This is a genomic window from Flavobacterium ginsenosidimutans (genome assembly GCF_003254625.1).
GTDB lineage: Bacteria > Bacteroidota > Bacteroidia > Flavobacteriales > Flavobacteriaceae > Flavobacterium > Flavobacterium ginsenosidimutans.
Map to the genome: position 1 here is coordinate 1 of NZ_QJRJ01000064.1, position 57,671 is coordinate 57,671.

47 protein-coding genes (1 of these 47 running past the window's edge) are annotated in these 57,671 nt (G+C 32.9%); 26 read left to right on the forward strand and 21 right to left on the reverse strand.

What is annotated here, in order from left to right:
* Positions 1-96 precede the first annotated feature (96 nt).
* From era to DM444_RS02070, 3 genes are all read left to right on the forward strand, one after another.
* A complete protein-coding gene (gene era / locus DM444_RS02060; protein ID WP_111283506.1) occupies positions 97-978 on the forward strand; it encodes a GTPase Era in 882 nt (293 codons plus the stop codon).
* Between the two features lie 248 nt (positions 979-1,226).
* Positions 1,227-2,537: a ribosome biogenesis GTPase Der gene (der, locus tag DM444_RS02065; protein WP_111283508.1), complete on the forward strand. Its 1,311-nt coding sequence runs from the start codon at positions 1,227-1,229 to the stop codon at positions 2,535-2,537.
* Positions 2,538-2,694: 157 nt separating this feature from the next.
* Complete coding sequence (locus tag DM444_RS02070) at positions 2,695-5,442, forward strand: outer membrane beta-barrel protein (protein ID WP_111283510.1); 2,748 nt, start codon at positions 2,695-2,697, stop codon at positions 5,440-5,442.
* A gap of 169 nt (positions 5,443-5,611) precedes the next feature.
* Here DM444_RS02070 and DM444_RS02075 read toward each other — a convergent pair whose 3' ends face one another.
* The 8 genes from DM444_RS02075 to DM444_RS02110 all read right to left on the reverse strand — a co-directional run bounded on the left by DM444_RS02075 (position 5,612) and on the right by DM444_RS02110 (position 13,135).
* A complete protein-coding gene (locus DM444_RS02075; RefSeq protein WP_239455561.1) occupies positions 5,612-6,352 on the reverse strand; it encodes a DUF2490 domain-containing protein in 741 nt (246 codons plus the stop codon).
* A 150-nt stretch (positions 6,353-6,502) separates the two neighbouring features.
* A complete protein-coding gene (locus DM444_RS02080) occupies positions 6,503-9,064 on the reverse strand; it encodes a TonB-dependent receptor (RefSeq protein WP_111283512.1) in 2,562 nt (853 codons plus the stop codon).
* A 251-nt stretch (positions 9,065-9,315) separates the two neighbouring features.
* The gene (locus DM444_RS02085; RefSeq protein ID WP_012023964.1) at positions 9,316-9,729 is read right to left on the reverse strand and encodes an RrF2 family transcriptional regulator; all 414 of its coding nucleotides are present in this window, start codon (positions 9,727-9,729) and stop codon (positions 9,316-9,318) included.
* 93 nt (positions 9,730-9,822) lie between these two features.
* Positions 9,823-10,653, reverse strand: coding sequence for a TPM domain-containing protein (locus DM444_RS02090; protein WP_111283514.1), 831 nt, complete (start codon positions 10,651-10,653; stop codon positions 9,823-9,825).
* Positions 10,654-10,656: 3 nt separating this feature from the next.
* Positions 10,657-11,094 (reverse strand): TPM domain-containing protein, encoded by a 438-nt coding sequence (locus DM444_RS02095; RefSeq protein WP_111283516.1) that lies wholly within the window; start codon positions 11,092-11,094, stop codon positions 10,657-10,659.
* Positions 11,095-11,148: 54 nt separating this feature from the next.
* Entirely contained in the window at positions 11,149-11,733 is a 585-nt protein-coding gene (locus DM444_RS02100) for a LemA family protein (RefSeq protein ID WP_111283518.1), read from the reverse strand.
* A gap of 34 nt (positions 11,734-11,767) precedes the next feature.
* Positions 11,768-12,100 carry a MerR family transcriptional regulator gene (locus tag DM444_RS02105; RefSeq protein WP_012023968.1) on the reverse strand — a complete coding sequence of 111 codons (333 nt, stop codon included), beginning with the start codon at positions 12,098-12,100 and terminating at the stop codon, positions 11,768-11,770.
* Between the two features lie 57 nt (positions 12,101-12,157).
* Entirely contained in the window at positions 12,158-13,135 is a 978-nt protein-coding gene (locus DM444_RS02110; RefSeq protein ID WP_111283520.1) for a peptidoglycan DD-metalloendopeptidase family protein, read from the reverse strand.
* 278 nt (positions 13,136-13,413) lie between these two features.
* Here DM444_RS02110 and alaS point away from each other — a divergent pair, with 278 nt between their 5' ends.
* On the forward strand, positions 13,414-16,053 hold the full coding sequence (gene alaS / locus DM444_RS02115) for an alanine--tRNA ligase (RefSeq protein WP_111283522.1): 2,640 nt from the start codon (positions 13,414-13,416) through the stop codon (positions 16,051-16,053).
* Between the two features lie 283 nt (positions 16,054-16,336).
* On the opposite strand, the gene DM444_RS02120 is transcribed toward alaS, so the two are convergent.
* Positions 16,337-18,082 (reverse strand): ABC transporter ATP-binding protein, encoded by a 1,746-nt coding sequence (locus DM444_RS02120; RefSeq protein WP_111283524.1) that lies wholly within the window; start codon positions 18,080-18,082, stop codon positions 16,337-16,339.
* 339 nt (positions 18,083-18,421) lie between these two features.
* Here DM444_RS02120 and DM444_RS02125 point away from each other — a divergent pair, with 339 nt between their 5' ends.
* From DM444_RS02125 to DM444_RS02160, 7 genes are all read left to right on the forward strand, one after another.
* A complete protein-coding gene (locus DM444_RS02125; RefSeq protein ID WP_111283526.1) occupies positions 18,422-19,156 on the forward strand; it encodes a hypothetical protein in 735 nt (244 codons plus the stop codon).
* 88 nt (positions 19,157-19,244) lie between these two features.
* Positions 19,245-20,027, forward strand: a complete 783-nt coding sequence (locus DM444_RS02130; RefSeq protein ID WP_111283528.1) for a hypothetical protein — start codon at positions 19,245-19,247, stop codon at positions 20,025-20,027.
* A 228-nt stretch (positions 20,028-20,255) separates the two neighbouring features.
* On the forward strand, positions 20,256-21,215 hold the full coding sequence (locus tag DM444_RS02135; protein ID WP_111283530.1) for a GSCFA domain-containing protein: 960 nt from the start codon (positions 20,256-20,258) through the stop codon (positions 21,213-21,215).
* Positions 21,216-21,330: 115 nt separating this feature from the next.
* Positions 21,331-22,050 carry a hypothetical protein gene (locus DM444_RS02140; protein ID WP_162614906.1) on the forward strand — a complete coding sequence of 240 codons (720 nt, stop codon included), beginning with the start codon at positions 21,331-21,333 and terminating at the stop codon, positions 22,048-22,050.
* A gap of 211 nt (positions 22,051-22,261) precedes the next feature.
* A complete protein-coding gene (locus DM444_RS02150; protein ID WP_111283534.1) occupies positions 22,262-27,373 on the forward strand; it encodes a translocation/assembly module TamB domain-containing protein in 5,112 nt (1,703 codons plus the stop codon).
* Positions 27,357-29,675, forward strand: coding sequence for a translocation and assembly module lipoprotein TamL (tamL, locus tag DM444_RS02155; protein ID WP_111283536.1), 2,319 nt, complete (start codon positions 27,357-27,359; stop codon positions 29,673-29,675). Before DM444_RS02150 ends, tamL begins: the two co-directional genes overlap by 17 nt.
* 208 nt (positions 29,676-29,883) lie before the next feature.
* Positions 29,884-30,513 (forward strand): DUF4230 domain-containing protein, encoded by a 630-nt coding sequence (locus DM444_RS02160; RefSeq protein ID WP_162614907.1) that lies wholly within the window; start codon positions 29,884-29,886, stop codon positions 30,511-30,513.
* A 286-nt stretch (positions 30,514-30,799) separates the two neighbouring features.
* Here DM444_RS02160 and DM444_RS02165 read toward each other — a convergent pair whose 3' ends face one another.
* The 8 genes from DM444_RS02165 to DM444_RS02200 form a co-directional block, all read right to left on the reverse strand.
* Positions 30,800-32,575, reverse strand: coding sequence for an aromatic amino acid hydroxylase (locus DM444_RS02165; RefSeq protein WP_111283538.1), 1,776 nt, complete (start codon positions 32,573-32,575; stop codon positions 30,800-30,802).
* A 136-nt stretch (positions 32,576-32,711) separates the two neighbouring features.
* A complete protein-coding gene (locus DM444_RS02170) occupies positions 32,712-33,158 on the reverse strand; it encodes a hypothetical protein (RefSeq protein ID WP_111283540.1) in 447 nt (148 codons plus the stop codon).
* A gap of 77 nt (positions 33,159-33,235) precedes the next feature.
* On the reverse strand, positions 33,236-33,646 hold the full coding sequence (locus DM444_RS02175; RefSeq protein ID WP_111283542.1) for a group III truncated hemoglobin: 411 nt from the start codon (positions 33,644-33,646) through the stop codon (positions 33,236-33,238).
* A gap of 77 nt (positions 33,647-33,723) precedes the next feature.
* Positions 33,724-34,968, reverse strand: coding sequence for a threonine ammonia-lyase IlvA (gene ilvA, locus DM444_RS02180; RefSeq protein ID WP_111283544.1), 1,245 nt, complete (start codon positions 34,966-34,968; stop codon positions 33,724-33,726).
* A 318-nt stretch (positions 34,969-35,286) separates the two neighbouring features.
* The gene (locus tag DM444_RS02185) at positions 35,287-35,823 is read right to left on the reverse strand and encodes a DUF4136 domain-containing protein (RefSeq protein WP_111283546.1); all 537 of its coding nucleotides are present in this window, start codon (positions 35,821-35,823) and stop codon (positions 35,287-35,289) included.
* Between the two features lie 27 nt (positions 35,824-35,850).
* On the reverse strand, positions 35,851-37,827 hold the full coding sequence (locus DM444_RS02190; RefSeq protein ID WP_111283548.1) for a urocanate hydratase: 1,977 nt from the start codon (positions 37,825-37,827) through the stop codon (positions 35,851-35,853).
* A 424-nt stretch (positions 37,828-38,251) separates the two neighbouring features.
* Positions 38,252-39,226, reverse strand: coding sequence for a 2-hydroxyacid dehydrogenase (locus DM444_RS02195; RefSeq protein WP_111283550.1), 975 nt, complete (start codon positions 39,224-39,226; stop codon positions 38,252-38,254).
* Between the two features lie 10 nt (positions 39,227-39,236).
* Positions 39,237-39,416 carry a DUF5522 domain-containing protein gene (locus DM444_RS02200; RefSeq protein ID WP_095928730.1) on the reverse strand — a complete coding sequence of 60 codons (180 nt, stop codon included), beginning with the start codon at positions 39,414-39,416 and terminating at the stop codon, positions 39,237-39,239.
* Between the two features lie 115 nt (positions 39,417-39,531).
* Between DM444_RS02200 and DM444_RS02205 the strand changes: the two genes are divergently transcribed.
* The 4 genes from DM444_RS02205 (at position 39,532) to hemL (ending at position 43,056) form a co-directional block, all read left to right on the forward strand.
* Entirely contained in the window at positions 39,532-39,867 is a 336-nt protein-coding gene (locus tag DM444_RS02205; protein WP_111283552.1) for an FHA domain-containing protein, read from the forward strand.
* A complete protein-coding gene (locus DM444_RS02210; RefSeq protein WP_111283554.1) occupies positions 39,864-40,772 on the forward strand; it encodes a 1-aminocyclopropane-1-carboxylate deaminase/D-cysteine desulfhydrase in 909 nt (302 codons plus the stop codon). Before DM444_RS02205 ends, DM444_RS02210 begins: the two co-directional genes overlap by 4 nt.
* The gene (locus DM444_RS02215; protein ID WP_111283556.1) at positions 40,765-41,664 is read left to right on the forward strand and encodes a glucosaminidase domain-containing protein; all 900 of its coding nucleotides are present in this window, start codon (positions 40,765-40,767) and stop codon (positions 41,662-41,664) included. Before DM444_RS02210 ends, DM444_RS02215 begins: the two co-directional genes overlap by 8 nt.
* Before the next feature lie 105 nt (positions 41,665-41,769).
* A complete protein-coding gene (gene hemL / locus DM444_RS02220) occupies positions 41,770-43,056 on the forward strand; it encodes a glutamate-1-semialdehyde 2,1-aminomutase (RefSeq protein ID WP_111283557.1) in 1,287 nt (428 codons plus the stop codon).
* A gap of 44 nt (positions 43,057-43,100) precedes the next feature.
* On the opposite strand, the gene DM444_RS02225 is transcribed toward hemL, so the two are convergent.
* Together DM444_RS02225 and DM444_RS02230 are read right to left on the reverse strand one after the other, a co-directional pair.
* The gene (locus tag DM444_RS02225; RefSeq protein WP_111283559.1) at positions 43,101-43,832 is read right to left on the reverse strand and encodes a DUF4890 domain-containing protein; all 732 of its coding nucleotides are present in this window, start codon (positions 43,830-43,832) and stop codon (positions 43,101-43,103) included.
* 153 nt (positions 43,833-43,985) lie between these two features.
* On the reverse strand, positions 43,986-44,402 hold the full coding sequence (locus tag DM444_RS02230; RefSeq protein ID WP_111283561.1) for a hypothetical protein: 417 nt from the start codon (positions 44,400-44,402) through the stop codon (positions 43,986-43,988).
* Positions 44,403-44,613: 211 nt separating this feature from the next.
* On the opposite strand from DM444_RS02230, the gene DM444_RS02235 reads away from it, so the two are divergent.
* The 4 genes from DM444_RS02235 to DM444_RS02250 are packed head-to-tail and all read left to right on the forward strand — an operon-like array spanning position 44,614 to position 46,996.
* A complete protein-coding gene (locus DM444_RS02235) occupies positions 44,614-44,916 on the forward strand; it encodes a hypothetical protein (RefSeq protein WP_111283563.1) in 303 nt (100 codons plus the stop codon).
* A 17-nt stretch (positions 44,917-44,933) separates the two neighbouring features.
* On the forward strand, positions 44,934-45,314 hold the full coding sequence (locus DM444_RS02240; RefSeq protein ID WP_111283565.1) for a hypothetical protein: 381 nt from the start codon (positions 44,934-44,936) through the stop codon (positions 45,312-45,314).
* A gap of 44 nt (positions 45,315-45,358) precedes the next feature.
* Positions 45,359-46,372: a 2-hydroxyacid dehydrogenase gene (locus DM444_RS02245; protein WP_111283567.1), complete on the forward strand. Its 1,014-nt coding sequence runs from the start codon at positions 45,359-45,361 to the stop codon at positions 46,370-46,372.
* A gap of 27 nt (positions 46,373-46,399) precedes the next feature.
* Positions 46,400-46,996: a hypothetical protein gene (locus DM444_RS02250; RefSeq protein ID WP_111283569.1), complete on the forward strand. Its 597-nt coding sequence runs from the start codon at positions 46,400-46,402 to the stop codon at positions 46,994-46,996.
* A 103-nt stretch (positions 46,997-47,099) separates the two neighbouring features.
* Here DM444_RS02250 and lysS read toward each other — a convergent pair whose 3' ends face one another.
* Complete coding sequence (gene lysS / locus DM444_RS02255) at positions 47,100-48,803, reverse strand: lysine--tRNA ligase (RefSeq protein WP_111283571.1); 1,704 nt, start codon at positions 48,801-48,803, stop codon at positions 47,100-47,102.
* A 532-nt stretch (positions 48,804-49,335) separates the two neighbouring features.
* Between lysS and DM444_RS02260 the strand changes: the two genes are divergently transcribed.
* The 3 genes from DM444_RS02260 (at position 49,336) to DM444_RS02270 (ending at position 51,943) form a co-directional block, all read left to right on the forward strand.
* Complete coding sequence (locus tag DM444_RS02260) at positions 49,336-50,088, forward strand: hypothetical protein (RefSeq protein WP_239455563.1); 753 nt, start codon at positions 49,336-49,338, stop codon at positions 50,086-50,088.
* 5 nt (positions 50,089-50,093) lie between these two features.
* Positions 50,094-50,792: a lipoyl(octanoyl) transferase LipB gene (lipB, locus tag DM444_RS02265; protein WP_111283575.1), complete on the forward strand. Its 699-nt coding sequence runs from the start codon at positions 50,094-50,096 to the stop codon at positions 50,790-50,792.
* 299 nt (positions 50,793-51,091) lie between these two features.
* Positions 51,092-51,943 carry a nuclear transport factor 2 family protein gene (locus DM444_RS02270; protein WP_111283577.1) on the forward strand — a complete coding sequence of 284 codons (852 nt, stop codon included), beginning with the start codon at positions 51,092-51,094 and terminating at the stop codon, positions 51,941-51,943.
* A 70-nt stretch (positions 51,944-52,013) separates the two neighbouring features.
* Here the strand turns inward: DM444_RS02270 and DM444_RS02275 are convergent, their stop codons facing one another.
* On the reverse strand, positions 52,014-52,676 hold the full coding sequence (locus DM444_RS02275; RefSeq protein ID WP_111283579.1) for a ribonuclease HII: 663 nt from the start codon (positions 52,674-52,676) through the stop codon (positions 52,014-52,016).
* 169 nt (positions 52,677-52,845) lie between these two features.
* Here DM444_RS02275 and DM444_RS02280 point away from each other — a divergent pair, with 169 nt between their 5' ends.
* From DM444_RS02280 to DM444_RS02295, 4 genes are all read left to right on the forward strand, one after another.
* Positions 52,846-54,831, forward strand: a complete 1,986-nt coding sequence (locus DM444_RS02280; RefSeq protein ID WP_111283581.1) for a putative porin — start codon at positions 52,846-52,848, stop codon at positions 54,829-54,831.
* Between the two features lie 40 nt (positions 54,832-54,871).
* Positions 54,872-56,233, forward strand: coding sequence for a pyridoxal-phosphate dependent enzyme (locus DM444_RS02285; protein WP_111283583.1), 1,362 nt, complete (start codon positions 54,872-54,874; stop codon positions 56,231-56,233).
* Between the two features lie 80 nt (positions 56,234-56,313).
* Positions 56,314-56,796, forward strand: coding sequence for a 3'-5' exonuclease (locus DM444_RS02290; protein WP_111283585.1), 483 nt, complete (start codon positions 56,314-56,316; stop codon positions 56,794-56,796).
* A gap of 74 nt (positions 56,797-56,870) precedes the next feature.
* On the forward strand, positions 56,871-57,671 hold the 5' portion of the coding sequence (locus tag DM444_RS02295) for a DUF2851 family protein (RefSeq protein WP_111283587.1). It continues 471 nt past the right edge of the window; 801 of the gene's 1,272 nt are visible here — the first part of the coding sequence; the start codon lies at positions 56,871-56,873; its stop codon lies beyond the right edge, outside the window.

Here is a 57,671-nt window from a genome sequence, read left to right on the forward strand (position 1 = left end):
GGCGATTTTTTAGATTTCCAACGAAAACTTTAAAAAATGTTTTATTTTCTGTATTGACTTGATATGACTACCTTTGCAAAATAAATAAAACAAAAAATGTCACATAAAGCAGGTTTCGTAAACATTATCGGAAATCCAAATGTTGGAAAATCAACATTGATGAACGCTTTCGTTGGAGAGCGATTATCGATCATTACCTCAAAAGCACAAACTACACGTCATAGGATTTTAGGAATCGTAAACGGAGAAGACTTTCAGTTAGTTTTGTCTGATACTCCTGGAATCATCAAACCAGCATACGAAATGCAGGAATCTATGATGAACTTTGTAAAATCGGCTTTTGAAGATGCTGACATTTTAATCTACATGGTCGAAATTGGCGAGCAGGATCTTAAAGACGAAGCTTTCTTTAATAAAATCATTCATGCTAAAATTCCGGTTTTATTACTTTTAAATAAAATTGATAATTCAAATCAAGAGCAATTAGAACAGCAAGTTACTTTCTGGAAAGAGAAAGTGCCAAATGCAGAAATTTTCCCAATTTCGGCTTTGCAGAACTTCAACGTTCCAGAAGTTTTTGAAAGAATTATCGAATTATTGCCAGAATCTCCAGCTTATTATCCAAAAGATCAATTAACAGACAAACCAGAGCGTTTCTTTGTGAACGAAACAATTCGTGAGAAAATCTTATTGAATTACGCTAAAGAAATTCCATACGCAGTAGAAATTGTAACAGAAGAATTTCACGAAACTGATACTATTATCAGAATTCGTTCAGTAATTATGGTAGAACGCGATACGCAAAAAGGAATCATCATTGGACATAAAGGTGCAGCTTTGAAAAAAGTAGGAACCGATGCCCGTGCCGATTTAGAGAAATTCTTCGGAAAACAAATTCACATTGAGCTTTATGTAAAAGTGAACAAAAACTGGAGAAGCAACGCCAATATGCTGAAACGTTTCGGATATAATCAATAAAAGAAGTTTTCAGTCGCAGTTTACAGTCTCAGTCTGAAAACTGTGACTGCGACTGAGAACTAAAATATATCAGGAAATATCGCGTAAAAAATATAAAATCTTAGGTACTTAGAAACTTAGCATCTCAGCAACTTTTTTTAACTACCTTTGCAAAAAATTTAAATAAGGCATTTAGATTATTAGTGATTCGGTTTTTAGGTAGCTAAAAATCTGAAATCTAAAGTCTAAAGTCTAAAATTCAAAAAAAAATGAATAATAACATTGTTGCGATAGTAGGAAGACCTAACGTGGGGAAATCGACCCTGTTTAATAGGCTGATACAAAGAAGAGAAGCTATTGTAGATTCAGTATCTGGGGTTACCCGTGATAGAAACTATGGTAAAAGCGAGTGGAACGGAAAAGAGTTTTCTGTCATTGATACAGGTGGATACGTTCGAGGGTCTGATGACGTTTTCGAAGGTGAAATTCGTAAACAAGTTGAGCTTGCTATTGACGAAGCCGATGTTATTATTTTTGTGGTTGATGTTGAAGAAGGAATTACGCCAATGGATGAAACTGTTGCAAAATTACTTCGTAAAGTAACAAAACCAGTTTTATTGGCTGTAAATAAGGTTGATAACGCAATGCGCGAAAAAGATGCAGTTGAATTTTATAACCTTGGTTTAGGCGAATATTTTACTTTCGCAAGTATCTCAGGAAGCGGAACTGGAGATTTATTAGATGCTTTAATCGAAGCTTTTCCAGAAAAACCAGAAGTTGAGGTTAAAGAAGATTTGCCTCGTTTTGCAGTTGTAGGACGTCCGAATGCTGGAAAATCTAGTTTTATCAACGCCTTGATTGGTAAAGACCGTTATATTGTTACAGATATTGCTGGAACAACTCGTGATGCAATTGATACTAAATTTGACCGTTTTGGTTTCGAATTTAATTTGGTTGATACAGCGGGAATTCGCCGTAAAGCAAAAGTAAAAGAAGATTTAGAATTTTATTCTGTAATGCGTTCTGTACGTGCAATCGAGCATGCAGATATCTGTATATTAGTTATCGATGCAACTCGCGGATTTGAAGGTCAGGATCAGAGTATTTTCTGGTTGGCTGAGAAAAACCGTAAGGGTGTTGTAATCTTGGTAAACAAATGGGATTTAGTAGAAAAAGATACTATGTCTACACGTGATTACGAAGAGAAAATAAAAAAAGAATTAATGCCTTTTACAGATGTGCCAATTTTATTCGTTTCTGCTTTAACAAAACAGCGTTTATTAAAAGCATTGGAAGCTACGGTTCAGGTTTTCGAAAACAGAAAACAAAGAATTTCAACTTCAAAATTCAACGAATATATGTTGAAAGTAATTGAAGCTTATCCGCCGCCAGCAATGAAAGGTAAATATGTGAAAATTAAATATTGTATGCAGTTGCCAACTCAAACACCACAATTCGTGTTTTTTGCAAACTTACCGCAATACGTAAAAGAACCTTATAAACGATATCTGGAGAATAAAATTAGAGAGAAATGGGATTTCGCTGGAGTTCCAATCGACATTTATATCAGAGAAAAATAAAAAATAGAATCCCCTAGAATAGGGGATTTTTTTATGTTTTGTGCCTTTATAATTATAAGATCCATTTTTTATTGGCATTATATTTGAATAAATGTAAAAAACACAATTAAACCTTTTGTGTTTTTTTAAGTCTTATCGATCTAACCAACCTAATTTTATGACCAGAATTTATTCGTTTTTATTGTTTTTAGTTTTTGTTTATTCGGCAAACGCCCAGAACAATATTGTTATTAAAGGAACTGTAATTGATATTAACAGCCAGCTTCCGCTTGAACTTGCTACCGTTTATTTTACTGCTGTAAAAGATTCCACAATTATCGAATATGCTACAACAGATAAAAATGGAAATTTTGTTATAAATACTAAAAAGTATGATAAACCGGTTTTCTTAAAAGTAAATTATACTGGATATCAAGCTTATTTTGAAGAGCAAAAAGGACTTACAGAAAGTAAAGACTTTGGGAAATTGTATATGATTGAAAATGCAAATGTTCTAAATGAAGTTATAGTAAAATCTGAAGCTCCTCCAATTACCATTAAAAAAGATACTTTAGAATTTAATGCACCTTCATATAAAGTTCGTCCAGATGCGAATGTGGAGACTTTATTGAAGCAACTGCCTGGTTTTGATGTTGATAATTCGGGGAAAATCACGGTAAATGGGCGAGAAGTCAATCAGGTTTTAGTAAATGGAAAAGCATTTTTCGACAAAGACGGAGCGATCGCGATTAAAAACCTTCCCGCAGATATCATTAAAAAAGTTCAGGTTTCTGATTTTAAAACCAAAAAAGAAGAACTTGCAAAACAAGAATCGAGTTCAGATTATTCAACAGTTAATATCACTATTGACGAAAAGAAAAACAAAGGATATTTTGGGAAAGTTCTTGGCGGATATGGTTCTGACGAACGCTACGAAAGCAGTTTGATGATGAACTTTTTCAAAAACAAACAAAAAATAAGTGTTTTGGCTTCTTCCAATAATATCAATTCAACTGGATTTTCTATGGACGAGGTTTTTGATAATATGGGTGGCGGACGAAATGCAAAAGGAGGTCAGGGCGCTAGTAGTGGCGCAAAAGGAATTACACAGTCTACTTTGGCCGGAATTAATTATTCAGATGATTGGACAAAGGATTTGGAATTTATGAGCAGTTATAATTTCACAAATGCCGTAACCAAAAATGATAGCAAATCAAATCAATTGAGTTTCTTGCCGACCGGAAATATTTTGACCGAAGCAGATTCTAAGACTAAAAATGAAAATACAGGAAACAACGTAAATTTCGAATTAGAATATAAAATCGATCCGACGATGCAGATCGTTTTTGCTCCAAAATTAAGCCTTTCGCAGTCAAATAGTGATTCTTCTTCTTCGACATATTCTGAAAATGAAAATGGTGAAGCATTGAACGAAAGCACAGCAACTTCGCATAATGAAAGTTCGAATACGAATTTTGCGAACAGCATCAATTTCAATAAAACATTCGAAAAGAAATCGAGAAATCTGAGCGTTGTTTTTAATAATAATAACACTAAGAGTGATTCTGATGGAATCAACGTTTCTGAAACTATTTTCTATCAGGACGCAAAACCAAATGACGAAAGAAATCAAAATGCTAAAAACACATCTAAAAGTGATAATTATGCCATTGATTTAGAATATACAGAGCCAATTACAGATTCGCTTCGCGTGCGTTTTGGAACTGATTTTAATTGGCAGAATTCGATTAATGATCAAAAAACATTTGATTTTGATGAAACAGAACAGCAGTATTCTGATCTGAATTTATCTTTGACAAATTACACGACATCAAAACAAAATTCGATTACGCCAAAAGTTGGAATTACTTTACAGAAAAGTAAATTCACTCTTAATTTAAATTCGAGAACATCAATTGTAGAGTTTGACAATCATTCTTTCTATTTAAATCAAGCAACCGATCTGAATAAAAGATATATGCTTCCTTATGGAAATGCACAGCTTCGATATAAATTTGATCGTTCGAGAAATTTGACTTTTAAATATGATTATTCGAATACGCTTCCGTCTGCAACGCAATTAATGCCAGTTGCAAACTTAAATAATCCGCTTAATAGTGTAATTGGAAATCCTAATTTGAATCCGATTGAGAAAAACAGTGCAGGAGTTGATTTCAGAAATTTTGATTTTAGAACGCGTTCAGGATATAGTCTTTTCCTTAGAGGCGATTATTATAACAATGACGTCGTTTCGACTTCTATTTATGATGAAAGTGGGAAAAGAAATACGACTTATGTAAATATCTCAGGAGCTTATTCGGCTTCGATTGGCGGAAACTGGAATCAGCAGATTAAAAAAGATGCGCATACCATTAGATATGGTCTTCGCTTGAGCGGTAATTATAATTTCGATAAAGGCTTTACCAATGCTGTTCTTTATAATGCAAAATCTGTTGTCATTACGCCAAGTGTTTATGCTTCTTACGATTATGGAGAAGTGCTTTCGATTGCACCATCTTATAGTTTATCATACAATGAAACTAGATACGAGAATTATTCAAGAGATGCAACTTCAAACGTAATTCATAGAATTAATCTGCAGACAACTTCTTATTGGCCAGCTAATTTGATTTTTGGAAATGATTTTGGATACACTTATAATTCAAATATTTCAGGTGATTTTAAAAAGGATTTTTTCCTTTGGAACACGAGTTTGTCTTACGGATTTTTGGATAAAAAATTATATGCGAAAATTAAAGTTTATGATGTTTTAAATCAGAATCAAAGTGCTACAAGAACCATTTCGGCAACATCGATTAGAGATGAAGAAAATACGGTCTTAAAACGTTATGTAATGTTTTCTTTAGCGTATAAAATCGGAAACTTTGCAGAAGGTAAAAAAGGAAAGAGACAAAGAGGGTCTTGATTTTTTTTTGAGGTTATGAGGTTCTAAGGTTCTAAGGAGCAAAGTGACAAAGATTAATAAAAAACCGGAAATCAAATTTTTGATTTCCGGTTTTTTATTAGAAAATCTAAAATCTAAAATCTAAAATCTAAAATCTAAAATCTAAAATCTAAAATCTAAAATCTAAAATCTAAAATTTCCGATTAATTCGATGATAAACCGTAAACCTAATAATGTCACGATCATAGAAATCTACACCGCTGGCACGTCTTTGAAAGTTTTTTAAGTATCCCAATTCTAAACCAAGATTTGGTGTGAAATGATAACGTAAAGCAACATAAAATCGGTTTTGATCGAAAGTGTTTCTGCGATTATCTTTTCCGAAATTGAATAAAATTTCATCAGAAATAGTTCCTTTTATGCTTCTGCCTTCTTTTTCCCAAAGGGTAAACATGGATTGTAAACGGTACCTAAATCTAAAAGCATAGGAGAATTCGTCCAATAATCCGTTTTTATCTGCTTTTTGAATGAATCGTTCTTCTAGCTGAAAACGGTTATGAAAAGTAATTTTCGCAATATCATTAATTAAGGTCATATCTTGCTGAGCACGATATTCAGGAACCGAATAATCAGGATCAACATGCGGATTTTGTGTGTTCACGCTAAAAAAAGCAAATCCAGCACCTAAATCTATTGTTTTATTTGCTCTATAACGAGCTTGAGATCTAAGGACAAAAAGATTTTCATGAACAGGGTTTACAAAGCTTCGATTGTCAAATTCAGAATGGAGAGCCCATTTTTCAGATAACGGAAAAATATTATAGTATCGAATCCAGGTTAAGGTTTGCTGGTCGATATTTCTTTGATTTTGAGCTGTAATTAGCTGGCAAGCAAATATTATAATAAAAAGAAATCTAAAAGATCTGTTCAAAAGCGGTAAATTCAGGTTGCGAATTTATACAATTGATCTCATTTCTATTTATTTTAAAATCTGTTTTATAATTTTTTTTGTGAAAATAAAAACGAGACACATCCTAAAATGCATCTCGTTTTTAATACTAAAACTAACTAACCTAACCGCTTACAGTGAATACTTAAAAGTAACTCCGTAAGTTCTTTGATCACCAAGAACTCCAGCATATTGTCCTGTGTTACCACTTGCAGGCAATAATTGCTCATAGTAATCTTTATTGAAAAGGTTTCTTCCCCAAATTTGAATAGATAAACCTTGCGAAGCACGGAAACCTAAACGAGCATTAAAGATTGCATAACCTTGAACTACTAAATATTTTGAAGCCGAAGGGCTTGAAGAAAATTCAGAACGAGCATAACCATCAGCAGCAAAGAAAATTTTTCCAGCATTACCAAAGAATTTTGCATGATCAGAAAGCTCACCTCCAAGAGAACCAGCCCATCTTGAAGCACCTGGTAAATCAGTTCCAGAAACATCTTTATAAGCTACTTGAACTCCATCAACTGTAAGTCCTGTTTCTTCTAGCGGAAGCGGTGCATTTGTAAATTTTACATATTTACCATCTGTATATGTTGCAGCACCATTTATCGTTACATGTGAATTGATAACAAAGCTCGCATCCAATTCAGCACCTCTTACACGCACTTTATCAGCATTTGCAAGATAACCACGGTTTACACCTAATTCAGCTGCTTGAACGTTAGTTTGGAAATCTTTGATATCAGTATTAAATAGCGTTAAATTTAAAATAGAGTTTTTAAACGGAGATGTTTTTACTCCAACTTCGTAATGATATACTTTTTCTGGTTTAACCACTGCAAGTTCAGTCATTGGCTGTCCTGATGAGTTTGTTGGAAGTCCAGCTACGTTAACTCCAACTGGTTTGTAACTTTTAGCAAATGTTGCATAAGCATTGATTTTGTCAGATGCTTTGTAAGTAAGCGTTAAGTTTCCAGAAAAATCTGTGTTGTCAGTATCTGAATCAAATGCTTGATCAGAGTATACAGATTTTTTCAAAGCTAATAGGGCAGGATCTGTAGTCTGAAGACCTCCGTAAGTTTTACGAGAGTAACTAGCATCTTTCTTATCAAAATTATATCTCAAACCTGGTAAAATATGGAATCTGTTTGTAATTGCCCAATCAAGTTGTCCAAATACAGCCGCACTAGAAGCCCTGATTCTTGCATCAGTATGAATTCCGTACCCTTCAAAAAGTCCAGGAGTTGCCCATAATGAACTTGTTGAACTTTGAGAAAATCTCCATTGTGCATCTCCAGATTCTTCAGTTCCGTCTGTTTGAGAAGTTTGGTCTATAAAGAATACTCCTGCAACACCACTAATTTTTGAAGTTAATTGTCCTGCATATCGAACTTCTTGCGTAATTTGAGTTTGTCTTGTTGGGTTTTGAGATTTAGCTAAAACTTGTAATCCTGTAAAATCTCTATCATTTGATGGATCCCAATTCCAGAAACGCCATGCTGTTGTAGAAGTAAGCGTTCCGCCTCCAATTTTTGTATCAACATTTAATGAAACTCCTCCTAAATCTTGTCCAGAACGCCAAGGAGTATCATGATCAATTTTACGATCAAAAGCATTTAAACTTGGCAATTGATAATTTAAATCGGCGATAATAGCATCAAACTGACGGTATGCAGCCCTTTTAGTAGGGGCAACACCAGCAACAACCTGCGCATATCCGTCAGGACGCTGTGTTGTAAGATCACCTGCAAAAGTAACGTTTGTATTTTCTGTAGGAGTCCATAATAATTGTCCTCTAAAACCTTGATTATTTAAAGTATTTGTCGGTCTTCCTGTAGCAACGTTATCGATTAAACCATCACGCTGTGTTCCAGAAAAAGATAAACGACCAGCCACTTTTTTTCCTAATGCTCCTGTAACAGAAGCTTTAGCTTGTAAAAAAGCATAATTTCCGTAGCTAAGCTCAAAATCAGCACCTGTTGTGAAACTTGGTTTACGAGAAGTAATGTTAAAAGCTCCAGAAGTAGTGTTTTTTCCGAACAAAGAACCTTGTGGACCACGTAAAACCTCAATTTGTTCTACATCGATAAAATCTAAAGTAGTAGCTGCCGGACGTGCATAGTAAACACCGTCTACATAGAAACCAACTCCAGGATCGATACCGTCATTGGTAAGTCCGAATGGTGAACCTAAACTTCTAATGTTGATTCCTGTATTTCTTGGGTTAGAAGAATACAATTGAACAGATGGAACCAATTCTTTAATACGGTTTACGTTAAATGCTCCAGCTGCTTCTGCTTGTTTTCCTGTAACAACAGAAACGGCAATTGGTACATCTTGTACTTTTTCGATTCTTCTTCTTGAAGAAACTACTACTTCGACAAGTTTATTTTCTTCACGTAAAGTTATCAATATTGGAGAAGCTGGAATTGAAGTAATTTCAAGTTCAGCGGTATTATAACCAATGTATTGAACTAAAAGTGTAAGAGGTAATTTTCCTTGAGATTCTATAGAAAAGCGCCCTTCAGAATTTGTGATTGTACTAAAAGTGGTTCCTTTAATTACCACGTTAGCTGCTTCTAAAGGAATATTTTGATCAGTGGTTACAACTCCTTCAATGTTTTGTGCGAATGAGATTGAGAATGTTAAAACTGCAAGTATTGTAAGTATATTTTTTATAGATGTTTTCATTTTTTATATTAAGTATATGTGATTAGTAGAATTTAATATTAAATTTTTTTTACCAACACATACACATCATAGATGAAACAGTTTTCACGGTTGTGAAATTATAATTATGTTTTTTTTGCAAAAGATTTTGTCCACCTGATTTACTAGAATGTACTTTCATGAGTTAAAATTTTGTAAATGATTAGTTAATTATTTTTGGCAAATATATATAATTAATTCTATCGATTTACTAGACTTTAGAAAATATTTTTTTATTTTTTTACCAATGAGGCGATTGTAATGCCTTCCATAGCCTTCAAAGTTTTGTCTCTAATTAGCATTAAACCGTGACGCAGACTGCATTCGGACTCGGTTTTACAATCAGAGCAAGGCTCGTAAAAATTTAAAGAAGCGCATGGCAAAAGTGCAATTGCACCGTCAAATAATCGGTGAATTTCTGCCAAAGTAATGTCATTTTTGGATTTTATCAGATAATAACCGCCAAATTTTCCTTGCTTACTGCTCACAAAACGACCGCGTTTTAGATCTAATAAAATCTGCTCCAAAAACTTTTTTGGAATATTCGCGCCATCAGCAATTTCTACAGTTCTAGAAATGTGATTTTCGTCTTGTTCTGCTAAATAAAGTAAGGCCTTAAGGGCGTATTTTGCTTTATGTGATAACATCTATTAATAAATTGTAAAGTGTAAATGTATGATTTTTTAAGATTGAAACCTAAACCTGAAACTTCAAACAATGAAAATTAGAACCAGAATAAATTACCAGCTTCCTCCAGAACCACCTCCAGAGAATCCGCCGCCGCCAAAGCCCCCACCGAAACCTCCGCCTCCGCCGAAACCACCGCCAGATGATCCGCCGCCAAAGCCTCCAAATCCGCCACTACTTCTTCCAAGATTACTCAGAATAATAGCGTCAAGCAAGCTAGGGCCGCCACCGCCATTATTGCCAGAATTTCCTCCACCGCCTCTTTTATTTCGAGAAACCAGAATCAGAATAATTACAATAATGGCAATAAAAGGAAATATAGGGAAATCCTTTTGTTTGCTTTGTTTGCGTTCGCCTTTGTATTTTCCTTTAAAAACATCAAAAAGAGCATCGGCTCCTTTGTCAAGACCGTTGTAATAGCTTCCTTTTTTAAATTCAGGAATGATAATATTTCGAGTAATTTCTCCGCCTATACCTGCAGTTAATCGGTCTTCAAGTCCATAACCTGGCGAAATCCAAATTCTTCTTTCGGCTTTAGCTAATAAAATTAAAACGCCATTATCTTCCTTTGCTTGTCCGATTCCCCATTCTTGAGCCCATTTTGGCGTAAGAATACCAATGTCTTCACCTTTTAAGCTTTCAATAGTAATTACTACGATTTGGGTAGATGTAGAATCTGAATAGCGAATTAGCTTTTCTTCTAATTGCGTTTTTTCTGTCGAACTTAAAATGTTAGCGTAATCGTAAACAGAAGTTTGAAAATCTGGTTTTTTGGGAATATCAAACTGAGCAAAAATACTATTGCTGATGAATAATGTGATAAACAAAAGAGTAATCTGAAAAATTCTATTGAAATTTGAGATTTTATTTTTGGAATTTTTCATTATTTATCCTTTTGAGATTTCGTTAGATAATTCGTTTACATCATCTTCTTGAGAAGGGAAATATTTTTTAAGCTGTTCTCCAGCATTTAAAATACCGTCAACAATTCCTTGTTTAAAATTTCCAGCTTTAAAATGATTGGTCATAATGTCTTTGGTACAGTCCCAAAAATCATTGGCAACCAAATCATTAATTCCTTTGTCTCCACAGATTACAAAATTTTTGTCGTCAACTGCAAAATAGAGTAATACGCCATTTTTTAGGTTAGTTTCATCCATTCGTAATTCATGAAAAACTTCTAAAGCCCTATCAAAATGGACTTTAGAAGTTGTTTTTTCTATATGTACTCTAATTTCGCCAGAAGTATTATTTTCAGCCATACGAATAGCTTCAACAATTTCTTGCTCTTCTTCTTTGGTTAAAAAATCTTCTACTTTTGACATGAAAATGATTTTAGAGTTTAGGTTGTAGATTTTAGATTATGGTCTAAAAATTTCTTAGAATTTTACTTCAACAGGTTTATCTGCTCCAGTAGATGCTTCAAAGTATGGTTTTTCTTTGTATTCGCTCAAGAACCAGTTGTTTGGAATCTTTAAAATATATCCGTTGTAAACTTGTACAGCTTCATTAAAACGAGTTCTAGCAGTTAAAATTTGGTTTTCAGTACTTGCTAATTCGTCTTGTAATTTTAAGAAATTCTCGTTTGCTTTCAAAGTTGGATATTGTTCAACAGAAACCAATAATCTTGATAATGATGAACTTACACCGCTTTGAGCTTGGTTAAATGCTGCTAATTGCTCAGGAGTTACATTACTTGGATCAATTGTTACCGAAGTAGCTTTTGCACGAGCTTCGATTACTGCAGTTAAAGTTCCTTTTTCAAAGTCAGCGGCACCTTTTACAGTGTTTACTAAATTCCCGATAAGATCATTACGTCTTTGGTAAGCCGTTTGAACATTTCCCCATTCTTTATTTACAGCTTGACTGTGTTGTAAAGCAGTATTTTTAATACCAATCGACCAAAATGCGATAATAGCAATAAGTGCTACAATAATTCCTACAGGGATTAACCACTTTTTCATATTTGTTTTGATTTAAGTTTATTTCTATTTTTAATTACAATTCGTTTTTGATGTCGTTCAATTGCGTTTTTATCGACTCTAATTTACGTATTATTTCGAATTTATCTAACGTTTTCTTCTGACCTTCTTTTAAGTGTGTTTTTGCACCTTCAAGCGTAAATCCTCTTTCTTTTACTAAATGGTAAATTAGCTGAAGGTTTGTAATATCTTCAGGCGTGAACATTCTGTTTCCCTTTGCATTTTTTTTAGGCTTAAGAATATCAAATTCGCTGTCCCAAAATCGTATCAAAGAGGCATTGACATTAAAAGCTTTGGCAACTTCGCCAATACTGTAATATCTTTTGTCTTTAGAAAGTTCAATATGCATGGTTCGTTTTTTTCTATTTTATTTCAAAAATACTATTTTTTCGGAATATTAATCTTATTAATCTAATGATTGATTTTCTTGGTTTGCCATTTGCGAAATTGCCACATACTCGGCAGCCGAAATATTTCCGTAATAAAAATTAAGCGGATTAACTACTTTACCATCTTTATGAACTTCATAATGACAATGCGGACCTTCTGATCTTCCTGTGCTTCCAACAAAACCAATAACATCACCTCTTTTAACTCGCTGTCCAGGATGGCAGTTGTATTTGCTTAAGTGGGCGTATAAACTCTCATATCCAAAACCGTGCCTGATCACAATATGATTTCCGTATCCAGAGGCTGTGTTGTCAGCTCTATCTACAACTCCGTCACCTGTTGCATAAATGGGAGCTCCAGTATTGGCGGTAAAATCCATTCCGTTGTGCATTTTTCGCACTTTCGTGAAAGGATCGATTCGGTATCCAAAACCTGACGCAACACGTTTTAAATTTTCATTTCGAACTGGCTGAATGGCAGGAATTGCAAGTAATAAATTTTCTTTGGCTCCAGCCAATTTTAAAATTTCGTCTAAAGATGTAGACTGAATTGCCAATTGTTTTGACAGTTTGTCAATTCTTTTTGTTGCATTTAAAACGAGCTGAGAATTATTATAACCTTCTAAAGCTTTATATCTTTGAGAACTTCTAAAACCAGCTTTTCTGATAGAATCTGGAATTTCAGTTTTATTAAAATAAACTCTATAAATATTATTGTCACGTTCTTCTAATGCGTCTGCAGCTTCGTCAATTTCGTCTAATTTTTTATTTAAAATGGCATATTGCAGTTTTAAATTTTCGATTTCACGTGCTTGTAAACGATCTTTTGGAGTCTCGAAATAAGGAGTGTTAATTAAAAGAACGAAAACTAAAAAGCCAAATAGTGCTGAAGCCAATAAAAACAGTAATGCGTAACCGATTTTAATCCTTTTTCTGGTTTTTATTTTCGTATAAGCCAGATTTTCTGAGTCGTAATAATATTTTACTTTCGCCATATTTTAAAATACGCTATTTTTGCACCTTGTAAAATGAGTTAGTCGAAGGAAACTGCTAAATGTTTCAGTCGTCCGGCTCTTTTTTACAAGAATTAATGATTAGATATTGGGGCTATTTTATCATTAAGATAATGCGCAAAATAGGTAATTTATTGTTTAAATTATAAGTTTTTTAATTACATTATAAAAAACTTAACGCATCATCAAATGAATAAATTAGCTAATCATCTAATTTTCAAATTGACACATTAAAACAGACACATTTTTCTAATTTAAATATGAAATCACAAGACGTACGTAAACAATTTTTAGATTTTTTTGAGAGTAAAGGGCATACAATTGTCCCATCAGCTCCTATTGTCCTTAAAGATGACCCAACCTTGATGTTCAATAACTCGGGAATGGCCCAGTTTAAAGAATTTTTCTTAGGAAACGGAACTCCAAAAAGTCCAAGAATAGCCGATACGCAAAAATGTCTTCGTGTTTCAGGAAAACATAATGACCTTGAAGAGGTTGGTATTGATACTTACCACCACACGATGTTTGAAATGTTAGGAAACTGGTCTTTTGGTGATTATTTCAAAAAAGAAGCAATCAACTGGGCTTGGGAATTATTGACAGAAGTGTACAAAATTCCAAAAGAAAATCTTTATGTTTCTGTTTTTGAAGGAAGTAAAGAAGATAATGTTCCGTTTGACCAAGAAGCTTGGGATATCTGGAAAACATTAATTGATGAAGATCGAATTATTCTTGGAAATAAAAAAGATAATTTCTGGGAAATGGGAGATCAAGGACCATGTGGACCTTGTTCTGAAATTCACGTTGATTTACGTTCTGAAGAAGAAAAAGCTCAGGTTTCTGGAAAAAGTTTAGTTAATAATGATCACCCGCAAGTTGTTGAAATTTGGAATAATGTATTTATGGAATTCAACCGTAAAGCAGATGGTTCTTTAGAAAAACTTCCTGCACAACACGTTGATACCGGAATGGGATTTGAGCGTTTGTGTATGGCATTACAAGGAAAAACATCAAACTATGATACCGATGTTTTCATGCCTTTAATTAGAGAAATTGAAACTATTACAGGTGCAAAATATACAACTAATGATGTAACAGGCATTAGTGAAGAACAAAATAAAATGAATATTGCCATTCGTGTAGTTGCAGATCACGTTCGTGCGGTGGCTTTTGCTATTGCTGATGGACAGTTGCCTTCTAACACGGGTGCAGGTTATGTAATTCGTAGAATTTTACGTCGTGCTATTCGTTACGGATTTACTTTCTTAGGAACAAAAGAGCCATTTATTTTCAAATTAGTTGAAACTTTAAGCGAGCAAATGGGAGATTCTTTCCCGGAAATCAGAACGCAAAAAGCACTTTGTTCAAATGTTATTCGTGAAGAAGAAAATTCTTTCCTAAGAACATTAGATCAAGGATTAGTTCTTTTAGATGCTGTAATTTTAAATAATAACGGAGACACAATCGATGGTAAAAAAGCTTTCGAATTGTACGATACTTACGGATTTCCAATCGATTTAACCGCTTTGATTCTTTCAGAAAAAGGATTGAAATTAGACGAAAAAGGATTCCAGGAACAATTACAATTGCAAAAAGAAAGATCTCGTGCAGCATCAAAAGTAACTGCTGGTGACTGGAATGTAATTGTTGAGGATGATATTCAGGAATTTGTTGGTTATGACAGATTATCTCAGCAAGTAAAAATTACGAAATACAGAAGAGTAGAAAGTGTTAAAGACGGAGAGATTTTCCAATTGGTTTTCAATGCAACTCCTTTTTATGGAGAGAGCGGAGGACAAACGGGAGATAAAGGATATTTAGAAGCTCAAAACGGAGATATCGTTTATATTATCGATACCAAAAAAGAAAATAACCAAACGATACATTTAACACAATCGTTGCCAGATAATATTACTGGAACTTTTAATGCTGTTGTAGATAAAATTCAAAGAGCTAAAACTTCTTCAAACCACTCGGCTACGCATTTATTGCACCAAGGTTTGCGTAAGATTTTAGGAACTCATATTGAGCAAAAAGGTTCTATGGTAAGAAATGCTTCTTTGCGTTTTGACTTTTCTCATTTTTCTAAAGTTTCTGATGAAGAATTATTAGAAGTAGAAAACTTTGTAAATGCAAGAATTCGCGAGAGTTTACCATTAATCGAAAAAAGAGGAATTCCTAAAGAACAAGCTCTTGAAGATGGAGCAATTGCTTTGTTTGGAGAGAAATACGGAGATTTAGTTCGTACTATTAAATTTGGAGATTCTGTCGAATTATGTGGAGGAACGCACGTTGCCAATACATCTGATATCTGGCACTTTAAAATTGTTTCAGAAGGTGCAGTTGCGGCTGGAATTAGAAGGATTGAAGCAATCACAAGTGAAGCTGCAAAAGAATATTTTGAGTCTCAGGCTGTTTCTTTAACTGAAATTAAAGAAGCTTTAAAAAATGCTCAAGATCCTGTAAAAGCAATTCAGGCATTACAAGACGAAAATGCTCAATTGAAAAAACAATTGGAGACTTTATTGAAAGATAAAGCTAAAAATATGAAAGCTGATTTAGCTAAAGAATTACAAGAAATCAATGGAGTTCAGTTCTTGGCTAAACAAGTTGATTTGAATCCTGAAGGAGCAAAAGATTTAGCTTACGAATTAGGAAATTCTTATAATAATTTATTTTTAGTTTTAGCTACTGCTCAGGACGGAAAACCAATGTTAACATGCTATGTTTCTAAAGAGATTGTAGCTGAGAAAAACTTAAACGCTGGACAAGTAGTTCGTGAATTAGGTAAATATATCCAAGGTGGAGGAGGAGGACAACCTTTCTTCGCAACTGCAGGAGGTAAAAATATTGACGGAATTGCTGAGGCGCTTGCTAAAGCTGTGGAATTTGTGAAGTAATTAAAGTCACTTAGAATCTGAGATACTAAGATTCTAAGTTTTTATAAAAAGTAAACCCGACAGATTTTAAAAATCTGTCGGGTTTTTTATTTGTAGTATTCTCTCATTTTATGTTATTTCGACGAAGGAGAAATCTCCGCAAGTAACTCCACAATCAAAGTCGCAAATTTTTGTCGAGCTTCTAGCGGAGATTTCTCCTTCGTCGAAATAACAAATAGTACGTTTTTCGATTGTTAAAAAAGCTTAGAACCTTAGCAACTTAGAATCTTAGCGACTCAGAAAACTATTTTCTCTCCCCAATTTGTTGGCGCCACATAGCATAATAAAGCCCTTTTTCTACAATTAAATCTTCGTGTTTACCTTGTTCGATGATTTTACCTTGTTCTAAGACAAATATTCTGTCGGCATGCATTACAGTTGATAAACGGTGCGCGATTAAAACAGTAATTCGGTTTTTGTCTGAAATATTTCTAATTGTTGCGTTAATTTCCTCTTCTGTAATTGAATCTAATGCCGAAGTCGCTTCGTCAAAAATCAATAAATTCGGATTTCTAAGAATAGCTCTAGCAATAGATAAACGCTGTTTTTCTCCACCCGAAACTTTTATTCCACCTTCGCCAATTGTCGTGTTTAAACCATCTTCTGCGCGTCTCAAAAGTTTGTCACAACTTGCTCTTTTTAAAGCATCATATAAATCTTCATCGGTTGCATTTGGTTTTACAAATAATAAGTTTTCGCGAATCGTTCCAGAAAATAATTGAGCGTCTTGTGTTACAAATCCTAATTGTTTTCTTAAATCAAGTAAATCAATTTCTGTAGAATCAATATCATTATACAAAACCTGACCTTCTTGTGGAGTGTATAATCCGACTAATAATTTTACTAAAGTCGTTTTCCCAGATCCAGACGGACCAACAAAAGCCACGGTTTGTCCTTGTTTGATTTCGAAATTTATATTTTCAACTGCTTTGAACTTTGCGGTTTTATGCTGAAAACTAACATTTTCGAAAAGTAATTTCTGAATTGCACCAACATGTTTTGGTGTTTTTGGACGAAATTCTTTTGGAGCGCTTAATAAAGTTTTAAAGTTCTCCATAGAAACTTTTGTTTCGTTCAAAGCAATAATAAAGTTTCCTAATTCTTGCAATGGACCAAAAATGAAGAAGGTAAAAAATACCATTGTCAATAGATCTCCAACAATGATTTTTCCTCCAAAAAGGAAATAATATAAAGCAAAAACAACACAAGTTCTTAAAAAATGAACGGTTGTTCCTTGAATAAAACTCAAACTTCTGATGAAACGGATTTTCTCTAATTCTAGTTGAAGAATTTTAAAAGTGTTTAAGTTCAAACGCTTTTCTTCTTGATATGTTAAACCAAGACTTTTTACTAACTCGATGTTTCGTAAACTTTCAGTTGTCGAACCTGCCAGTGCATTGGTTTGATTTACAATCTTTCTAGAAACGATTTTGATCTTTTTACCCAAGTACAAACTCACCAAAGCAATAATTGGAGCTGTAATTAAGAAGATAATCGAAATTCTAAAATCGATTCTTGCAACATAAACGATTACAAATATAAAACCGATTATAGTTTGAAAGATTAACGAAATAGAAAGTGTAATCAGTTTTTCTGAATCGATTCTAACTTTTGTCAATTTGCTCAAAGTTTCTCCACTTCGCTGGTCTTCAAATTCGGCATAAGGAAGATCAAGAGATTTTTTGATTCCGTCTGTATACATTTGAGCGCCAGTACGCTGAATAACAACATTGGTGAAGTAATCCTGAAAGTTTTTGGTAATTCTAGAAATCATCGCTGCACCAAGCGAAAGCCCAAGCCAGAAAGACAATGATTTAATAAATCCGATTTCGTTTCCTTTGTATTTTGCCAGACCAACTCCGCAATCCTGCATAAGTTTTCCTGTAATTACTGAGTCTGATAAACTGAAACAAATGTTGATAGTAGCCATTATCAAAGCAAAAAATAAGAGCATTTTATGTTTGATAATGTAAGTATATAATAATTTCATATATGATTTTAAAAAAATGGAAGATGCAAAAATAAGGAATTGTTTTAGTTTGTGAAGTTCATTTTTGTTATTAAAAATGTAAATTTTTTACAGATGAAATTACCAGTTGTTTTAGTCTCTGAATTAATTAAAAAAACAGAAGAAAAAAGCTAGGTATTTATACGTGTTTTTGATTTTATCTAATCTTTTGTGATAAGATATTTGTGTGCTTATTTTGTTAGCCAATAATATCTTAAGAAGCATTTAAATTATAGTAACTGTTTGTAATGAGGAATCCCGTAAGGTTTTGGTTTTAGGTTGTCTTAAGTTTGTAACAATAACAAATTTAACCAAATCAAAATGAAAAAAATTTTATGTCTTTTCGGAGCTTTGACTCTGTTATTAACCTCTTGTTCAAGTGAAGATTCTCCTTCTTCAGATCTTGTTTTACTTAAGAAAAACGTTATCACAACACCTGAAGGTGACAAAATTACTGTCAATTATAAATATGACGGCAATAAAATTGTAAGTACAACAGATGACTCAGGTGATGTAGGTTTGTATTATACTTATACGGGAGATCTAATTACTAAAATAGAATTTAAATATGCTGATGGAACAGTAGATCAGATTAATACATTTTCTTATAACGCAGAAGGCAAATTAACCACTTTTGTTAGAGTAGAGCCAAATATGGATTGGGGGCATAAAGAAGTTTATACTTATAATGCTGATGGTACAGTTACAGCGCAATCATTTTCTGGAGATGGAACAACTCAAACACTTGAAGGAACAACCAACACCATTAAATTTGTAAATGGAGAGGTTAGTGAGATAATAAGTGAAGACGCAAGCTGGGAAAATCATAAATACACTTATGATAATAAAAACAATCCTACGAAAAATATTTTAGGAATGGATAAAATTGCATTCGTTGACGGAGAAGGTAATGGAGTTAAATTTAATATTTTAACTGATACATCAGAAGGTGACTTATGGACAAACAGTACTTTTACTTATAATGAGAATGGTTATCCAGTTAAAGAAGTTAATACAGGATCTGATAGTTTAGGTACTATTGAATATTTTTATTAATAGTTGAACCTGTTTTATTTATAAAAGCCAGATGCAAATGCTTCTGGCTTTCTTACTTTTGCAAAGTTTAATAAAAAATACCTCAATCATGAAAAAAATCTTATGTCTTTTTGGAGCTTTAGCACTACTATTCTCATCATGTTCAAGTGAAGAAAATTCTTCTCCTGAAGCAAATGATGGTACATTTCCAAAAAGTATTATAACTACTTACTCAGGATCTCCGGCCGATACTACTTTTATCACTTATAAAGATGATAAAATTGAAAGCATGACCACTAAAAAAAACAAAATTTATTTTTTTTACGAAGGAGGATTAATTCAATCTAAACAGTATTATGAGATTGTTCAAGGTAAAGAAAACAAGACTACAGTTGTAACTTACTTTTATGAAAACGGAAAACTAGCATCAAGTAAATTTATTAGTAGCATTAGTATAGATTATCCGAATGGAAAATTCGCAGGTAGAAATGTATATACCTTTGTATCGGACACACTAATTAAAGTGCAAAGATTTGACACGGATCAATTTACCAATATTGAAAAAGAAAGCGATACTTATAATATGCTGATCTATAAAAATGGAAATGTAATTAGAAATACCACTGTAAATGGCAAAACAGCACTTGATATGTATGCGCAAATTTATGAGTATGACAATAAAAATTCTCCGTTTAAAAATATTAAGGGTATCAATCTATTAATTGCTGAAGAGATGTCCTCGAGCAATAATATTTTAACAATTTCGAGTAATACAAATTTTGTTTACGATAAGAATACTTATGAATATAATGATGAAGGATATCCAAGTTTAAAAACGTATTATAAAGGTGGAGGAGAACAGGTCTCAAGTACAACAAAATATTTATATTAAATAGAAAGCCAAATACTTAATGTATTTGGCTGCTTTTTTAGATTTTTCCTGTTTTAGAAGACCTTTTACAATTAAAAAAATAATCTTGCATTGGATAATTTTAAACGAAACAATTGAATATAAATACTAATTTGTACAAGATCCAAAACCATAAAAAACCAAATGCTTTTTTGTATTTGGTTTTTTTGTTGAATAAAATAACCGAAATTTGTTTAAAAACCCGAAGTAATGCAATTCAGAACCCAAATTCCCATTTCAAAAAGTAATAATCCGATCGATTATAATTCGAAAGTACTTTCTATTGGATCTTGTTTTGCAGAAAATATGGCGGAGAAATTCGATTATTTTAAATTTCAAAATGAAACAAATCCGTTTGGGATAATTTTTAATCCAGTTTCAATTGAGAAATTATTTGATAGAGTTTCTAAACAGGAATTGTTTGGAGAAAAAGATGTTTTCTTTCACAATGAACGCTGGCATAGCTACGAAGTGCATTCCGATTTGAGTAATTCAGACCGACAAGAATTGTTGGAAACGCTTAACAAAGCAATTACTGAAACCTATAAACAAATCAAAGAAGCAACACATATCATTATCACTTTTGGGACTTCGTGGATTTACAGAAACATAGAAAAAGATGAAATTGTAGCCAATTGCCATAAAGTTCCTCAAAAGCAATTTGCGAAAGAATTATTATCGGTTGAAGTAATTCAAAAAAGTATTCAAAATACAATCGGCGCTATTCAGACTTTAAACCCAAATATTAATTTCATATTTACGATTTCTCCTGTAAGACATATCAAAGACGGTTTTGTAGAAAATCAGCTGAGCAAATCGCATTTATTTACAGCGCTTCATCAGGTTTTAAAAACTTATAATTCAAAATTCATAACTCATAATTATTTTCCTTCGTACGAAATCATGATGGACGAACTTCGTGATTACCGTTTTTATAACGAAGATATGCTTCATCCCAACCAAATTGCGATTGATTATATCTGGAAGCTTTTCAGCGAAAGCCACATTTCAGAGAACAGTTTTTCTATAATGAAAGAAGTAGACGAAATCCAAAAAAGCCTGCGTCATAGAAGTTTTAATCCAGAATCAGACCAGCATAAAAAATTCTTAGCCAATCTTCAGCAAAAAATGAAAAACGTTGAGGAAAAATGGCCTCATATTGTGTTTTAATGTATAAAAGAAAGTTTTTTTGAATTTCGGTTTGAAAATATTCAAAACAAAAAATAAACAAATTGTTATGTTTTGATCCTAAAATTATGTTTATTTGTAATAAATACCTTTAAATATGATGAGAAAAATTACTTATTTGCTTTGCATTTCGCTAATGATGTTAACATCTTGTTCAAACGATGATAACGCTGCTCAGAATACTGAGAGCAGAGTACCAAAAAAACAAATTATTTCTGATCTTGATGGTCCAGTGGCTATTGATTTCGTCTTTGATGGAAATAAAATTGTTAGCAGTACATATACCGACAATTATGTTGTAAAATACACTTATACCGGAGATTTAATTACCAAGAAAGAAGCTTCAGACTTTACAGATGAGTATAATTATACTAATGGAAAATTGACAACTTATTTGCGAAAACTTCCAGGACGTGATTACTATGATAAGTATTCTTATACTTATGAATCTAGTGATGTTGTTTCATTTGTAATATCTCGAGTTACTATTTCAACTGGTGCAGAAGAAATCATTTCTCCAAAGAATATTTATACATTAAAGGATGGAAATATCATAAAATATGAAACTTCATCATCTGTAACAACATATAAATATGACGATAAAAATAGTCCGATGAGAAATGTTTTAGGGTTTAATAAAATCTTTGAAGAGCAGCCACAAGTTAGCTCATCGGTTAATAATGTAATAAGTTATACAGTCACTTTAGTAGATAACAATAGTTATACCAATGAGATAACATATGCTTTTGATGAAAATAATTTTCCTACTGAAATGAACTACAAAGCGATATCCTTTAAATGCACATATTCCTATTAGTAAAACGTATATAGCGATATAGAAAATCTTAAAGCCAAATAATTTTATTGTTTGGCTTTTTTATTGGTCTTAATAAATGATTTAGCAGTGAAATTTTAGAATAATTGCTCATAATTATGTAAATTGTTAAGGTTTAAATTTTACATTTTTGTAAGATGTGTAACCCTGCTTTTTTCAGAAGCAATTTGAATCTTAACGATTTTATTGACGTATGAATAAGAAACCCAGACATTTTCTTAAAAAAATACTTCGCATTCTAATATGGTGCGTGGTTTCTGTGGTTGCGCTATTATTACTTCTAATTATTTTAATCCAAGTTCCGTCAGTCCAAAATTTCGTTAAGGACAAGGCGATAACATATCTTCAAGGAAAAATAAAAACCAAAGTTTCTCTGGATAAAATTTTGATCAAATTTCCAAAAGATGTAGTGCTGGAAGGTTTCTATTTTGAAGATCAAAAGAAAGATACTTTGTTGGCTGGTAAACGATTAGAAGTTGATGTTGATCTTTTTAAATTGGTAAGCAGCGAACTGGAAATCAATTCAGTTTCATTAGAAAACGTAAAAGCCAATATTTCAAGAAACAAAGACGGCGTTTTCAATTTCGATTATATCATAAAAGCATTTGAATCTAAAGAGCCGAAAGTAGAAGATCCAAATGCTAAACCTTTCAAAATCTCTGTTGTAAAGGTAAATCTCGATCAAGTTAAATTCAATTTTAAAGATGATTTTTCGAAAAATGATATTCGAGTAAATCTTACTCATTTTGATACGAAATTCAAAAAGTTTGATTTGGATCAAATGGATTTTAATATTCCGAATATCAATTTGAATGGATTGAAAGTAGTTTTGGATCAAGATGTTGTCGAGAAGATTGCTGAAGTTTCTGTTAAAACCGTTGATACCGTTTCAAAGCGCCCAGATTTCAAACTGAAACTGGATAAAATCACTTTATCTAAAATCGATATTTTATACGATAATAAAGATTCCAAATTAAATTCAGGCATTCGTTTAGGAAATTTAAATCTGGCCGTAAACAAAATTGATTTAAACAAACAGCTTTTAGATTTCGATACTTTCGAAGTAAAAAATCTTAGCGGAAATCTAAGATTAGGCGCAAAAGACAAACAAATTCAAACTCCAAATTTAGATACAACTGCAATAAAACAAGCAGGTTGGAAAGTGAAACTCAATGAAACCAATCTAGAAAATATCGCTTTCAAATTTGATGATATGCAGTCAAAATCCAAAACAAAAGGTATTGATTATGCACACTTAGATTTGAATAAATTCAACTTTAAAGCCGACAAATTGTATTACGGAAATGATACCATTTCTGGAAATATTAAAACATTGACTGTAAACGAAAAAAGCGGTTTGCAGATTCAAGCTTTAAAAACAGATTTCTTTTATGGTCCAAAAAGTGCCACATTAGAAAATCTGTATTTTAAAACGCCACAAACTCTTGTTCAAGATAAAGTTAAGGCGCAATATAAATCACTAGAATCACTTCAAAAAGATTTAGGAAATCTCGCTATTGATGCCAATTTGAAACAGTCAAAAATTGGTTTCAAAGATATTTTATTGTTTGTTCCCGATTTGCAGAAAACAAATCCGTTTAAAAGTAATCCAAATGCGATTTTGTATGTAGACAGTCGCGTGAGTGGGAAAGTAAAAGATTTGAATATTTCGAAATTTGAAATGAGCGGAATCGGTTCTACAAAAGTTTCCCTTTCGGGGAAAATTTCTGGACTTCCTGATGCTCAAAAAGCATATTATGATCTGAATATCAAGAAGATTTCGAGTACTTCAAAAGACATTAATATGTTTATGCCAGCAGGAACAATTCCGAAAAACATACAATTGCCTTCGCAGTTAAGTTTGCAAGGAAAATTTAAAGGTTCGGTACAGAATTTCAAAACCAATTTGGTCTTAAATAGCAGTTTTGGAAATGCAAAAGTCGATGCGTTATTTGATCAGCGAATCAAGAAAAAAGAAAAATACGATGCAGACGTTTCTTTGCAGGAATTTGATTTAGGACGATTAATCAAAAACGATTCAATCGGAAAAATTACGCTTAAAGCGAAAGTTAAAGGAAATGGTTTAGATCCAAAAACAGCAAATGCAGCGATTGATGGTTTGGTTCAGAAAGCAGTTTTTAATCGATATACATATAAGAATTTAGCTTTAAAAGGAAATATCGAAAATGGTTCTTTCGCAGTAAAATCTGGAATGAAAGATCCGAATCTGAATTTTGATTTAACTGCAAGCGGAGACACAAAAGACAAATACCCAACTGTAAAATTAAAACTGAATTTAGATATTGCCGATTTAGAAAAGTTGAATCTGCACGCGGGCCCGATGAAACTTCGCGGAAATGTCGATGCCGATATTACCAACAGTAATCCAGATTTTCTAAACGGAAAAGTGTTTTTATCCAATATTCAGATTTTGCAAGATGTTGAGCCAATTGTTTTGGATTCGATTCGTGTTTTGGCTTTCGCAGATAAAGACAGTAATTCGATTAAAATTTCGTCTCAATTTCTAAAAGCAGAAGTGACTGGAAAATACAAACTGACGACTTTGGCAAATTCAGTTCAAAAGTCATTATCGAAATATATTGATCTTAAAAACCCGAAAGTCAACGCAGAATCAGATGAGCAAAGACTGGCGTTTATGTTGAAAGTTGATAATGATCCAGTGCTTTTTAAATTGTTGCCAAAACTGACAGGTTTAGAGCCTTTTACAATCAATGGAAAATACAATAATCAGACGGATTCTTTAGAAGTAAAAGGAACGATTCCGAGAATTGTTTACGCAAATAACACTATTTCTGATGGACGAATCAATATTGTGGCAAAAGAAAATGCTTTAGAATATTCGGTTTCTGTTGCTACAATTGAAAGCGGTTCTTTAAAAATTCCGTTTACAAGTTTAAGCGGAGAAGTTCAAAATAATATTTTGACTTATGCGCTTGAAGTTCAGGATGCAAAACAAAAACAGCAATATTTTATTGCAGGTGAATTTAAAGCAGAAGATTCTAAAAATATAGTAAAGTTCGATTCTGAAAACTTCATTTTAAATTATGACAAATGGAATGTCGATCCAGAAAATTCAATTGAATTTGGAGAAAAAAGACTGTATGTCAATAAATTCAATTTGAATAATAATGGAAATGAGTTAAAAATGCAATCGCAAGGAAATCAAGATAATGCGCCGTTACAAGTCGACTTTGTAAACTTCAAAATTGAAACCATTATGAATATGGTTAAAAAAGACGAGTTGTTAATGCAAGGTTTGATAAACGGAAATGCTTTGGTTGAAAATGTAATGACAAACCCGATTTTTACATCAGATTTAAAAATTGATGATTTTACTTTTAAAGGATCAAAAGTTGGTGATTTAGAAATAAAAGTTGACAATAAAACTGCCAATATGCTTGCCGCAAATGTAGCTTTGAGCGACGAAGGAAACGATCTAAAACTGACAGGAGATTATCAGTTAGACGCTGGAAATTTTGATTTTGATGTTGCAATTAATAAACTGTACATCAAAAGTATTCAAGGATTCAGTATGGGAAATATTACTGAAGGACAGGGTTTTCTATCGGGAAATTTTAAATTGACAGGAAATACTTCTGCTCCAAAAATTAATGGAGAATTAAACTTTAATGATGCTGGTTTTAGAGTAACGCAACTGAATTCCTATTTTAAAACTAAAAATGAAAAAATCACCTTCAATAACGAAACCATTTCATTTGATAAATTTTCTCTTTTTGACGAAAACGATAATGAATTATATGTAAACGGAACAATTCAGTCTCCAGATTTTGTTAAATATAATTTCAATTTGGTTGTTGAAGCAAACGATTTTAGAGCGATTAATTCGAAAGCAAAAGACAACGATTTGTTTTATGGCGATTTGTTTTTGGACACAAAACTGAATATCAAAGGAAATCTCGATAGTCCTGTTATTGACGGAACGCTAAAAATCAATAAAGAAACCAAATTTACAGTCGTAATGCCTCAATCAGATCCTTCAATTGCTGATAGAGAAGGAATTGTAGAATTTGTGGATGAAGACAATTTGTATTTGCGACAAACGGTTGATATGCAGAACAAACTGAATCAATCGGAATTGAAAGGAATGAACGTTAATGTCGCAATTTCGATTGATAAAGAAGCAGAATTAACTCTCCTGATTGATAAATCTAATGGCGATTATTTGAATTTGAAAGGAGAAGCAGAGTTAGTAGGCGGAATCGATCAATCTGGAAAAACAACTTTGACAGGAAAATATGAATTTTCAGATGGTTCTTATCAAATGAATTTCAACGGAATCAAAAGAAAATTTGATATTCAAAAAGGAAGTTTTATTACTTGGAACGGCGAACCAACAATGGCAACTTTAAATATTACAGCTATTTATAAAGTTAATACTGCGCCAATTGATTTGTTAGGAAGTCAGTTGACAAATCTACCTCCATCGGTTCAAAATACTTATAAACAAAAACTTCCTTTTCAGACTTTGTTGAAAATGAATGGAGAATTGCTTAAACCAGAAATCTCATTTGGAATTGTGCTTCCAGAAGGGAATTATAATGTTTCTACAGATGTTGTAGATATGACACAAACAAAACTGAAACAATTAGAGCAAGATCCAGCGGAATTGAATAAACAGGTTTTTGCACTTTTATTGTTAAACCGATTTGTGGGCGAAAATCCGTTTTCTAGTGAAAGTGGCGGTACAAATGCAGAATCTTTTGCTAGACAAAGTGTAAGTAAAATTCTTTCGCAGCAATTAAATAATCTGGCAGGAGATCTTATTACAGGTTTTGAAGTAAATTTTGATTTAGAATCGACAGAAGATTACACGACAGGAACCATGCAAAACAGAACTGATTTGAATGTCGAGGTTTCTAAAAAATTACTAGACGATCGTTTGAAAGTTACTGTTGGAAGCAGTTTTGGAGTAGAAGGACAGGAACGCGCCAACGAAGAAACAACCAACATTGCGGGCGATGTAGCATTAGATTATCAATTGACAAAAGACGGTCGCTATATGGTTCGTGCCTATCGTAAAAATCAATATCAGGTTGCAGTTGAAGGTCAGGTAATTGAGACTGGAGTGGCGTTTGTAATCACGATGAGTTACAATAAATTCAGAGAACTTTTTCATCGTACAGAAAAAGAGAAACAATTAATTAGAGAAGAAAAAATACGTAAGGAAAAAGAAAAACAGAAAAAGAAAGAACAGAAGGAAAAGGAAAAATTGCAGGAGAACGAAGACGAAAAAACAATTGAAGGAAATGAGCAGAAAACATAATCATATAAACCCATTTTATATAAAGTGTATTGCACTGCTTTCCTTGTTTTTTGTTGTAGGATGCAGTAACACAAAATACCTTCCAGAGGGCGATTTGCTTTATACAGGAGGTTCCGTGACCATAAAAGATTCGATTATGAAAAAGAAAAATCGAAAAGCATTAGAAAAGGAACTCGAGGGTTTGTTGCGCCCAAAACCAAACAAGCAAATCTTTGGTTTGCGTCCAAAATTATTAATCTATAATCTTGCTGGCGAACCTAAAAAAGATAAAGGAACAAGATATTGGTTAAGAAATAAAGTCGGAGAACCGCCAGTACTTTTTAGTCAGGTCGATTTAGATTATAATGCTTCTGTATTAAGAAATTTTACTGAAAATAGAGGCTATTTTAAAACCCGTGTAAGTGCCGATTCTACTGTTCGAAATAAAAGAGTTACGGCAGAGTATATCGTTACGCCAAGACAGCAATACATTATAAAAAGCGTGATATTTCCAGACGATTCTTTAAAAATGTCAAAGATTATTGCAAAAAGCAGCAGAAGAAGTTTGCTTAAAGTGGGTGCGCCTTATGATTTAGATATTATAAAAGCAGAAAGAGAAAGAATTGATGCGAGATTAAAAGAAAAAGGTTATTTCTATTTTAATCCAGATTATATTTTGGCCAAAGTAGACAGCAGCAAAGGAGATCACGAAGTAAGAATTAGATTGGTTATAAAAGACGATACGCCAGTAAAAGCTTTAACCACTTATAAAATTGATAAGATTTTTGTGTATCCAAATTATTCTCTAACGAATGATAGTGCTGTTTATCGAAAAAGAAACATGACACAATATAAAGATCTCACGATAATTGATACAACAGAAACTTTCAAACCCAGAATTTACGATCGAACGATTTATTTCAAAAAAGGAGATGTTTACAATCGAAAAGATCATAATTTGACTTTAAACCGATTTGTGAATCTTGGTACTTTCAGTTTTGTAAAGAACGAATTTAGACCTTCAGATTCTATTCCAAATGCTTTAAATTCTTATTATTACTTGACTCTTTTGCCTAAAAAGTTTATTCGTGTTGAAGTTATTGGCAAAACGAATTCAGCGAGTTATACGGGGACAGAGTTAAATTTAAACTGGAATAACCGAAACTTTTTTAGAGGAGCAGAATTGTTTACAGCTTCTGTTTTTGGAGGAGCCGATTTTCAGCTTGGGGGAGTAAATAAAGGAAAAAATATTTATAAACTCGGAGGTGAGGTGAGTTTGACTTGGCCAAGATTTATAACGCCTTTTCATATTGAAGGTAATAGCGAATATGTTCCGAGAACCAAAGCCACTTTGCGTTATGAATACCAAAAAAGAACCGAGCTTTATGCTTTGAATTCTTTCAATACTTCTTTTGGATATATGTGGAAAGAGAACATTCGTAAAGAACATCAATTGAATGTAGTCGATGTAACTTACGTAAGTCCAAACCATGTTACGCCAGAATATTTGGCCGATATAGAAGAGGATGCTGCTTTGGGGAAAGTAATTGAAAAACAATTGATTTTTGGCCCGACTTACAATTATACGTACACAAATACGATGCAGAAGCGTAAAAGACATACGATATATTTTAACGGCGAATTAGATTTGGCAGGAAATCTAACAGGGGCAGTTACAGGAGCTAATATTAAGAAAAATGATACGATAAAAATCTTTGATGTTCCGTTTAGCCAATATGTGAAAATCAGATCCGATTTTAGACATTATTTGAAGCTTGGAAAAGAAAGTGAATTGGCCAGTAGATTGATTGTTGGTGCAGGATTTGCTTACGGAAATTCGAATACACTTCCAGCTTCAAAACAGTTTGTAGTTGGAGGAACCAATAGTATTAGAGCTTTCAGGGCGCGAACTTTAGGTCCAGGAAGTTATGTTATTCCGCCCACAACAACTAATAATTATACACCCGATCAATCAGCAGATTTAAAACTAGAATTCAATACCGAATATCGAGCTAAATTATTTAGCATTGTAAGAGGCGCCGTATTTGTAGATGCTGGAAATATTTGGCTTTTGCACGCCGATCCTAATAAACCTGGAGCAGAAATTTCGAAAGATTTTATGAAAGAAATTGCCGTTGGAGCAGGAGCTGGTTTACGGTTCGATTTGTCGTTTTTAATTTTACGAACAGATCTGGCCATTCCGCTTCGAAATCCTGCTTTGCCAGACGGACAAAGATGGATTATTGATGATATTAATTTTGGAAGCAGTTCTTGGAGAAAAGATAACCTGATTTTGAATATCGCTATCGGTTATCCGTTCTAGGCTTATTAGCCACGACTCGAGCGATAGCGAACAGGCGAAGCAATTCACGAATTTTTGTTAATCTATATAGATATTTATAATTGAATTTCACAAATTTTGATTTGCGAAATTGGAAAAATTAATAGCCAAAGAGATTAGCGAAAATTCGTGAATTCGTGGCGGAATAAAAGAAAAAATGAAGTAAATTGGTCTAAAATATTTTAGAAGAATGCAAAACTTGATCAAAAGAATTATAGGCGTTGGTGTTATTATTTTACTTATTGTTCTGGCTTTTAAATATTGCCAGTTCAAAAAAGAAGATGATTCAGATATAAACTACAATACCAATTTAATTCAGCAGCAGATTCTTAACGTTGGAAAATTGGTTGTCACCGAAGGACATTTCTCTGAAGTGATTACCTATAAAAATCAACAGAAATATTTAATGGATATGATTTCTTTTGAGAAAAAAGCTTTGATTGTGGTCAATGCAAACGTGACTGTTGCCTACGATTTGCATCAAATGAAATATGATATTGATGAAAAAAATAAAACTATCACGATTTTAAATATCCCAAAAGAAGAAATCACTATAAATCCAGATATTCAGTTTTACGATGTTGAGCAAAGCAAATTGAATCCGTTTACAGGAGATGATTACAATAAAATCAATAAATCGGTAAAAGCGAATCTGGCTAAGAAAATCGAAAATTCGACACTAAAAACTAACGCTCAAAACCGATTGATAAGCGAATTGTCTAAGATTTTAATCATGACCAATTCAATGGGATGGAAACTACAGTACAACGGAAAAACTATTGAATCTGAAACTGAATTGACTCAGGATTTGAAGCTGTAAAATTTGCCACAAAGGCACTAAGGCGCAAAGTTTTTTTTGAATTGCCTCCTGCTTTAGCTGGAGGTGTTCATCAAGAAATTGAAAAAGGCTTTAGCCAAAACATGAGATTTGGCTAAAGCCTTTTGATTTTGGCTCTATTTTCCTCCAGCTAAAGCAGGAGGCAATTCAATATATAATTCTATCTTTTAATCTAATAAAAGAAATTTAGTAAACTTTAAAAAGTAAAAATCTTTGCGACTCTGCGACTTTGCGAGATTAAAAAATTATCAAAAAAAACCTTTGCGCCTTAGTGCCTTTGTGGCAAATTAGGTAAAGAACTATCAAAAATCAAATCCAATCCACCAGAAATTAAATGCGCAATTTCAGGACGTCTTTCTTTCAATTGATCTAGGTAAACCAATATTTCTTGCAAAAGCTGTTTTTCGTTTGAATCCTTCAAAAGTTCAGCAATCTCGATAGCTAAAAGCCAATCGTTTGCATGATTATTTTTTAGTTTTTCGAAAACAGATTGTAATTCTGTATCAGCATTTTTATTATTTCGAATGTCACGAACAGTTGCATATAAATGCTCTAATTCATCACGTTCATCTGTATGTTTCGCTTTGATTGTTTTTGTTGAAGGAACGATATTAATTAAGTCAAAACTATTCACATCGGCAGGGCCAGAAAAAGCAGAAATTACTTTTTTGCCAATTGCCATATCGTAATTTCCCCATTCTGGTTGAAACAGAATTGTTTCGCCATGAGTTACGGTACAATTTTTAAAACTAATTAAAATGATTTCTCCATGAAGATTTCTAGAACCCGTAATAATTTCACCTTCAACAATTATATTTCCTTCAAATTCCAGTTTTACCGTTTCGTTTTCTACAATTCGGTAAGCTTGCAAATCTTTCGGACTCATATCTTCAATTGCAAGATTAAATCCTTTTAGTTTCCCAATCGGACTTCCAAATCCATGTGGATGTGTTAGAGTTCCGTGACCAACTAATTCTTTTTCTCGGTAAGAAAGTGCTGTTTTTCCAGTAGTTTGAATGTAAACTGGTTTTCCTTCTTCTTCAATCACATTGGTAAAAACTCCTGAAATTTGTAAACCTGTACTCAATTCAATTGTTCCTAAAGCATTAGATTGAATCAATTTTTTAATACCAGATAAACCGCCAGTTCTTAAAGCCATTTTATTAGCAAACTCTTCTAAAATCAAACTTAAATGAGAGAAAGTTGGCGTTACATAAAGCTGTGGCTGTAATTGTGTAATATCAAAATTTTGATTGGCGGCAGAAATGTCATAAGGGATTTTCTTTACATTATTGGTCATACAGTGGGCACTTTCGCCAATTGAAGAAAGCAATCCCGCACCGTAAATTTTTGGATCTTCAACTGTTCCGATCAAACCATATTCGACTGTCCACCAGTGCAGATTTCTAATTTGAGCCATTTCAGACAATTCGCCCATATCATTTTGCAAATCGGCAACTGCTTTTTCAGCTTCGTCGATTTTTTCTTGCGGAGTATCTTCGGCTTCTTTCAAAATAGAAAGTAGACGAATTGCCTCGTACATTTGATAATCTTTGTGAGAAGAAATCGCTTTACATCCAATTTCACCAAAACGTCTTAAATATTCCGCATATTCAGGATTGGCAATAATAGGAGCGTGACCTGCACCTTCGTGAATAATATCTGGAGCAGGAGTATATTCGATATGTTCTAATTGTCTGATGTCTGAAGCAATAACCAAAACGTTATAAGCTTGAAACTCCATAAAAGCATTTGGCGGAATAAAGCCATCAACAGCAACCGCTGCCCAGCCAATTTCGCTTAGAATTCGGTTCATTCCATACATACTCGGAATAGAATCAATTTCGATCCCCGTTTTGCGTAAACCCTCCAAATAAGAATGATGCGCAACTTTAGAAAGATAATCTACATTTTTACGCATAACATATCTCCAAACCGCCTGATTGATAGGAGTGTAATCGCTATAATCTTGAGGTTTAATAAATTGCTGTAAATGTTTCGGCAATCGCTCTAATAACGGATTGGTTTCAATATTTGGATTCATTTTCGAAAACGATGTAGATTAGATTGTAAAATTACGAATTTACGACTCGATTTCTTATCATTCATCACAAAATTTTTATCCGAAAGTATGTTTTATTGCGTTTTTGTAAGTTTTATGACTTGTGTCAAAAGTGAGTTTAACAGTCGTTATTCTCGTAGTTCACTTTCTCCATTGTCTTTTCGTAGTTTTCAAGTTCTTTTTTGGTCATTGTCGTTTCTTTCAAATCTACTTTTAGTTGTTTTTTAGTATCGGGACTAATCCATAAACCCGAAAAAGTGTTCCCAGTTTTTTGTAAAATCAAAAGACCGCTGAAACCTTGTTCAACCATTACAAACTCATTTTCTTTTTTTGTGTTTTGAGTAATATTAAGCTGAATCCAGTTTTTTGATTTATTATAACGATACATTGAAGTGTACATTAAATCGGCAGTACAGGGATTTTCTTCTGTTTTAATGTAAACAGTTATAGGAGTTTTTCCATCGACAGTTCCTTTGTATAAATTAGTAGTGGGAGCTTGAGATTGTGCTGATAATTGATTTAAACAAGAGAAACAGATTGCAATAAAGAAAATTACTTTTTTCATAAATAGATTTGGGTTTAATTCATTTAACTCAAATATATCGAATTGTGAAGTTTTATCACTTATTAATCTTATACTTTTTAAGGTTTTTTAGCAGCATTTCTCATTTCATTTTCTGCATTTCTAAAATATTCAATTTTATGACTGAACATAAATGCCATATTGGTAGCACGCATTTTGGCTTCTTCAGTTATTGGACCTGCAAATTGCGAATCTATTGTTGTATTAAAAATGGAAATCCAGCGGTCAAAGTGTGTTTTATCTACAGGAAGCTGTTTATGTGGAGGAAAAGGAGTCCCAGAATAAGCACGAACATCAAACAAAATGGTCTGCCAGAAATTGTACATTTTTTGTAAATGTGGCTCCCATCGGTCTTGTAGTTTATCATTAAAAATAGGACCAATTAAATCGTCTTTTCTAACATTCGCATAAAAGCTGTTAACCATTTGCTGAATGTCTTCTATCGTGGAAATATCTTTTAAAGCTGTCATTTTTCTATATTTAAAGGTGAATGCAAAAATACGATAACTTCTTTTTTATTTTCTGACATTTATCATTTCAGACAAGATTATCCAATTAACTGAGTGAACAAATCTTGATTGTCATTCAAATATTGAAATTCAAAACCATTTTCGGTCATTTTCAATTTAATTGGCATAATATCATTTTTGTTTTTCAATTCTAAACCAACAACTACAGAACCTACTTCACGACTATTTTTCTTCGCAAACTGAAAATAAGTGATGTCATCATCTGGGCCTAAAATGTTATTTACAAATTCTTTTAATGCCCCCGGACGTTGTGGAAACTGAATCATAAAATAATGCATTAAACCTTCATAGAGTAAAGAACGTTCTTTTATCTCGGCAGTTCTTTCAATGTCATTATTGCTTCCGCTTACAATACAAACTACATTTTTACCCTTAATTTTATCTTTATAAAAATCCAAAGCAGCAATCGTTAAAGCGCCAGCGGGTTCTACAACCATCGCTTCTTCATTATACAATCTTAAAATTGTGGTGCAGACTTTTCCTTCGGGAACCAGAATAATATCTTCTAAATTGTATCGGCAGATTTCAAAAGTTTTATCTCCAACTTGTTTTACAGCAGCTCCATCAACAAATTTGTCAATTGTTTTTAGCGGCGTATTTTTATTTTCTTCGATTGAAGTTTTCATCGAAGGTGCACCTTTTGGTTCAACACCAATAATTTTTGTGTGAGGGCTTAAATGTTTAAAAACTTCAGATAAACCAGAAGCCAGTCCGCCGCCGCCGATTGGAACAAAAACATAATCGATTGGTTCTTTACAGCTTTCTAAGATTTCTAATCCAACAGTTCCTTGCCCAGCGATTACTTTTTCATCATCAAAAGGATGAATAAATGTTTTATGATTTTTGATGGCATCAGCAGTTGCAGAAGCATAAGCGTCATCAAAAGTATCTCCAGTTAAAACAATTTCTACAAACGATTTCCCGAATAATTGAACTTGTTTTACTTTCTGTTTTGGAGTTGTTTTTGGCATGTAAATTTTGCCTTGAATCTTTAAGAGATTGCAAGAATATGCAACACCCTGAGCATGATTTCCTGCACTGGCACAAACAATTCCGTTTACTTTTTCTTTTTCGTTTAACGAAGAAATCTTATTGTACGCGCCCCGAATTTTATATGAACGAACAATTTGTAAATCTTCTCTTTTTAATAAAATAGTAGATTCAAATTCGTCTGAAAGATTCAAATTTTGGGTTAGAGGAGTAGCGGCAACTACATTCTCTAATTGCTTTTTTGCATTAAGTACTTCGTTAAATAAACTCATGAGAATTTGTTTTTTTTGCCACGAATTCACGAATTATTTTTGATAATCTTTGAACATATAAAATCGTGGCTGTTTAAAATTATTTTTAAAATAAAAAACCTCCCAATTGGGAGGTTTCTATAAATTATATTTTACAAACTTATATAACACCTCGCCACTATTGCTGAATTGCAATAATGCTAATAATAGCGATAATAATGTTGTTAAAGTTTTTCATTTTTTTAGCTGATTGAGTAGCAAATGTATTAATTATTTTTGGAAAGTTCACAACTATTTAAAGTTTTATAAAAGCTGAAAACTGCCAACTGCGACTGAAAACTATTTTTTAACTGGCGGATATTGAGCTAAAATTTTGGCTACGAATTCAGCAATTTTTTCATCTTTTTTGTCGATGTTTCTTGTCAAAGTTCCAACTCCTTCACCTTGCCAAATCATTTCTTTCTTTTTAGCATCGATTAAATCAATGTACAAAGTTCCTTCAGTAGAAGTTGAAACTGTAGTTTGTCCTCCATACATCATGTAAGGATTCCAACCCCAGCCCCAGCCGTAACCCCAGCCAGCACTAAATTGGTTAACATCAACTTGCTCTCTTGATTTAGTAAAAATATTCACCAATAAATCTGGATTGTCACTTTTCGTAAATCCTTTAGCTTGCATTTGATCATCAATAGCGCGTAAAATTCTTCTTTTATCTAAATCTGATATTTCGACCTTGTCAATTCCGGGCTTAAAATAGGCGTACGTTTTATAAGGCGTAAAATCGACAGTTTTGTCATAATCAGAATAAACGGTCACAGTACTGCAAGAAGTAAGTATCAGCAGTAACAAAAACGGAATTAACTTTAGTGTTTTCATATTTTAAAAATTAAATGTTCAGTTTAATTAAAGCAAACTTTCGTCAACTAGATTTGGCAAAGTTACTTTTAATAAAGGTTCAACTTCCATTGCTCTTTTTATAGCAAAAACAGCACCTTCATTTCGTGCCCAGCTTCTTCTTGAAATTCCATTGTTAACATCCCAGAAAAGCATTGATGCTAAACGCTTTGAAGCCTCATTAGAACCATCAAGAACCATACCAAATCCCCCATTTATAACCTCTCCCCAGCCAACTCCACCACCATTATGAATAGAAACCCAAGTAGCTCCTCTAAAGCTGTCTCCAATCACGTTATGGATCGCCATATCGGCAGTAAAACGAGAGCCGTCGTAGATGTTTGAAGTTTCTCTGTATGGCGAATCAGTTCCAGAAACATCATGATGATCACGTCCTAAGACCACAGCGCCAATTTCGCCTTTTGCAATTGCCTGATTAAAAGCTTCTGCAATCTTAATTCTTCCTTCGGCATCAGCATAAAGAATACGAGCTTGAGAACCTACAACCAATTTATTTTCCTGCGCGCCTTTAATCCATTTGATATTATCCTGCATTTGCTGCTGAATTTCATTTGGAGCAGTTTCGGCCATTTTTTCTAAAACCTCGCAAGCAATTGTATCTGTCTTTAATAAATCTTCAGGTTTTCCAGAAGTACAAACCCATCGGAAAGGGCCAAATCCGTAATCGAAACACATTGGCCCCATAATATCCTGAACGTAACTAGGATATTTAAAATCAATATTATTTTCGGCCATAACATCAGCTCCCGCGCGCGAAGCTTCTAATAAAAAGGCATTTCCATAATCGAAAAAGTAAGTTCCTTTTGCGGTGTGTTTGTTAATTGCATCTGCGTGACGACATAATGTTTCCTGAACTTTTTCTTTGAATAATTCGGGATTATTAGCCATTAAATCATTTGCTTCTTCAAACGAAATCCCAACAGGATAATAACCTCCAGCCCAAGGATTATGAAGAGAAGTTTGATCTGAGCCTAAATCAATCTTGATATTTTCCTGATCGAAACGTTCCCAAACGTCCACCACATTTCCTAAATAAGCAATCGAAACGGTTTCTTTATTGGCTTTCGCCAAAGCGACTCTGGCAACTAATTCGTCAGTTGAAGTTACCACTTCGTTAATCCACCCTTGCTCGTGACGGATTTTAGTAATCTTCGGATTTACCTCAGCACAAACTGTAATACAACCTGCAATATTTCCAGCTTTTGGCTGCGCTCCTGACATTCCGCCAAGACCAGAAGTTACAAATAAACTTCCTTCTGGATTTTGTTTTATTTTTCTGAAACCATTTAAAACCGTAATTGTAGTTCCGTGAACAATTCCCTGCGGACCAATATACATATAACTTCCAGCCGTCATTTGTCCGTATTGAGAAACTCCTAACGCATTCATTTTTTCCCAATCGTCTGGTTTTGAATAATTCGGGATTACCATTCCGTTTGTTACCACAACTCTTGGCGCTTCTTTATGAGAAGGAAACAATCCCATTGGGTGACCTGAATACATGGTTAAAGTCTGCTCATCTGTCATTTCAGACAAGTATTGCATCGTCAATAAATACTGTGCCCAGTTTTGGAAAACCGCTCCATTTCCTCCATACGTAATCAATTCATGTGGATGTTGTGCTACAGCATAATCCAAATTGTTTTGAATCATGTGCATAATCGCTTTTGCCTGCAATGATTTCCCAGGATATTCTTCAATAGGTCTTGCGTACATTCTGTAATCTGGACGAAGACGGTACATATAGATACGTCCGTATTTTTCTAATTCTTCTGAAAATTCAGGAAGTAATTCGGCATGATGTTTTGGATCAAAATAACGCAAGGCATTTTTTAGCGCCAGCTTTTTTTCTTCTGCCGAAAGAATTTCTTTTCGTTTCGGAGCATGATTGATAGCTGGATCGTACTCTTTTTTTGAAGGTAAGACAGACGGAATTCCTTGTTGTATTTGTTCTTTGAAAGTCATTTTTTTAGAGATGCTAAGGTGCTGAGGATCTAAGATGCTAAGATATTGTGCTTAGATTAACAGCAGATTAATTTTTTGTTTTTTTGATTATGTCGCTCCTCTGGAGCTTAAATGTGACAAACTATTAATGATTTCTATAAATATTTCGCTCCTCTGGAGCTGATGAAATAAAGCCTTGGAAAGGCGAAATATTTATAGAAAAGCAATAATTACCCCAATACAAAAGCTCCAGCGGAGCGAAATATTATGAAATTATCTAATTGCTACATTTTCTAATATAAAAAAACTAGGGATAACGGATATCCGACCTGTGATACGATTTGTAAATCGTAATCCTAAATTTTCTTGAACGAATATCCATCTTTACATTTTACATTTTAGATTGTTGATTTCAGATTGGAATTTGGAATTTTAAACTTGAAATTTAAATATAAACTTCCTCATTAACACAAAACGGCATTTTTTTACCTTCAAAAAGAGCAATTATATTTTGTGCTGCACAAACCGCCATTGCATTTCTAGCTTCATAAGTTGCAGAACCAATATGTGGTAAAATGCAACAATTAGAAAGTGATAATAACGGATTGTCTGGTTTCATAGGTTCTGGGTTCGTCACATCAAGTCCAGCGCCCCAAATTATATCATTAGTTAAAGCATCAAACAAATCTTTTTCATTTTGAAATTTTCCTCTTGCAGTGTTGATGAAAATAGCATTGCGTTTCATTTTAGCAAAAGCATTTTTATTGAAAATTTCGTTGTTCTCTTCTGTATAATTCGAATGAACACTCAAAACATCACTTTGTGAAAGTAACGTTTCAAAATTTACATATTTCGCATCCAGTTCTTTTTCGGCAGTTTCATTATGAGAACGATTGTGGTAAATAATGTTCATTCCGAATGCGGCCTTACATTTTTTAGCCATTTCAAAACCAATTCTTCCCAAACCGAAAATTCCCAGCGTTTTACCGTAAAGTTCTTGTCCTAAATTGGCCAAAGGATCAAAACTTCCCCAATCATTATTTAGAATTCTTTTATGATTGAAAAATGACTTTCTCGCAACACTCTGCATCAATAAAAATGCAACATCCGATGTAGCTCTGCTTAAAACATCAGGCGTATTTCCAACAGGAATTTTTCTGCTATTTGCCGACGGAATATTAACCGAATCAAATCCGACAGAAAACAAAGCAATCCCCTTTAAATTGGGACATTGCTGAAAAAAATCTTCATCTAAATTATTCGATCCAACGTTAAGAAGAGCATCATTTTCGTTACAGAATTTAATAAGTTCTTCTCTTGATAAAACATTCTCTGTTGGATTTATCGTAAAATTAATGCCTTTATCTTGAAGCAGTTTAATGCCTGCTTCGGGTATATTTTTATTTATAAAAACCTTCATTTGTGGTATTCTAATTTTTATTTATTCTTCCTGTTTTTTTATCATATCCATACGGACAGTGACGACAACCGCTTTTACAGCAATAACCACGTTTTAAATGATGTTTTTCAGTAAAGCATTTGTAACCTTCAGGCGTATAATAAAAATCTTCACCTTCGATTAATTTATTTTCATTACTTTGCTCTTTCATAAATCTGCTTCGCGCTCTTTTTTGGATAAACTAAAATCAAAAATATAAATATTTGATTATGATTTTATTCAAATCGAACAATTTTATAGCTACAAATTTATAAATTTTACAGCCAATGTTTCTGATTGTTGCTAAATATTTAATTCCGAAAGGATATCGTGGAATGGCTGTATTTCCTTTTGTTTTGGTTAAATATGATTTTGACAAAGCAAATGGAACTTTCGTAAATCATGAAAAAATACATTTGAGACAACAGCTAGAAATGTTAGTTCTGCCATTCTTTATTTGGTACGTTTTGGAATTTTTAATTCGTTTAATTCAATACCAAAACAAAGATTTGGCTTACCGAAATATTAGTTTTGAAAGAGAAGCTTACACAAAAGAAAACGATTTAAATTATCTGAAAAATAGATCATTTTTTCAGTTTCTACATTACATCAAATTAAAATGAATCCAGTCTTTAATCAAAATATAAATATCAATTTTCCAAACGATATTTTACTGACCATAAAAAGGGAAGATCTTATTCATCCTTTTGTTTCAGGAAATAAATTCAGAAAACTGAAATACAATTTACTTCAGGCGAAAGCCGAAATTAAAACAACTTTATTGACTTTTGGCGGTGCGTTTTCTAATCATATCGCAGCTGTTGCTTATGCAGGAAAAGAACAAGGTTTTAAAACCATCGGAATAATTCGAGGCGATGAACTTTTGGATAAAATAGAAGAAAATCCAACCTTGAAATTTGCTCAGGAAAACGGAATGCAATTTGAATTTGTTTCGAGAGAAGAATATCGTTTAAAAAGCGAAACTTCTTATATAGAAAAGCTAAAAGAGAAGTTTGGCGATTTTTATTTAGTTCCCGAAGGCGGAACAAACGAATTGGCTGTAAAAGGTTGCGAGGAGATTTTAACCGACGAAGATTCGGTTTTTAATTACGTTTGTTGTGCAGTTGGAACAGGCGGCACGATTTCGGGATTAATTAATAGTTCGCTGCAAAATCAGAAAATTTTGGGCTTTCCAGTGTTAAAAGGTGACTTTTTAACCGATGAAATTCGTATTTTTGCAAAAAAAGATAACTGGAATTTAATTTCTGACTATCATTTTGGAGGTTATGGCAAGATAAATTTAGAATTAATTGAATTTATCAATTCTTTTTTTGAAGAAAATAAAGTGCCTTTAGATCCAATTTATACAGGAAAGATGGTTTTTGGCGTTATAGATTTAATTAGCAAAAATTATTTTCCTCCACATTCAAAAATTTTACTCATTCACACAGGCGGATTGCAGGGAATTGACGGAATGAATATAAAATTGAAGCAGAAGAAATTACCAATACTCAAAACAAATGATTAAAAAAATTGTATTACTTCTCGTAATATTAGCTTTAGCAAGCTGCTCTTCTAGTAAGCCTGCCATTGCGACGACTAAAAAAGCGGCAGCAGTTCAAGCCAGGACTGCATCAGCAAAAAGAAATACTCCAGCCAAGCCAATAGGAAAAAATTATCCTTCTACAAATAATACAACTGAGGTTATTCAATCTACTTCCAAAACCGTTGTTACAAGTGATTTAATCAATAATTATGTTTTGCAGTACAAAGATATTGCAATGGGAAACATGAAAACTTACGGAATTCCTGCAAGTATTATTTTGGCTCAAGGAATTTTAGAATCGGGAGCAGGAAGAGGAGATTTAGCTGTAGATGCTAATAATCATTTTGGAATTAAATGTCATAATGATTGGTTGGGAGAAAGTGTTCGTCACGACGATGACTCAGCTCAGGAATGTTTTAGAAAATATCCTCAGGCATCGGAATCCTATAGAGATCATGCCTTGTTTTTGGTTGGAAAAAAGCGATATGCTACCTTATTTACTTACGAAAAAGACGATTATAAAGCTTGGGCAAAAGGTTTGAGAGCAGCAGGTTATGCAACAGATCCGAAATATCCAGATAAATTGATCAGTTATATTGAAAGATACAATCTTCATCAATATGATTGTCAGGTTACAGGAAGAAGCTATGTGCCAATTAATACTTCGGCTCCAACAAAACAATCATCTTATGACGTCGCTTCTGATCCAAAGATCAATATGAGTCAATACGATCCAAATATGTATGAGGTTCAAAAAGGAGATACGCTATATTCCATTTCAAAAAAATTCAATTTATTGGTTGAAGATTTGAAAAAGAAAAATAATCTAACCGATAATGCCATTTCAATAGGACAGAGGTTGAAAGTGAAATAAGTTTTCAGTCTCAGTCTCAGTTTTCAGTTCTGATGAAATTAATCTAAAATCAAAATAAGTTTTCAGTTTTAATCTAAAATCTGAATTCTAAAATCTAAAATAAGAATGTTATATAAAAGAAGTAGTCAGCTTTTTGCTGAAGCAGAAAAAGTAATTCCAGGAGGAGTAAATTCACCAGTAAGAGCATTTAAAGCCGTTGGCGGAACTCCGATTTTTGTAAAAAGTGCTAAAGGTGCTTATTTATATGATGAAGACGGGAACAAATTAATAGATTACATCAACTCTTGGGGACCAATGGTTTTGGGTCACGCTTATCAGCCAGTTGTTGATGCTGTAATCGAAAAAGCAAAACTGGGAACTTCATTCGGAATGCCGACAGAATTGGAAACTGAAATTGCAGCTTTGGCTGTTTCTATGGTTCCGAATATTGATAAAATACGTTTTGTAAATTCAGGAACAGAAGCTTGTATGAGCGCGATTCGTCTAGCTCGTGGATTTACAAAAAGAGATAAAATCATCAAATTTGCTGGCTGTTACCACGGACATTCTGATTCATTCTTAATTCAGGCGGGAAGTGGAGCTGTAACTTTTGGATCTCCAAATAGTCCAGGCGTTACAGAAGGAACTGCAAAAGATACTTTATTGGCTAAATACAATGATTTAGAGAACGTAAAAACTTTAATCGAAGCTAATAAAGGAGAAATTGCAGCGATTATTATCGAAGCAGTTGCAGGAAATATGGGTTGTATTCCGCCTGCAAAAGGTTTCTTGCAAGGATTAAGAGATTTGTGTACAGCAAACGGAATTTTACTGATTTTTGATGAGGTAATGACAGGTTTCCGTTTAGCACGTGGAGGAGTTCAGGAATTATATGGAGTTGATGCTGATATTGTAACTTTCGGAAAAGTAATTGGTGGCGGACTTCCTGTTGGGGCTTTTGCAGCACGCGAAGAAATCATGAATTATTTAGCGCCTCTTGGACCAGTTTATCAGGCAGGAACATTATCTGGAAATCCTTTAGCAATGGCTGCTGGATTGGCGATGCTGAAAGCTCTTGATAATGACAGAGAAATTTTTACACGTTTAGAAGAAAAAACAGCTTATTTAGAAGCAGGAATCGATAGAGTTTTAAAAGCAAATAACGTTGTTTTCACAATCAATAGAGTAGGTTCTATGATTTCTGTTCACTTTGATGCAAATCCAGTTACAGATTTCCAAACCGCAGCAAAAGGGGATAACGAAACATTTAAAAAATTCTTCCACGGATTATTGCAAGAAGGGGTTTACATCGCGCCATCTGCATACGAAACGTGGTTTATTACAGATGCATTGACTTATGAAGATTTAGATTTCACAATCAATGCGATTGATAAAGTATCGAAATCATTTTAATAAAAAAGGAGGCTTTAAGCCTCCTTTTATTTTTTTAACCAAAATTATTTTTTGTCTTTTTTGTGTTCTTTCATTTTGTCTTTATGTTCTTTTTGAATCGCAGTCCATTTTTTATATTGGTCAGCAGTCAAAATAGATTTCATTTTAGCATCATAAGCTTTATGATCTTCTTCCATTTGTTTTTTCATGGCTTTCTTTTCTGCGTCAGTTGGTTTTACGTCAGAATCTTTTCTGCTTTTTTTAAGCATTGCCATTTTTGTGCTTCTGTCAGATAAAAGTTCGCTAACCTGTTTTTGCTGATCTGCATTTAAGTTTAAATCAGTTGTCAGTTTTTGCAAATGCGCCTGATCACGTTCTTGCGGTGATTTGTGATCTTTCCCTCTATGATCACCTTTGTGCTCTTTTTTTAGAGCCGTCCATTTTGTGTATTGATCAGCATTTAAAATTGCTTTCATTTTAGCATCATTGTCCGCTTTGTCTGCATCCATTTGTTTTTTGAAAGCTGCTTTTTCTTCAGCAGTTGGAGGTGTTTTACTGTCTTTTCGGTTCTGTTTAAACTTTTCAGCTTTAGCACTTTTTTCTGCGATAAGCTGTTTTACCTGTTCTTGCTGTTTTTTATCCAAACTCAAATCGGAAGTTAATTTTTGTAAATATTTCTCGTTACGTTGTTCTGGAGTTAATTTTTCTCTTTGATCACGTGCCGGTTTCTGATTGATGTCCTGCGCAAAACTTACTATTCCAACAAATAATAAAGCTGCAATAAATAATTTTTTCATAATTCGTTTTATAAAAGGTTTATAGCAATTAGACTTCGTTCAAATTATTAGGTTTAATGGTGTTTTCATGTTTATCTTTTATTTAACAGAAACTATTAAGGAAAGTTTAAAGAATGTTTAGAAATAAAAAAGAGGCTTACTAGCCTCTTTATATTAGTTGTTATCTTTTCTGTATTCTTTTATTTTCTCTCTTGCTTTGTCTTTGTTTTCTTCCTGAATGGTTTTCCATTTTGTGTATTGGTCAGCATTCAAAATCGATTTCATTTTAGCATCGTTTGCTTCTTTCTCGGCCATCATTTCCTTTTTAAAAGCATCTCTTTCTGCAGCAGTTGGTTTTGTACCGCTTTCTTTTTGTTCTTGACGAGCATCTCTTAGTTTTTCAGCTTTTGCGCTTCTGTCTGCTAAAAGCTGTTTTACTTGAGCTTGCTGATTAGCATCCAGATTTAATTCTGTAGTTAATTTTTGCAACTGTTTTTCATTACGCTGCTCTGGCGTTAATTTTTCCTTTTGTCCTTGTGCAAAACTTGCTATTCCAACAAATAACATTGCAGCGATAAATAATTTTTTCATGGTTTAAGTTTTTTTAATTGTTATAGAAGGTTAGACTTTTTTAGATTCGATTGGTTTAATTTGATTGTCAGAATTATAGTTTATTTAACAAAATAGAATTTTATAAATAGTGCCTAAACTTTAAATGTTATAATTATAACTTGTTGGGGTAGCTTAAAAGAATGTGGTCACTTAGATTTGTAAATTATTTGTAGATAAAATATAAAGATGAATGGATACAAAAGAAATTGAGTTGTATAAAGAAGAAATATTAGAATTAACTGAGCTTTTAAATGAAGAATGGTTGGATTTAAAAGAATTAATTAAAGAATCAAATCTTAATATACATAATTTATTATTGATTTCCTATTGTGAGGATGAAAATGACAGAGAGTTTGGTGTCTTTTTTACAAAGGAAAGAAAAGTGATTAGGTTTATAGTTCAAGACAAAAAGCTCCAATTAGAAGACATTACAAATAATAAAGAAATTGAAATAGAATTTCCACAAATAAAAGTTGCAAGAGATTTTTTTTAGTGCTTTTAAATAAAGTTATGTTACCAAAAATAAAACTTGTTTTTAGTTCTTTGCATTTTATCTTTAATGAGAAAAGTGCATTTGATTTTCTTAATAAGATTAAATCTCTGAATGTACATGATGAGGTAGAGATTGAAACTGAAGCATTAGAAAGCTCAGAAAATATTTTATTGCAAATATTTATAATTAAAGAAGATGATTTTATTTTTTATAATAAAGATTCAATAAAGCTTTGGATCACTGAAGAAATGAGAGAATATATTGAATATAAATTGAGAGAGTTTTTATCTAAAGGAGATTTTTATCCTGCTGAGGTAGGCAGTTTTCAACGGACTAATTCAATAATGTTGTTCGCAAAAATAAAAATGATTGATTTGTACTTCATAAAAGAGATTTGAAATAAATTCCTTAATTTTAAGAAACCATTCAAAATCAAATTTCTATGGATTCAACAAATAATAAAATCGCCTTTTTTTCTACTCAGCCCTACGATAAAACATTCTTCAATAAGTACAATGAAAATTTTGGTTTTCAGCTTGACTTTTTTGAAACACAATTAAATGCTCAGACAGTTGCATTAATTGAAGAATGTGAAATTGTCTGTGTTTTTGTGAATGACATTGTAAACGAAGTCGTCATTAAACAATTAGCAGAAAAAAAAGTAAAAATAATTGCTTTACGTTGCGCCGGATTTAATAATGTCGATTTAGAAGCTGCTAAAAAATACAATATAAAAGTCTGTCGAGTTCCTGCGTATTCTCCTCAGGCGGTTGCCGAACATGCAATGGCCATGATTCTAACTTTAAACAGAAAAACGCATAAAGCCTATAACAGAGTTCGTGAGCAGAATTTTTCTTTAAACGGATTATTAGGTTTTGATTTATTCGGGAAGACAATCGGAATTATTGGAACTGGAAATATCGGAAAAGCATTTTCTAAAATTGCATTGGGCTTTGGCTGTAAAGTCTTGGCGTATGATATTGTTGAAAGTGATGAAATGAAAAAGGACGGCGTTTCTTTTGTTGGTTTAGAAGAAATATTTAAATCAAGCGATATTATCTCACTTCATTGTCCGCTGAACGATCAGACGAAACACGTTATTAATAAAACTTCAATTTCTTTTATGAAAGAAAGCGTCATGATTATAAATACCAGCCGTGGCGGATTGATAGAAACAGCATCGGTTATTGAAGGTTTAAAAGAAGGGAAAATAGGTTATTTAGGAATTGACGTTTACGAACAAGAGGAAAAATTATTCTTTAGAGATTTATCCGCAGATATTATTCAGGACGATGCGATTCAGCGTTTAATGAGTTTTCCGAATGTTTTGGTAACGGCGCATCAAGCATTTTTTACCAACGAAGCTTTGACTCAGATTGCATTGGTAACTTTTAATAATATAAAATCATTATTGACACAGAATGATATAGAGAATAAAACAGCGTTGCTAGTGTAAGTTATCATGAATTTAAACTATCAGATTATGAAAAATAAAATTCTGATTTTAATTGCAATTTTGGCATTCTATTCCTGTCAAAATAAAGACAATTCGAAAAATATTGTAAAAACAATTGTTCAAGATACCTTGTCTAAAACACTTGGAGGAACAGCAGATTTAAGCGAAGTTACTTCAAAAGAAGATAAAGCAGTAGAGTTAATCCGTAAACAATTACTGGTTTTATTAAAGAATGATATTCCTGCGCTGACAAAAGACGATCGTTATTTTTATTATGATGCTTTTGATTTAAATAACGATAATAAAAACGAATATTTTGTTGGTTTCTCAAACTCTTATTTCTGCGGAAGTGGAGGTTGTTCTGGTTATATTTTGAAGAATGACGGAAGTGTAATAAATCGTTTCACTGTAACAGATTTTCCAATTTATGTGACGACTTCATCAACAGAAAAATTTTATGATTTGATATTTCAAAGTGGAGGGAAATTTCATCTTTTAAAAATTAAAGATGGAAAATATCCGTCCAATCCGTCTGTTCAGCAAGTCATAAAAGGCGATGTTCCAAAAGAGAGTACAAAGGTTTTGGATATTCAAGGTAAGAAATTAGAGAAGTATTCGTTTTAAATTGTGATTTTTAGGAAAAACTAAACCCGACAGGTTTTTTAAACCTGTCGGGTTTGAAATATTATAAAATCCAACTTGGAATTTGGAATTTCAATTTTGGAATTTATCCAACTAGTTCCACAAATTTAAACTCGCCGTCAACGACAACTTTAGTTAAACCGTGTTTAGATAAGTTTTTCATAGAAGCATCCCATTTTTTACCGCTTAAGTTAGCTGTAATTTTTAGTTGCGTTAAATCCATTCTATTTTCATTTTTGGTAAGCAAGTCAATGATGAATTTTTCTTCATCAGAAAGTTCAATCTGAGCTTGTTTTTTCTCAGGACGCATTTGAGGGAACAATAAAACTTCCTGAATAGAAGCGTTGTTTGTTAAATACATAATCAAACGATCCATTCCAATTCCCATTCCAGAAGTTGGAGGCATACCGTATTCAAGAGCTCTTAAGAAATCTTCATCGATAATTCCATTTGCTTCATCATCACCTTTTGCAGCCAAACGCATTTGGTCTTCAAAACGTTCTCTTTGATCGATTGGGTCATTTAATTCAGAATAAGCATTTGCGATTTCTTTTCCGCAAACCATTAACTCAAAACGCTCAGTCAAATCTGGATTATCGCGGTGCTCTTTACAAAGCGGAGACATTTCTTTTGGATAATCAGTAATGAAAGTTGGCTGAATATAATTTCCTTCACATTTTGCTCCAAAAATCTCATCAATTAATTTTCCTTTACCCATTGTTTCGTCAACCTCGATTCCCATTCCTCTTGCTGCTTCAAACAATTCTTGTTCTGTTTTTCCAGAAATATCAAAACCAGTAAAATGTTTGATAGAATCAGTCATCGTAACACGAGCATAAGGTGCTTTAAAGTTGATTGTGTGCTCGCCAAAAGTAACTTCGCTAGTTCCATTAACAGCAATTGCACAATGCTCTAATAAACCTTCAGCAAACTCCATCATCCAGTTGTAGTCTTTGTAAGCTACATATATTTCCATTGCAGTAAACTCAGGATTATGCGTTCTGTCCATTCCTTCGTTACGGAAGTTTCTAGAGAACTCATAAACACCTTCAAATCCACCAACAATTAATCTTTTTAAGTATAACTCATTCGCAATACGCATGTAAAGCGGAATATCAAGCGAATTATGGTGCGTGATAAATGGTCTTGCCGAAGCTCCACCAGGAATTGACTGTAAAACTGGAGTATCAACTTCCAAATATCCAGCGTCATTAAAATAACCACGCATTGCAGTAAACAACTTGGTACGTTTGATGAAAGTTTCTTTAACCTGCGGATTTACAGTTAAATCTACATAACGCATTCTGTAACGCAATTCAGCGTCGTTGAAAGCATCGTGCACATTTCCTTCTTCGTCAACTTTTGGTAATGGTAACGGACGTAACGTTTTACTCAAGAAAGTAAATCCGCTTACACGAATACATTTTGCACCAACTTGTGTAGTGAACAATTCTCCTTCAATACCAATAAAATCACCTAAATCGGTTAATTTTTTGAATACTTGGTTGTACAAAGTTTTATCGTCACCTTCACACAAAACATCGCGGTTTACGTACAATTGAATACGTCCTTCGCTGTCTTGTAATTCAGCAAAACAAGCTTTACCTTGATCACGAACACTCATTAAACGTCCCGCAACGATAACCTTCTTACCCTCTTCAAATGACTCCTTTATCTGCTTAGATGTATGATTTACAGGAAAAAGATTAGCCGGATAAGGATTGATTCCTAAGTTGCGTAAGTTCTGAAGTTTTTCTCTTCTAATGATTTCTTGTTCTGATAATGCCATTTTGTGCTATTTTTTTAAGTGTGCAAAGATAAAATTTTTGTTTCAAGTTTCAACTCAAAGTGTTAAGGTTTTTTGCAGCAGAAATTTTCCGTTTTTTCATGAAAGTTTTGTCCCGCTATCCGCTTGTATCTTTTTCTGGCTAAAGAAGCCAAAAAAAAGATACCACTTCTATCGGGGCTAGATTAGATGTTTTCGTTTTCATAAGACGTTTTGGTTTCGATGTTTTTTATTTTGAATAAAATATTCCTGTAAGAAATAAACGAAAAAAAACTTAATATCTTAGCTTCTTAGAACCTTCTCCTCTTTAAAATAAAATCAGTTTCTAATTCAAATGCGGTTGTGAGCCCAGACAAAAAAATCTCTAACCTTAGAATTTTTGCTTTCAGATTTTTCAAGAAATCCCGAAAGTATAGATCTAGAAGTAGTTTTAGAATAATAAAAGATTGTGGGCTTCAGAATTTATGAACTTAGCAAGTTAGTAGCTTAGAATCTCAGAACCTAAAAAGTTCGTATATTTGATAAAAAATTGCAAATGATGAAATTATATAAATTACTTAGTTTTTCTTTTTTATTAGCGACATTAACAAGCTGTACTTTCACTGAAAACATTTACATCAACGATAACGGAACTGGAAAATTCTCTGTAGACATGGATGGTTCTGCATTAATGGAAATGGCTGGTGATCAAATCGCAGGTCAAATGGGAGACGCTAAAAAAGATGTTGATACTACTTTTACTTTCAAACAAGTATTTGAAGAGAAAAAAGACAGTATCGCTAAGTTATCGCCAGAAACACAGAAAGAGCTTAAAAAACTGGAGAATTTTGTAGTATCTACAAAAATGAGTTCAGAGAAAAAGCAGTTTCTAATGACAATGGCAACTGATTTTAAAAATGTAAACGAACTGCAAGATATTTTACAAACTTTAAGCACATTTCAAAAATTAGAAGGAGGTGCAGCAGCAAATCCGCTTGGAAACGGTTTTGGAGATAATGGCAGTAACTTAAGTTATTCTTATGACGGAAAGAAATTTACACGAAAAGCAGTTATCGATCAGCAGAAAAAGGCAGCAAAAGTAAAAGATTCTGCTGGAGATATGTCTAAAATGATGTTTGCTTCATCTAGTTATATCGTGAAATACCATTTTCCAAAAAAAATAAAGAAAGTCTCTAACCCAACGGCTTTATTTAGCGACGATCGCAAATCAATTACAATTCAATACACTTTTACGGATTATATGGAGAATCCTGACAAACTAAACTTTGATGTTGAGTTTGAAAAATAATTAAAATGAATAAAAAAATCCAACTTCAGGATCTGGGAAAAAGAGATTATAAATCGACTTGGGAATATCAGGAAGAAATTTTTAAGGACATAGTCGATTTAAAAATCAAGAACAGAAGAGAAGAACTTGATCTGCCAACACCAAATTATTTATTATTTGTTGAGCATCCTCACGTTTATACTTTAGGAAAAAGCGGCGATCTTGAAAACTTGTTATTAAACGAAAAACAATTAGAGGCCAAAGGAGCGACTTTTTATAAAATCAATCGTGGCGGTGATATTACGTATCATGGACCTGGACAAATTGTAGGTTATCCGATACTTGACTTAGAAAATTTTTTTACCGATATTCATAAATACTTGCGTTTTTTAGAAGAATCAATTATTCTAACTCTAGCAGAATACGGCTTGGAATCGGGCAGGAGCGAAGGAGAAACCGGAGTTTGGCTTGGTGTTGGAACTCCGTTTGCACGCAAAATCTGCGCAATGGGCGTTCGTGCTTCACGCTGGGTAACTATGCACGGATTTGCTTTAAACGTAAATGTCGATTTAGGATATTTTGACAATATTATTCCTTGTGGCATTCGCGGAAAAGGCGTTACATCATTAAACGTCGAACTCGGCGTAGAAAAAGTAGATGAAGAAGAAGTAAAATCAAAAATCATCAAACATTTAAAAGAACTATTTGAAGCTGAATTTGTTTAAATAATCTTCTAAAAATATAAACCGTTTCAAGTTTTTTGAGACGGTTTTTTTATTTTCTTCCAATAAAACAAGCCTATTTCAGGATAACCAAAGTGTTTTTTGCCTAGAAATGGGATTTCAATATTTAGATAGAAAGCTGTTTTTTTCTAAAATAGTATTCAAAAGTTTTAAAAACTATTTGGCAAAAGTTAAGATTTTGAAAGGATGGCAAATTGCGCAACTTTTGTAATTCCCGCCAGTATTTATGCTAAATTTGAAATATTACTAATAAAGTTTAATCAAATCTAATTTCATTGCTTATGAGAAAAATCTACTTATTATGTTTTCTTTTTATTCTTAATGGTCTTTTTGCTCAAAAGAAAGATAAATTATATCCGATTACGGTTTATGAAAAAGTGTGGCAGGAAAAAAACAGTGATGCCAGATTAAAACTAATTAAATTGATTTGGTTAGAAGACAGTACTTTTGAAGATCCGTCTGCATCTACAAAAGGAATTGCCGCATTTAATAATGTTATTAACGAATTTTACAAAAAGAATCCAGATGCAGTTTTAACGTCGGGAACCAAAATTGTAAAAGACAATTATGTAACCTGGGAATGGAAAATTCTTGATTCTAAAAACAATCTTATAATGGCTGGCCGAGATTTTGCACGTTTAAATGGCAAAGGGCAAGTAAGTAAAATTATTGGGTTTTGGGATAAAGGAGCAGCTCTATCTGAAGCGGATATTTTGAAAAACTTAGAAGCCGATAACTTAAAAGTAGTAGCAAAATATTACGAAAGCCTTTTTAAAACAAGAGATTTTGATGCTTTGGCTACGGTAGTAGCAGATGGCGCAGTTTACAGTCAAGCAACAGGTTTACCTTACGGAGGAACTTATATTGGTTTTAGCGAATGGACTAAAATGTTCACAAAATCAACAGAGTTTTTTGATTTACAAATAGAGAAAGAACCAACTTATTTTAGCGATGTTTCTAAAAATGAAGTTATCATTTATTTTACAATAAGCTGTAAAGCTAAAAAATCAGGTAAAACAATGTCGGTTCCTATTTCAGAACATTTCGATTTAAAAGACGGAAAAATTACAGCAGTAAGACCGTTTTATTATGATACAAAACAATTTGCTGAGTTTTTGAAAAGTAAGAAGTGATTAGTGAATAGCAAATAGTGACTAGTAATTAGTTAAAAATAGAAACGACCTAAATAGGTCGTTTTTTTTATTAAAATAAATCGAGTTCTAGCTGTTCTGGTAAAAGTCTAAAACTCATTCTATGATATTTTGTGGTTCCAAATTCTTTGATAGCTTCACGGTGCTCTTTTGTTGGATACCCTTTGTTTTGTTTCCAGTTGTACATCGGGAATTCTTCATGAATTTGATCCATATATTCATCGCGATATGTTTTAGCCAAAACAGATGCTGCGGCAATGCTTAAATATTTACCATCACCTTTTATAATACTCTGATTTGGAATCGATTTTAAAAGCGTAATCTCTTCTTGAGAAAATTGTTTTCCAAAAGTATTTTTAAGTCCAAGTTTGGCATTTAAAGAGCGATTTCCATCGACAATAATAAATTCTGGAGTATGTTTTAATTTCAAAATGCATTCTTGCATTCCTTTCATCGAAGCATTAAGAATATTTATTTCGTCAATTTCATCTGGGAACAAATGAGTAACAGCATAACACAAAGCTTCTTTTTCTATAATAGGCCTTAAAAGAGCTCTTGCTTTTTCTGATAATTGCTTACTGTCATTTAAAATTGCATTTTCAAAATGTTCTGGTAAAATTATAGCTGCAGCAGTAACTGGACCTGCGAGACAGCCTCTGCCAGCTTCGTCTGTTCCAGTTTCTAAAACAAATCCTGAGAAATTTTTTTCGAGCATTTTTTTAGGTTTTTAATAACAAATTAGATGAAATTTTCAGCAAAAATATTCGTTTTCGTACTGTCAGCCAAGGCAATTATATAAAATGGAGTGTTTTTTTCTTTATTTGTTTTTATAATTTACCTTTGCTTAGCAAATTTGTCAAAATAAATTTATACAAAGCCATCAAATGAGAATATTCATTTTTCTATATCTATTAGTTGTACCAACTTTATTGTTTTCTCAAGTAAAAAAACCTGCTCCTAAAGGTAATTTAGATATGAATACGGAATATTCTAGTATTACAGATACCGTAAAAAAGAAAAAACAAAAAATAGCAACAATTGATCAGTATAAAATTGTTACACTAGAACACGATACGATTTATGTAGATACGTCTCTGACTATTAAAAGTGCTTACAGACAAAATCATCTTAGAAAAGATCTTTTTGGACTTCAAGAATTTTCTAATATCGGACAACCTTTAAATACATTACAGTATAGTTTGACTAGTTTTTCGCCATATCCAGAGATTGGTTTCAGCGGAAAACATTCTAATTACATGCAGGCAGATCAAATAAGATATTATTCTGCAGCAACACCGTTTACAGAATTGTTTTTTAACACAACGATTAATAAAGGGCAAAATGTAGATTCTTTTATAACATTAAACGTTTCTAAAAATCTTAATTTCTCAATTGCATATAAAGGGTTAAGATCTGAAGGAGACTATAACAATCAATTGGTTAGTGCTGGAAATTTCAGAATGACAGCAAGTTATGCTACAACCAGCAGACGTTATGCAATTAATGCTCACTATACCTACCAAGATATTATGAACGAAGAAAATGGTGGGATTACAAACGATTCAAATTTTGAAAGCGATAATCAAGATTATAAAAACAGACAAAGGTTGCAAGTTTATTTGACTGATGCAGAATCGATGTTAAAAGGGCGAAGATTATTTTTTGATCATGCATTCAGGGTAAATCCAAAAGATGGAAGCAATAATTTATACATAACGCATCAGTTTAATTACGAGAACAAAGGGTACGAATATAAACAGCCAACGATAATTTCTACAGTTACAGATAACGACAACGTAAGTACACGTGTACAGCGTTTCGGCGATTCGTATGTAACTAGCAATATGAACGACCATACTAAATATGAACGACTTTATAACAAAGTTGGAGCGGCTTACGAAAATTCGCTTTTAGGTAAGTTTATATTTTTTGTAGACGATTACAGATCAAACTACAAGTATGAGCGAATTATTGTAGACAGTTTAGGAAATGCAGTTCCGGACAATTTGTATTTACAGTTCAATAATTTTGGTGCGCAATATGAGTATCAGAAAAATAAGTGGAATGGTAGATTTTTGTATTCAAGATCAATTACAAATCAGTCGCTTTCAGATTTAGATGCTAAGTTGAGATACGATATGAGTGATAAAATTAAATTTGATTTTAGATATCGTAACATCAACAAACTGCCAAATAATAATTATAATTTGTATCAAAGTAGTTGGGTTTCATACAACTGGTCGAACGATTTTAAAAATGAAAAAATTAACTCGCTTAGTGCAGAAATTACAACTCCTTGGTTAACAGGACAAGTTCAATATACAGTATTGAAAGATCATTTGTATTTTACAGATGCTGCAAACGATGAGCAAAAGGCAAGTGGTGAGCAAATAGTGAAGCCATTTCAATATGGAAATGTGATTAATTATTTGGAAATAAAAGCTAGCCGCGAATTCAAATTTGGAAAATTTGCATTAGATAATACACTTTTATACCAAAAAGTAGATCAGTCAGATTTAATTTTAAATGTGCCTGATTTTGTAACTAGAAATACATTTTATTATTCAAATCATTTCTTTAAAAAAGCATTATACATGCAAACAGGGCTTGTATTTAATTATCTTACGAAATATTATGGAGATGATTATAATCCTGTTATTGCTGAATTTTTTGTACAGCAAGAGAAAAAAACAGGCGGTTTTGCAACATTCGATTTTTTCATAAATGCTAGAATCCGCCAAACTCGCTTTTATTTAAAAGCAGAACATTTTAATGCTTTGTTCTCGCAAAGTAATTATTATGCAGCGCCACACAATCCTTATCGTGATTTTGTCTTGCGTTTTGGTTTAGTTTGGAATTTCTTCCAATAAAAACTTACTAATTAGAACCACATATTAAACTTAAATAAAAATGGACTTTTCAAATAATATTTTAGAAACAATTGGTAACACACCATTGGTAAAGCTCAATAAAATTGTTGCTGAAATTGATGCGTTAGTATTGGCAAAAGTCGAAACCTTTAATCCGGGCAATTCTGTAAAAGACAGAATGGCGGTGAAAATGATTGAAGATGCAGAAGCTGATGGACGATTAAAACCTGGTGGAACCATTATTGAAGGAACTTCTGGAAACACCGGAATGGGACTTGCACTTGTTGCAATCGTAAAAGGATACAAATTAATTTGTGTTATCTCAGACAAACAGTCAAAAGAAAAAATGGATATTCTTCGTGCTGTGGGCGCAAAAGTTGTAGTTTGCCCTACAGATGTTGAACCAACAGATCCACGTTCATATTATTCGGTTTCTAAGCGTTTAGCAGAAGAAACACCAAATTCATGGTATGTAAATCAGTACGATAATATGTCAAATTCATTGGCGCATTATGAGCAGACTGGACCTGAAATCTGGAAACAGACAGAGGGGAAAATTACACATTTTGTAGTAGGAGTTGGAACAGGAGGAACTATTTCTGGGGTTGGAAAATATTTGAAAGAGAAAAACCCAAATATCAAAATCTGGGGAATTGATACTTATGGTTCAGTTTTCAAAAAATATCATGAAACAGGAATCTTTGACGAAAACGAAATCTACTCGTACATAACAGAAGGTATCGGAGAAGATATTTTACCTAAAAATGTAGATTTCTCTCTAATTGATGGATTTACAAAAGTTACCGATAAAGATGCGGCTGTTTACACTAGAAAAATTGCTTTAGAAGAAGGTATTTTTGTTGGAAATTCAGCTGGAGCTTGTATTAAAGGTTTGTTGCAATTAAAAGAGCATTTCAAGCCAGATGATGTTGTTGTGGTATTATTTCACGATTCTGGAAGCCGTTATGTAGGTAAAATGTTCAATGACGATTGGATGCGTGAGCGCGGATTCTTAGAAGAAAACATAACAAAAGCTGAAGATGTAATCAAAGATCATATTGATAAAGAATTAATCGTTGTTCGTACTGAAGAATTGGTTTCGCATGCAATCGAGCGTATGCGTAAATATAAAATTTCTCAAATTCCAGTTGTAGATATTAATGGTTTTGTAGGTTCTGTTGACGAAACGGATTTATTTAGAAGTTATGTTGCTGATAAAAATGTAGCCGAAAAACCAATTAAAGAAGTAATGGGAAAACCTTTCCCAATTGTGAAGTTAGGAACTCCAATTGAAGAAGTTTCAAAATTATTTTCAAAAGAAAATGATGCTGTTTTGGTTGATTTAGGAAATGGACATCACCACATTATTACCAAATACGATATTATTGGCGCAATAAAATAAGCGAATTAAAATAAAATTAATCCATAAATCTTATTGTGAGAAACAATTTGATTTATGGATTTGTCTTTTAAAAATATAAAATGAATTTTACAGCAATTGATTTTGAAACAGCAACTGGTCATCATCCATGTTCGGTTGGAATTGTTACAGTTCAAAACGGAATTATCGTTGACGAATTTGTATCTCTAATTAAACCGCCAAATAACGAATACAATCCTTTTACTATTCGTGTTCATGGAATTTACCCTAAAGATACCATGAATGCAAAATCGTTCTTTCAGATCTATCCTGAGATTGAAAAGAGACTAAAAAACAGAGTTGTTGTAGCACACAATGAAAGTTTTGACCGAAATGTTTTAATGAAGACAATGCTATTACATGGTTTAAATTATGATGATTTAAACATTGCTACAAAATGGGAGTGTACTGTTAAAATCTACAAAGGAAAAGGTATAAAACCAACCAAATTAAGTGACTGTTGTCGCGAAATGAACATTCAGTTAAACCATCACGAAGCTTTATCAGATGCGAGAGCTTGTGCCAAATTATACATGCTTCGTTAAATAATTTTCATTTTGTAAGAATAATATTAAAATTTGATTATTTTTAGATTTTGTAATTATACTATAAAATCTAAATGAAAGAAGACTTTCTTCATTATCTCTGGAAATTCAAGAAGTTTGATACCTTGAATTTAAAATCTGTTCAAAATGAACAAATTACCATTATCAAAACTGGTGATTATTTAGAACTTTCTGGCCCTGATTTTTTTAATGCGCATATCGAAATTGGAAATCAAAAATGGGCTGGCAATGTAGAAATTCATTTAAAATCTTCAGATTGGTATTTGCACAATCACGAAAAGGATCCTGCTTATAAAAATGTTATTCTTCATGTAGTTTGGGAAAATGATACTGCTATTTTTAGAGAAAATAACACAGAAATTCCTGTTTTGGTTCTTAAAGATTATGTTTCAAAGGAAATAATCGAAAATTACAATGCTTTAGTTTCTCCGAAAACTTGGATTTCTTGCGAAAGACAATTAAAAGAAATCGATGGATTTGTTTTTAAAAATTGGCAGGAAAGATTGTTTTTTGAGCGCTTAGAGCGAAAATCTAAATTTATTTATCAATTACTGGAAGAAACCAATAATGATTGGGAAGCGGTCTTGTTTTGCCTTCTAGCGAAGAATTTTGGATTAAATACCAACGGAAATTCTTTCTTGCAAATATCAAAAGCAATTCCGTTTTCAGTTATTAGAAAAGAGAGTTTTGAAGTCGAAAATCTAGAAGCCTTGCTTTTCGGAACTTCTGGTTTATTAGAAATAGAAAAAGAAGATGTTTATTATAAAGATTTGAGATTCCGTTATTTTTATTTGTTGCATAAATATCAAATAGAAAAAACATATGTAGATCCTGTTCAGTTTTTTAAACTTCGC

Excerpts from the sequence above, each read along its gene's own strand:
- DM444_RS02165 (WP_111283538.1), bottom strand. The coding sequence starts at position 32,575 with ATGAATCCAAATATTGAAACCAATCCGTTATTAGAGCGATTGCCGAAA.
- lipB (WP_111283575.1), top strand. The coding sequence starts at position 50,094 with ATGAATAAAAAAATCCAACTTCAGGATCTGGGAAAAAGAGATTATAAA.
- ilvA (WP_111283544.1), bottom strand. The coding sequence starts at position 34,968 with ATGAGTTTATTTAACGAAGTACTTAATGCAAAAAAGCAATTAGAGAAT.
- DM444_RS02175 (WP_111283542.1), bottom strand. The coding sequence starts at position 33,646 with ATGACAGCTTTAAAAGATATTTCCACGATAGAAGACATTCAGCAAATG.
- DM444_RS02160 (WP_162614907.1), top strand. The coding sequence starts at position 29,884 with ATGCAAAACTTGATCAAAAGAATTATAGGCGTTGGTGTTATTATTTTA.
- alaS (WP_111283522.1), top strand. The coding sequence starts at position 13,414 with ATGAAATCACAAGACGTACGTAAACAATTTTTAGATTTTTTTGAGAGT.
- DM444_RS02285 (WP_111283583.1), top strand. The coding sequence starts at position 54,872 with ATGGACTTTTCAAATAATATTTTAGAAACAATTGGTAACACACCATTG.
- DM444_RS02275 (WP_111283579.1), bottom strand. The coding sequence starts at position 52,676 with ATGCTCGAAAAAAATTTCTCAGGATTTGTTTTAGAAACTGGAACAGAC.
- DM444_RS02095 (WP_111283516.1), bottom strand. The coding sequence starts at position 11,094 with ATGTCAAAAGTAGAAGATTTTTTAACCAAAGAAGAAGAGCAAGAAATT.
- DM444_RS02070 (WP_111283510.1), top strand. The coding sequence starts at position 2,695 with ATGACCAGAATTTATTCGTTTTTATTGTTTTTAGTTTTTGTTTATTCG.
- DM444_RS02225 (WP_111283559.1), bottom strand. The coding sequence starts at position 43,832 with ATGAAAAAATTATTTATTGCAGCTTTATTATTTGTTGGAATAGTAAGT.
- DM444_RS02125 (WP_111283526.1), top strand. The coding sequence starts at position 18,422 with ATGAAAAAAATTTTATGTCTTTTCGGAGCTTTGACTCTGTTATTAACC.
- DM444_RS02195 (WP_111283550.1), bottom strand. The coding sequence starts at position 39,226 with ATGAAGGTTTTTATAAATAAAAATATACCCGAAGCAGGCATTAAACTG.
- DM444_RS02270 (WP_111283577.1), top strand. The coding sequence starts at position 51,092 with ATGAGAAAAATCTACTTATTATGTTTTCTTTTTATTCTTAATGGTCTT.
- DM444_RS02200 (WP_095928730.1), bottom strand. The coding sequence starts at position 39,416 with ATGAAAGAGCAAAGTAATGAAAATAAATTAATCGAAGGTGAAGATTTT.
- DM444_RS02250 (WP_111283569.1), top strand. The coding sequence starts at position 46,400 with ATGAAAAATAAAATTCTGATTTTAATTGCAATTTTGGCATTCTATTCC.
- DM444_RS02170 (WP_111283540.1), bottom strand. The coding sequence starts at position 33,158 with ATGAAAAAAGTAATTTTCTTTATTGCAATCTGTTTCTCTTGTTTAAAT.
- der (WP_111283508.1), top strand. The coding sequence starts at position 1,227 with ATGAATAATAACATTGTTGCGATAGTAGGAAGACCTAACGTGGGGAAA.
- DM444_RS02245 (WP_111283567.1), top strand. The coding sequence starts at position 45,359 with ATGGATTCAACAAATAATAAAATCGCCTTTTTTTCTACTCAGCCCTAC.
- DM444_RS02185 (WP_111283546.1), bottom strand. The coding sequence starts at position 35,823 with ATGAAAACACTAAAGTTAATTCCGTTTTTGTTACTGCTGATACTTACT.
- DM444_RS02130 (WP_111283528.1), top strand. The coding sequence starts at position 19,245 with ATGAAAAAAATCTTATGTCTTTTTGGAGCTTTAGCACTACTATTCTCA.
- DM444_RS02260 (WP_239455563.1), top strand. The coding sequence starts at position 49,336 with ATGATGAAATTATATAAATTACTTAGTTTTTCTTTTTTATTAGCGACA.
- DM444_RS02240 (WP_111283565.1), top strand. The coding sequence starts at position 44,934 with ATGTTACCAAAAATAAAACTTGTTTTTAGTTCTTTGCATTTTATCTTT.
- DM444_RS02110 (WP_111283520.1), bottom strand. The coding sequence starts at position 13,135 with ATGGCGAAAGTAAAATATTATTACGACTCAGAAAATCTGGCTTATACG.
- DM444_RS02150 (WP_111283534.1), top strand. The coding sequence starts at position 22,262 with ATGAATAAGAAACCCAGACATTTTCTTAAAAAAATACTTCGCATTCTA.
- DM444_RS02080 (WP_111283512.1), bottom strand. The coding sequence starts at position 9,064 with ATGAAAACATCTATAAAAAATATACTTACAATACTTGCAGTTTTAACA.
- DM444_RS02205 (WP_111283552.1), top strand. The coding sequence starts at position 39,532 with ATGTTTCTGATTGTTGCTAAATATTTAATTCCGAAAGGATATCGTGGA.
- DM444_RS02290 (WP_111283585.1), top strand. The coding sequence starts at position 56,314 with ATGAATTTTACAGCAATTGATTTTGAAACAGCAACTGGTCATCATCCA.
- era (WP_111283506.1), top strand. The coding sequence starts at position 97 with ATGTCACATAAAGCAGGTTTCGTAAACATTATCGGAAATCCAAATGTT.
- DM444_RS02215 (WP_111283556.1), top strand. The coding sequence starts at position 40,765 with ATGATTAAAAAAATTGTATTACTTCTCGTAATATTAGCTTTAGCAAGC.
- DM444_RS02085 (WP_012023964.1), bottom strand. The coding sequence starts at position 9,729 with ATGTTATCACATAAAGCAAAATACGCCCTTAAGGCCTTACTTTATTTA.
- DM444_RS02140 (WP_162614906.1), top strand. The coding sequence starts at position 21,331 with ATGATGAGAAAAATTACTTATTTGCTTTGCATTTCGCTAATGATGTTA.
- DM444_RS02090 (WP_111283514.1), bottom strand. The coding sequence starts at position 10,653 with ATGAAAAATTCCAAAAATAAAATCTCAAATTTCAATAGAATTTTTCAG.
- tamL (WP_111283536.1), top strand. The coding sequence starts at position 27,357 with ATGAGCAGAAAACATAATCATATAAACCCATTTTATATAAAGTGTATT.
- DM444_RS02120 (WP_111283524.1), bottom strand. The coding sequence starts at position 18,082 with ATGAAATTATTATATACTTACATTATCAAACATAAAATGCTCTTATTT.
- DM444_RS02230 (WP_111283561.1), bottom strand. The coding sequence starts at position 44,402 with ATGAAAAAATTATTTATCGCTGCAATGTTATTTGTTGGAATAGCAAGT.
- DM444_RS02280 (WP_111283581.1), top strand. The coding sequence starts at position 52,846 with ATGAGAATATTCATTTTTCTATATCTATTAGTTGTACCAACTTTATTG.
- DM444_RS02235 (WP_111283563.1), top strand. The coding sequence starts at position 44,614 with ATGGATACAAAAGAAATTGAGTTGTATAAAGAAGAAATATTAGAATTA.
- DM444_RS02135 (WP_111283530.1), top strand. The coding sequence starts at position 20,256 with ATGCAATTCAGAACCCAAATTCCCATTTCAAAAAGTAATAATCCGATC.
- DM444_RS02100 (WP_111283518.1), bottom strand. The coding sequence starts at position 11,733 with ATGAAAAAGTGGTTAATCCCTGTAGGAATTATTGTAGCACTTATTGCT.
- DM444_RS02210 (WP_111283554.1), top strand. The coding sequence starts at position 39,864 with ATGAATCCAGTCTTTAATCAAAATATAAATATCAATTTTCCAAACGAT.
- hemL (WP_111283557.1), top strand. The coding sequence starts at position 41,770 with ATGTTATATAAAAGAAGTAGTCAGCTTTTTGCTGAAGCAGAAAAAGTA.
- DM444_RS02105 (WP_012023968.1), bottom strand. The coding sequence starts at position 12,100 with ATGCATATTGAACTTTCTAAAGACAAAAGATATTACAGTATTGGCGAA.
- DM444_RS02190 (WP_111283548.1), bottom strand. The coding sequence starts at position 37,827 with ATGACTTTCAAAGAACAAATACAACAAGGAATTCCGTCTGTCTTACCT.
- lysS (WP_111283571.1), bottom strand. The coding sequence starts at position 48,803 with ATGGCATTATCAGAACAAGAAATCATTAGAAGAGAAAAACTTCAGAAC.